Source organism: Streptomyces sp. NBC_01294 (genome assembly GCF_035917235.1).
GTDB lineage: Bacteria > Actinomycetota > Actinomycetes > Streptomycetales > Streptomycetaceae > Streptomyces > Streptomyces caledonius.
Genome location: NZ_CP108423.1, coordinates 6,699,502 through 6,756,213, shown reverse-complemented (window position 1 = coordinate 6,756,213; position 56,712 = coordinate 6,699,502). Strand labels below are relative to the sequence as shown.

Annotated in this window: 53 protein-coding genes and 1 riboswitch (2 of these 54 cut by a window edge); of the genes, 15 read left to right on the top strand and 38 right to left on the bottom strand. The window is 71.7% G+C overall.

Features of this window, described 5'->3' with window-relative positions:
- The 3 genes in view from OG534_RS30570 to ribD are tightly spaced (each overlapping or abutting the next) and all read right to left on the bottom strand, a layout consistent with a single transcriptional unit that may run on beyond the window.
- On the bottom strand, nt 1-264 hold the start of the coding sequence (locus OG534_RS30570; RefSeq protein ID WP_326592317.1) for a nicotinamide mononucleotide transporter family protein. 393 nt of this gene lie to the left of the window's left edge; 264 of the gene's 657 nt are visible here — the first part of the coding sequence; the start codon lies at nt 262-264; its stop codon lies beyond the left edge, outside the window.
- Nucleotides 261-884, bottom strand: a complete 624-nt coding sequence (locus tag OG534_RS30565) for a riboflavin synthase (protein WP_326592316.1) — start codon at nt 882-884, stop codon at nt 261-263. Before OG534_RS30565 ends, OG534_RS30570 begins: the two co-directional genes overlap by 4 nt.
- Nucleotides 885-2,048 carry a bifunctional diaminohydroxyphosphoribosylaminopyrimidine deaminase/5-amino-6-(5-phosphoribosylamino)uracil reductase RibD gene (gene ribD / locus OG534_RS30560; RefSeq protein WP_442807168.1) on the bottom strand — a complete coding sequence of 388 codons (1,164 nt, stop codon included), beginning with the start codon at nt 2,046-2,048 and terminating at the stop codon, nt 885-887.
- Between the two features lie 149 nt (nt 2,049-2,197).
- Nucleotides 2,198-2,328: riboswitch (FMN riboswitch) on the bottom strand.
- A gap of 287 nt (nt 2,329-2,615) precedes the next feature.
- On the opposite strand from ribD, the gene OG534_RS30555 reads away from it, so the two are divergent.
- The 3 genes from OG534_RS30555 (at nt 2,616) to OG534_RS30545 (ending at nt 6,789) form a co-directional block, all read left to right on the top strand.
- A complete protein-coding gene (locus OG534_RS30555; RefSeq protein ID WP_326592314.1) occupies nt 2,616-4,967 on the top strand; it encodes a chitinase C-terminal domain-containing protein in 2,352 nt (783 codons plus the stop codon).
- 113 nt (nt 4,968-5,080) lie between these two features.
- Nucleotides 5,081-5,980, top strand: coding sequence for an RNA polymerase sigma-70 factor (locus OG534_RS30550; RefSeq protein WP_326592313.1), 900 nt, complete (start codon nt 5,081-5,083; stop codon nt 5,978-5,980).
- Between the two features lie 53 nt (nt 5,981-6,033).
- Nucleotides 6,034-6,789: an SDR family oxidoreductase gene (locus OG534_RS30545; RefSeq protein WP_326592311.1), complete on the top strand. Its 756-nt coding sequence runs from the start codon at nt 6,034-6,036 to the stop codon at nt 6,787-6,789.
- Nucleotides 6,790-7,127: 338 nt separating this feature from the next.
- Here OG534_RS30545 and OG534_RS30540 read toward each other — a convergent pair whose 3' ends face one another.
- From OG534_RS30540 to OG534_RS30525, 4 genes are all read right to left on the bottom strand, one after another.
- The gene (locus OG534_RS30540; protein ID WP_326592309.1) at nt 7,128-7,373 is read right to left on the bottom strand and encodes a hypothetical protein; all 246 of its coding nucleotides are present in this window, start codon (nt 7,371-7,373) and stop codon (nt 7,128-7,130) included.
- Between the two features lie 961 nt (nt 7,374-8,334).
- The gene (locus OG534_RS30535) at nt 8,335-9,237 is read right to left on the bottom strand and encodes a hypothetical protein (RefSeq protein WP_326592307.1); all 903 of its coding nucleotides are present in this window, start codon (nt 9,235-9,237) and stop codon (nt 8,335-8,337) included.
- Entirely contained in the window at nt 9,230-9,544 is a 315-nt protein-coding gene (locus OG534_RS30530) for a hypothetical protein (protein WP_326592305.1), read from the bottom strand. Before OG534_RS30530 ends, OG534_RS30535 begins: the two co-directional genes overlap by 8 nt.
- Before the next feature lie 1,893 nt (nt 9,545-11,437).
- Nucleotides 11,438-12,589: an ROK family transcriptional regulator gene (locus OG534_RS30525; RefSeq protein WP_326592303.1), complete on the bottom strand. Its 1,152-nt coding sequence runs from the start codon at nt 12,587-12,589 to the stop codon at nt 11,438-11,440.
- 55 nt (nt 12,590-12,644) lie between these two features.
- Between OG534_RS30525 and OG534_RS30520 the strand changes: the two genes are divergently transcribed.
- From OG534_RS30520 to OG534_RS30505, 4 genes are all read left to right on the top strand, one after another.
- Complete coding sequence (locus OG534_RS30520) at nt 12,645-13,901, top strand: MFS transporter (RefSeq protein WP_326592302.1); 1,257 nt, start codon at nt 12,645-12,647, stop codon at nt 13,899-13,901.
- A gap of 91 nt (nt 13,902-13,992) precedes the next feature.
- The gene (locus OG534_RS30515; RefSeq protein WP_326592299.1) at nt 13,993-15,390 is read left to right on the top strand and encodes a uracil-xanthine permease family protein; all 1,398 of its coding nucleotides are present in this window, start codon (nt 13,993-13,995) and stop codon (nt 15,388-15,390) included.
- A gap of 76 nt (nt 15,391-15,466) precedes the next feature.
- Nucleotides 15,467-16,156: a DUF5995 family protein gene (locus OG534_RS30510; protein WP_326592298.1), complete on the top strand. Its 690-nt coding sequence runs from the start codon at nt 15,467-15,469 to the stop codon at nt 16,154-16,156.
- Nucleotides 16,153-16,737, top strand: coding sequence for a hypothetical protein (locus OG534_RS30505; RefSeq protein ID WP_326592296.1), 585 nt, complete (start codon nt 16,153-16,155; stop codon nt 16,735-16,737). Before OG534_RS30510 ends, OG534_RS30505 begins: the two co-directional genes overlap by 4 nt.
- A 194-nt stretch (nt 16,738-16,931) precedes the next feature.
- On the opposite strand, the gene OG534_RS30500 is transcribed toward OG534_RS30505, so the two are convergent.
- Both OG534_RS30500 and OG534_RS30495 read right to left on the bottom strand, forming a co-directional pair.
- On the bottom strand, nt 16,932-18,629 hold the full coding sequence (locus OG534_RS30500) for a flavin monoamine oxidase family protein (protein WP_326592295.1): 1,698 nt from the start codon (nt 18,627-18,629) through the stop codon (nt 16,932-16,934).
- Nucleotides 18,630-18,669: 40 nt separating this feature from the next.
- Nucleotides 18,670-19,470 (bottom strand): carbon-nitrogen hydrolase family protein, encoded by an 801-nt coding sequence (locus OG534_RS30495; RefSeq protein ID WP_326592293.1) that lies wholly within the window; start codon nt 19,468-19,470, stop codon nt 18,670-18,672.
- 389 nt (nt 19,471-19,859) lie between these two features.
- Between OG534_RS30495 and OG534_RS30490 the strand changes: the two genes are divergently transcribed.
- Both OG534_RS30490 and OG534_RS30485 read left to right on the top strand, forming a co-directional pair.
- Entirely contained in the window at nt 19,860-20,576 is a 717-nt protein-coding gene (locus tag OG534_RS30490; protein WP_326592292.1) for a GNAT family N-acetyltransferase, read from the top strand.
- A gap of 80 nt (nt 20,577-20,656) precedes the next feature.
- Nucleotides 20,657-20,956, top strand: a complete 300-nt coding sequence (locus OG534_RS30485) for a WhiB family transcriptional regulator (protein ID WP_326592290.1) — start codon at nt 20,657-20,659, stop codon at nt 20,954-20,956.
- A gap of 103 nt (nt 20,957-21,059) precedes the next feature.
- Here OG534_RS30485 and OG534_RS30480 read toward each other — a convergent pair whose 3' ends face one another.
- The gene (locus tag OG534_RS30480; RefSeq protein ID WP_007262967.1) at nt 21,060-21,515 is read right to left on the bottom strand and encodes an Lrp/AsnC family transcriptional regulator; all 456 of its coding nucleotides are present in this window, start codon (nt 21,513-21,515) and stop codon (nt 21,060-21,062) included.
- 16 nt (nt 21,516-21,531) lie between these two features.
- A complete protein-coding gene (locus OG534_RS30475) occupies nt 21,532-23,016 on the bottom strand; it encodes an amino acid permease (protein WP_326592287.1) in 1,485 nt (494 codons plus the stop codon).
- Nucleotides 23,017-23,832: 816 nt separating this feature from the next.
- On the opposite strand from OG534_RS30475, the gene OG534_RS30470 reads away from it, so the two are divergent.
- The 6 genes from OG534_RS30470 (at nt 23,833) to OG534_RS30445 (ending at nt 30,501) form a co-directional block, all read left to right on the top strand.
- Entirely contained in the window at nt 23,833-24,798 is a 966-nt protein-coding gene (locus tag OG534_RS30470) for a GDSL-type esterase/lipase family protein (protein WP_326593946.1), read from the top strand.
- Nucleotides 24,799-24,916: 118 nt separating this feature from the next.
- Nucleotides 24,917-25,897, top strand: a complete 981-nt coding sequence (locus OG534_RS30465) for an SCO0930 family lipoprotein (protein ID WP_326593945.1) — start codon at nt 24,917-24,919, stop codon at nt 25,895-25,897.
- 107 nt (nt 25,898-26,004) lie between these two features.
- On the top strand, nt 26,005-26,823 hold the full coding sequence (locus tag OG534_RS30460; protein WP_326592286.1) for a LytR/AlgR family response regulator transcription factor: 819 nt from the start codon (nt 26,005-26,007) through the stop codon (nt 26,821-26,823).
- A gap of 233 nt (nt 26,824-27,056) precedes the next feature.
- Nucleotides 27,057-27,332 carry a hypothetical protein gene (locus tag OG534_RS30455; protein WP_326592285.1) on the top strand — a complete coding sequence of 92 codons (276 nt, stop codon included), beginning with the start codon at nt 27,057-27,059 and terminating at the stop codon, nt 27,330-27,332.
- Between the two features lie 197 nt (nt 27,333-27,529).
- Nucleotides 27,530-29,260 carry a sodium/solute symporter gene (locus tag OG534_RS30450; RefSeq protein WP_326592284.1) on the top strand — a complete coding sequence of 577 codons (1,731 nt, stop codon included), beginning with the start codon at nt 27,530-27,532 and terminating at the stop codon, nt 29,258-29,260.
- Nucleotides 29,257-30,501 (top strand): sensor histidine kinase, encoded by a 1,245-nt coding sequence (locus OG534_RS30445; RefSeq protein ID WP_326592283.1) that lies wholly within the window; start codon nt 29,257-29,259, stop codon nt 30,499-30,501. Before OG534_RS30450 ends, OG534_RS30445 begins: the two co-directional genes overlap by 4 nt.
- A gap of 180 nt (nt 30,502-30,681) precedes the next feature.
- Here OG534_RS30445 and OG534_RS30440 read toward each other — a convergent pair whose 3' ends face one another.
- From OG534_RS30440 to OG534_RS30310, 27 genes are all read right to left on the bottom strand, one after another.
- A complete protein-coding gene (locus OG534_RS30440) occupies nt 30,682-32,124 on the bottom strand; it encodes a GuaB1 family IMP dehydrogenase-related protein (RefSeq protein ID WP_326592282.1) in 1,443 nt (480 codons plus the stop codon).
- 211 nt (nt 32,125-32,335) lie between these two features.
- A complete protein-coding gene (locus OG534_RS30435; RefSeq protein ID WP_326592281.1) occupies nt 32,336-33,487 on the bottom strand; it encodes an XdhC family protein in 1,152 nt (383 codons plus the stop codon).
- Nucleotides 33,487-34,782: an IS701 family transposase gene (locus OG534_RS30430; RefSeq protein WP_326592280.1), complete on the bottom strand. Its 1,296-nt coding sequence runs from the start codon at nt 34,780-34,782 to the stop codon at nt 33,487-33,489. The genes OG534_RS30435 and OG534_RS30430 overlap by 1 nt, the downstream gene beginning before the upstream one ends.
- Nucleotides 34,783-34,854: 72 nt before the next feature.
- Nucleotides 34,855-35,502, bottom strand: a complete 648-nt coding sequence (locus OG534_RS30425; protein WP_326592279.1) for a TMEM175 family protein — start codon at nt 35,500-35,502, stop codon at nt 34,855-34,857.
- Nucleotides 35,503-35,620: 118 nt separating this feature from the next.
- Nucleotides 35,621-35,962, bottom strand: coding sequence for a nuclear transport factor 2 family protein (locus OG534_RS30420; RefSeq protein WP_326592278.1), 342 nt, complete (start codon nt 35,960-35,962; stop codon nt 35,621-35,623).
- Between the two features lie 12 nt (nt 35,963-35,974).
- Nucleotides 35,975-37,486 carry an ATP-binding protein gene (locus tag OG534_RS30415; protein ID WP_326592277.1) on the bottom strand — a complete coding sequence of 504 codons (1,512 nt, stop codon included), beginning with the start codon at nt 37,484-37,486 and terminating at the stop codon, nt 35,975-35,977.
- On the bottom strand, nt 37,483-38,718 hold the full coding sequence (locus tag OG534_RS30410) for an MFS transporter (RefSeq protein WP_326592276.1): 1,236 nt from the start codon (nt 38,716-38,718) through the stop codon (nt 37,483-37,485). Before OG534_RS30410 ends, OG534_RS30415 begins: the two co-directional genes overlap by 4 nt.
- An 84-nt stretch (nt 38,719-38,802) precedes the next feature.
- A complete protein-coding gene (locus OG534_RS30405) occupies nt 38,803-39,627 on the bottom strand; it encodes an FAD binding domain-containing protein (RefSeq protein WP_326592275.1) in 825 nt (274 codons plus the stop codon).
- Nucleotides 39,624-42,029, bottom strand: a complete 2,406-nt coding sequence (locus OG534_RS30400; protein ID WP_326592274.1) for a xanthine dehydrogenase family protein molybdopterin-binding subunit — start codon at nt 42,027-42,029, stop codon at nt 39,624-39,626. Before OG534_RS30400 ends, OG534_RS30405 begins: the two co-directional genes overlap by 4 nt.
- A 5-nt stretch (nt 42,030-42,034) precedes the next feature.
- A complete protein-coding gene (locus OG534_RS30395) occupies nt 42,035-42,577 on the bottom strand; it encodes a (2Fe-2S)-binding protein (RefSeq protein ID WP_326592273.1) in 543 nt (180 codons plus the stop codon).
- Nucleotides 42,562-43,176: an NADPH-dependent F420 reductase gene (locus tag OG534_RS30390; RefSeq protein ID WP_326592272.1), complete on the bottom strand. Its 615-nt coding sequence runs from the start codon at nt 43,174-43,176 to the stop codon at nt 42,562-42,564. The genes OG534_RS30395 and OG534_RS30390 overlap by 16 nt, the downstream gene beginning before the upstream one ends.
- A 39-nt stretch (nt 43,177-43,215) precedes the next feature.
- Nucleotides 43,216-44,700 (bottom strand): aldehyde dehydrogenase family protein, encoded by a 1,485-nt coding sequence (locus tag OG534_RS30385; RefSeq protein WP_326592271.1) that lies wholly within the window; start codon nt 44,698-44,700, stop codon nt 43,216-43,218.
- A 33-nt stretch (nt 44,701-44,733) separates the two neighbouring features.
- Nucleotides 44,734-45,474, bottom strand: coding sequence for a type 1 glutamine amidotransferase domain-containing protein (locus OG534_RS30380; RefSeq protein ID WP_326592270.1), 741 nt, complete (start codon nt 45,472-45,474; stop codon nt 44,734-44,736).
- Between the two features lie 69 nt (nt 45,475-45,543).
- A complete protein-coding gene (locus tag OG534_RS30375) occupies nt 45,544-46,299 on the bottom strand; it encodes a MinD/ParA family ATP-binding protein (protein ID WP_326592269.1) in 756 nt (251 codons plus the stop codon).
- Nucleotides 46,300-47,559: a PP2C family protein-serine/threonine phosphatase gene (locus OG534_RS30370; protein WP_326592268.1), complete on the bottom strand. Its 1,260-nt coding sequence runs from the start codon at nt 47,557-47,559 to the stop codon at nt 46,300-46,302. It lies immediately after the preceding gene.
- Nucleotides 47,541-48,014: an ATP-binding protein gene (locus tag OG534_RS30365; RefSeq protein WP_326592267.1), complete on the bottom strand. Its 474-nt coding sequence runs from the start codon at nt 48,012-48,014 to the stop codon at nt 47,541-47,543. The genes OG534_RS30370 and OG534_RS30365 overlap by 19 nt, the downstream gene beginning before the upstream one ends.
- Nucleotides 48,011-48,322: an STAS domain-containing protein gene (locus tag OG534_RS30360; protein ID WP_266937944.1), complete on the bottom strand. Its 312-nt coding sequence runs from the start codon at nt 48,320-48,322 to the stop codon at nt 48,011-48,013. The genes OG534_RS30365 and OG534_RS30360 overlap by 4 nt, the downstream gene beginning before the upstream one ends.
- Nucleotides 48,323-48,338: 16 nt before the next feature.
- Nucleotides 48,339-50,486 (bottom strand): glycogen debranching protein GlgX, encoded by a 2,148-nt coding sequence (gene glgX, locus OG534_RS30355; protein ID WP_326592266.1) that lies wholly within the window; start codon nt 50,484-50,486, stop codon nt 48,339-48,341.
- A complete protein-coding gene (locus OG534_RS30350) occupies nt 50,483-50,833 on the bottom strand; it encodes an STAS domain-containing protein (protein ID WP_030008823.1) in 351 nt (116 codons plus the stop codon). The genes glgX and OG534_RS30350 overlap by 4 nt, the downstream gene beginning before the upstream one ends.
- A gap of 37 nt (nt 50,834-50,870) precedes the next feature.
- The gene (locus tag OG534_RS30345) at nt 50,871-52,694 is read right to left on the bottom strand and encodes an AGE family epimerase/isomerase (protein ID WP_326592265.1); all 1,824 of its coding nucleotides are present in this window, start codon (nt 52,692-52,694) and stop codon (nt 50,871-50,873) included.
- A 1-nt stretch (nt 52,695) separates the two neighbouring features.
- Nucleotides 52,696-53,142: a VOC family protein gene (locus OG534_RS30340; protein WP_326592264.1), complete on the bottom strand. Its 447-nt coding sequence runs from the start codon at nt 53,140-53,142 to the stop codon at nt 52,696-52,698.
- Nucleotides 53,142-53,753: a DJ-1/PfpI family protein gene (locus OG534_RS30335; protein ID WP_326592263.1), complete on the bottom strand. Its 612-nt coding sequence runs from the start codon at nt 53,751-53,753 to the stop codon at nt 53,142-53,144. Before OG534_RS30335 ends, OG534_RS30340 begins: the two co-directional genes overlap by 1 nt.
- The gene (locus OG534_RS30330; RefSeq protein ID WP_326592262.1) at nt 53,746-55,350 is read right to left on the bottom strand and encodes a GMC family oxidoreductase; all 1,605 of its coding nucleotides are present in this window, start codon (nt 55,348-55,350) and stop codon (nt 53,746-53,748) included. The genes OG534_RS30335 and OG534_RS30330 overlap by 8 nt, the downstream gene beginning before the upstream one ends.
- 10 nt (nt 55,351-55,360) lie before the next feature.
- Nucleotides 55,361-55,732: a nuclear transport factor 2 family protein gene (locus tag OG534_RS30325; RefSeq protein ID WP_326592261.1), complete on the bottom strand. Its 372-nt coding sequence runs from the start codon at nt 55,730-55,732 to the stop codon at nt 55,361-55,363.
- Between the two features lie 13 nt (nt 55,733-55,745).
- The gene (locus OG534_RS30320) at nt 55,746-56,201 is read right to left on the bottom strand and encodes a nuclear transport factor 2 family protein (protein ID WP_326592260.1); all 456 of its coding nucleotides are present in this window, start codon (nt 56,199-56,201) and stop codon (nt 55,746-55,748) included.
- Between the two features lie 23 nt (nt 56,202-56,224).
- Complete coding sequence (locus tag OG534_RS30315; protein WP_326592259.1) at nt 56,225-56,659, bottom strand: nuclear transport factor 2 family protein; 435 nt, start codon at nt 56,657-56,659, stop codon at nt 56,225-56,227.
- A gap of 44 nt (nt 56,660-56,703) precedes the next feature.
- On the bottom strand, nt 56,704-56,712 hold the final stretch of the coding sequence (locus OG534_RS30310; protein WP_326592258.1) for a thiamine pyrophosphate-binding protein. It continues 1,629 nt past the right edge of the window; only the last 9 of its 1,638 coding nucleotides appear in the window; its start codon lies off the right edge, out of view; it ends in the stop codon at nt 56,704-56,706.

The following is a 56,712-nucleotide window of genomic DNA, read 5'->3' as shown; positions in this document are numbered from 1 at the left end:
GCCGAGCTGCCAGGCGCGCCAGCCCCACACGGCCACGCCGATGACCAGGAGCTGCTTGCCGACGCCGCCGGCGAGGTGGGCGGAGGCGTAGGCGGCGATGAGGATCAGGCCGGAGAGCAGCTGGGCGGGCCAGGTCCATATGGAGCGGCGCCAGCCGAGGGCGAGTGCGGCCAGGCCCATGAGGTTGCCGATCATGTCGGACCAGATGACCTTCTGGCCGAAGACGGTGAAGGCCTCCGCGTTGAGCCAGGACAGGGCGGTCACCGGTCGTCTCCCGTCGCGTGCAGCGGGTCCACGCCGGCGGCGAGCAGGCGCTCGACGTACTTCGCGAGGACGTCGACCTCCAGGTTGACCGGGTCGCCGGACTGCTTGATGCCGAGCGTGGTCAGCGCGAGGGTGGTGGGGATGAGGCTGATGGTGAACCAGTCGGCCGCTGCCTCGACCACGGTCAGGCTGACGCCGTCGACCGTGATGGAGCCCTTCTCGACCACGTAGCGGGAGAGGTTCTCCGGGAGGGCGACCTTGACGATCTCCCAGTGCTCGGAGGGGGTCCGGGAGAGGATCTCGCCGGTGCCGTCCACGTGCCCCTGGACCAGGTGGCCGCCGAGCCGACCGCCGAGGGCCATCGGGCGTTCCAGGTTGACCCGGGAGCCCTCGGTCAGGGCGCCGAGGCTGGAGCGGTTCAGGGTCTCCTGCATGACGTCCGCGGTGAACTCGCCTTCGGCGGTCTCCACGACGGTCAGGCAGACGCCGTTGACCGCGATCGAGTCGCCGTGCTTGGCGCCCTCGGTGACGAGGGGGCCGCGCAGCCGGAAGCGGGAGGCTTCCTGGAGCTCCTCGACGGCGGTGACCTCGCCCAGTTCTTCGACGATTCCGGTGAACACTCAGTGCTCCTTGGTGGCGGTGGGGCTGGCGGTGGGGGTGGGGGTGCCGGCCGTGGCCGGTACTGCGGTGACGCGGAGATCGGGGCCGATGCGGACGGCCTCGGTGAGGTCGAGGCGCAGCGCGGCGGAGATGTTGGTGATGCCGGCGTCGGCGAGGGCCGCGGGGCCGGCGCCGAGCAGGGCCGGGGCGAGGTAGCCGATGACGCGGTCGACGGCTCCGGCTTCGAGGAACGCTCCCGCCAGGGTGGGGCCGCCTTCCAGCAGGACGGAGCGCACGCCGCGGGCATACAGGCCGGCGAGCAGGTCGGGGACGCCGATGCGGCCGTCGTGCAGGGGCAGCCGGAGCAGCTCGACGCCGGGCAGGTGCCGGGTGTCGGCGTCCTCGCCCACGACGAGCAGCGTGGGCGCGGCGTCGTCGAGGACGCGGGCGGTCGGCCGGACCTGTGCGCGGGCGTCGAGGGCGACCCGCAGCGGCTGGGTCGCGCCTTCCACGCCGCGCACGGCGAGGTGCGGGTCGTCGGCGCGCAGGGTGCCGGAGCCGACGACGACGGCGTCGGCCTCGGCGCGCAGCCGGTGGACGTCGCCGCGGGACTCGGCGGAGCTGATCCAGCGGCTGCTGCCGTCCGCGGCGGCGCTGCGGCCGTCGAGGGTGGCGGCGTACTTCCAGGTGACGTGCGGGCGCCCGAGCCGTACGGAGGTCAGCCAGGCGGCGTTGCCCTCCTCGGCCCGGTCCGCGAGCAGCCCGCCGGTGGTGTCGATCCCGGCGGCGCGCAGCGTCGCCGCGCCGCCGCTCGCCTGCTGGTTCGGGTCGGAGACGGCATAGACCACGCGGGTGATCCCGGCGTCGATCAGGGCCTGTGCGCAGGGCCCCGTACGGCCGGTGTGGTTGCAGGGTTCGAGGGTGACGTAGGCGGTGGCGCCGCGGGCGGCCTCGCCGGCCGCGCGCAGGGCGTGGACCTCGGCGTGCGGGCCGCCGGCCTGCTGGTGCCAGCCCTCGCCCACGACCGTGCCCGAGGCGTCGGTGATGACGCAGCCGACGACCGGGTTGGGGCTGGTGGAGCCGAGTCCGCGTGCGGCGAGCTCGACGGCTCGGCGCATGGCGCGGACGTCCGCATCGGGTGCTGCGTGCGCGGCGTGGTTCGCCACCGGGTCCTCCTGCCTCATCGGGCACGGACTCCGGGGCCTGTCGGGATACGACAGATGAAGCGGTACAGCACACACGGGTACGCCGAGGCCGAAAAACGGTCCGATCAGGCATGTCCACAGGGATATGCCGATGAACCGCCGACGGCGGCGTACCGGTGACTGGCCCGCCGCGCACTGCCTCCCATCCGGACTTTAACCGTCGGTCCAGGAATCTCACCTGGTCAACCGGCCGCTGGCTGCGGACGGGTCGCGGACTATAACCGCCGGTTCGGAATTACACCGACCCCGGAGTGCGCTGCTTACTGGTACTGAAGCCAGTCTGCCACGGGTGATCGGCGGCCATGCGAGTGATGCGGTGTGGCCTGGCTCACAGGAGGGGTGGGTCGATCCGGACTTTGTCAAGTGGACGGGGATTGGTCCAGACCTATTGACGGGCTGGTCTAGTCCTCTTAACGTTCCCTTCAACTTCCCGGGAACAGCCCGTCAGATGTGCGCACGTCACGGGCCAACAAGCTGCTGCACCAGTCCTGTTGCTTCAAGTTGTGTCCACTTGTGTCCTGCATCCTCCCCTCCCCAGGAGGCACAATGCTGTCCCCCACACGTACGAGAGCGATGCTCCTGGCATCCGGCGCCGCAATCGCCGGACTGCTGGTGGGCGGGCTCTCGGCGGGCGTTTCGCACGCGGCCGACAACGAGAGCTGTCGCCCCGACGGGCTGTACAAGACGGCCGGCGTCGACGTGCCGTACTGCTCGGTCTACGACTCCGAAGGCCGCGAGAAGATGGGCGCCGACCACCAGCGCCGCGTCATCGGATACTTCACCGGCTGGCGCACCGGCAAGAACGGCGAGCCGGCGTACCTGGCCCACAACATCCCGTGGTCCAAGGTCACCCACCTGAACTACGCGTTCGCCCATGTGGGTGCCGACAACAAGATCTCGGTCGGCACGGACAACGTGAACAACGCCGCCACCGGGATGACGTGGCCCGGCGTGGCGGGCGCCGAGATGGACCCGGCCCTCCCCTACAAGGGCCACTTCAACCAGCTGACGAAGTTCAAGAAGCAGTACCCGGACGTCAAGACGCTGATCTCGGTCGGCGGCTGGGCGGAGACCGGCGGCTACTTCGGGGACGACGGCAACCGCGTCGCGTCCGGCGGCTTCTACTCGATGGCCACCAACGCCGACGGCTCCGTCAACCAGGCCGGCATCGACACCTTCGCCGACTCCTCGGTGGAGTTCATCCGCACGTACGGCTTCAACGGCGTCGACATCGACTACGAGTACCCGACCACCATGAAGGACGCGGGCAACCCGCTGGACTGGCAGCTGGCCAACGCCCGACGCGCCGGACTGGTGCAGGGCTACGCGGCCCTGATGAAGTCCCTGCGCGAGAAGCTCGACCGCGCGGGCGCCGCCGACGGCAAGCACTACCTGCTCTCCGTCGCCGCCCCCTCCTCCGGCTACCTGCTGCGGGGCATGGAGACCTTCCAGGTCCAGAAGTACCTGGACTACGTCAACATCATGTCCTACGACCTGCACGGCGCCTGGAACGAGTACGTCGGCCCCAACGCCTCGCTCTTCGACGACGGCAAGGACGGCGAGCTCGCCGCCGCGGGCGTCTACTCCACCTCCCAGTACGGCGGCATCGGCTACCTCAACACCGACTGGGCCTACCACTACTTCCGCGGCTCCATGCCGGCCGGCCGCATCAACATCGGCCTGCCCTACTACACCCGCGGCCACAAGAACGTGCAGGGCGGCACCGACGGCCTGTGGGGCAAGGCCCCCGCGACCACCTGCCCGGCCGGCGCGGGCCTGACCAAGTGCGGTGACGGCGCGGTCGGCATCGACAACCTGTGGCACGACAAGGACACCAACGGGGCCGAGTCCCCTGCGGGCTCCAACCCGATGTGGCACGCCAAGAACCTGGAGAAGGGCGTCGTCGGCGACTACGTCACCCAGTACGGCTTCCCGGCGAACACCACGCTGACCGGCACCTACGTCCGCAAGTACGACTCCACCCTGGTGGCGCCGTGGCTGTGGAACGCGCAGAAGAAGGTCTTCCTCTCCACCGAGGACGAGCAGTCGGTGCGCGCCAAGGCCGACTACGTGGTGAACAAGGGCATCGGCGGCACGATGGTGTGGGAGCTCGCGGGCGACTACTCCTACAACGCGGCCAAGGGCCAGTACGAGATGGGCGACACGCTCACCGACGCGATGTACCAGAAGTTCAAGTCGGCCTCCCCGTACGGCGCGAAGAAGGCGGGCGCGGCGCTGCCCGCCCAGGCCGTGAACATCAAGACGGAGTTCACCGAGTTCAAGCTGGGCGACTCCAACTACCCGCTCACCCCGAAGCTCAAGATCACCAACAACACGAACACGACGCTGCCCGGCGGCACCGAGTTCCAGTTCGACTACGGCACCTCGGCCCCGGACAACGCCTCCGACCAGTCGGGCTTCGGCACGAAGGTGATCAGCAGCGGCCACACCGGCACCAACGTCGGTGGCCTGAAGGGCGACTTCCAGCGGGTCTCGCTGAAGCTCCCGGCCTGGCAGACGCTGGCTCCCGGCGCCTCGGTCGACCTGGCGTTCAACTACTACCTGCCGGTCTCCACGCCCTCCAACTGGACGGTGAACATCTCCGGCACCACCTACGCGCTTGCCGGGGACCTGGCGCGCGGCACCACGGTGACGGAACCGGGCGGCACCCAGCCCCCGACCACCCCGCCGACGACTCCCCCGACCACGCCGCCCACCACCCCTCCGCCGACGGGCGGGACCTGCACCAGCCCGGCGTACGTGGCCGGCACGGTCTACAACAGCGGCAACGTCGTCTCCCACAAGGGCCGCAACTGGAAGGCCCAGTGGTGGACGCAGAACGAGGAGCCCGGCACCACCGGTGAATGGGGTGTCTGGAAGGACCAGGGCGCCTGCTGACCCTGGCTCCGGATCCGTGAGCGGCAGTCCGTGAGCGGCGGTGCGGTCCGAGAGGCGTGAGGACCCGGTGGCCCGGCGGCCACCGGGTCCTCGCACGTGCCTAGGCTGGTCCGGTGAGCACCCATGTCGCCGCCCCCGCCGCGGACTTCGAGAAACACCGGCCCCGGATGTTCGGCATCGCCTACCGCATGCTCGGCTCCGCCGCGGAGGCCGAGGACGCCGTGCAGGACGCGTACCTGCGCTGGGCGGCGGCGGACCGCGAGGACGTGGAGCACCCGGGGGCCTGGCTCGCCAAGGTCGTCACGAACCTGTGCCTCAACAGCCTCACCTCGGCGCGGGCCCGGCGCGAGGCGTACGTCGGCCCCTGGCTCCCGGAACCCGTCCTCACCGCGGACGGGACGCTCGGCCCGCTGCAGTCGGCGGAGCAGCGGGACTGCGTGTCCATGGCCCTGCTGGTGCTGCTGGAGCAGCTCACGCCGGTCGAGCGGGCGGTGTACGTCCTGCGCGAGGCCTTCGCCTACGGCCACCGGGAGATCGCCGGGGTCCTGGACCTCACCGAGGCCAACTGCCGTCAGCTCTACCGGCGCGCGGCGGGCCGGGTGGCCGCGGACCGGGCCGCCGCGCCGGAGCCGCGCTTCGATGCGGACCCCGAGCGGTGGCAGAGCCTGGTGGAGACCTTCCTGACCGCGGCGCGCGACGGGGACCTGGCCCGGCTGGAGGGCCTGCTGACGGCCGACGTGCGGTACGTGTCCGACGGCGGCGGCGTGGTCGGTGCGGCGCTGCGGCCGGTCCTCGGGCGGGACAAGGTCGCGCGGTTCTCGATCGGCGTGCTGGAGAAGTTCGCGTCGGGCCTGCCGGTCAGCGTCGCGGAGGTCAACGGCTCGCCCGCGCTGCTCTTCGGCGAGGTGGCGGTGCTCTTGGTGGAGTTCGAGAATGGCCTGGTCAGCACCATCAGTACGGTGGTCAACCCGGAGAAGCTGGCATTCCTCCGGCGGCAGCTGTCACATTCCTGAGGGCTGTCCGGTCTCCCCTGCTGAAGTGACGTTCCCAGCGAAGGGCGGGACCCATGACCACCATCCTCGTCACCGGAGGCACCGGAACCCTCGGCAGGCTGCTCGTCGGCCGGCTGCGGGAGGCGGGCCACGAGGTCCGCGTACTGAGCCGGCACTCCCCCGACCATCCGGTCGACCTGCACGACGGGCGCGGGCTGGACGCGGCGATGGCGGGCTCGGAGGTGGTGGTGCACTGCGCGAGCAACACGCGCAACGCGGGCAAGGGCGACGACGAGGCCGCCGGCCACCTGATCGCGGCGGCCCGGCGGGCGGGGACCGTGACGAACGTCGTCTACATCTCGATCGTAGGCGTGGACGTGGTCCCGCTCGGCTACTACAAGCGGAAGCTGCGGGTGGAGCGGCTGCTGGAGGAGTCCGGGCTGGGCGTGACGATCCTGCGCACGACGCAGTTCCACGACTTCGTGGCGATGGTGACGGACGCGGCGGCGAAGCTGCCGGTCCTGCCGGTGCCGATGCCGAGCGGGGTACGGGTGCAGCCGATCGCCGTCGGGGAGGTCGCGGACCGCATGGCGGAACTGGCGGTCCCGACCCCGTCGGGCCGCGTCCCGGACATGGGCGGGCCGGAGATCCGCACCCTCCCCGAGCTGGCCCGCACCTACCTTTCGGCGACGGGCCGCCGCCGCCGGGTGATCCCCCTCCGGCTGGCGGGCAAGGCGTACGCGGGCTTCAGGCGGGGCGGCAACCTGGCCCCGTCCCACGCGGTGGGCCGGGTGACGTTCGCGGAGTTCCTGGCGCAGCGGGGGCGGTAGGAGAGGCCCTCCCGCCCGGCCGGGGCCTCGCCCCCTGCGCACCCCCGCTCCGGGGCCGGCGGTCGCCCACCCACCTGCCGGCAGTCAGCGTTTCCCGAGCGGGCGACCAGGTCCGCAACCGGGTCCGGCACGGCAGCCGGGGCGGCCGCCCGCCGGCCTTCGACACGCAGGTTCCACGGGCACCGCAACGTCGCGGAACGGTGCTTCGACCGCTTGACGCATGGGCAGGGCATCGCCACCCCGTACGGCAGGACTGCCCGCTCCTGCCGAACGGCCGTCGCCCTCGCACCGCTCCTGATACGCGCGTCACTCGTTGACGACAACTCCCGATCGGCTGTTCACCGTTGATACTGCAGAGCGTCGGCACCTGCGGCGATGACCTCGGCGAGCCGGTTGGCGAAGGCCGCGTTGCATCCTCCGAGCCGGACGAAGCCGTGGCCCGCCACCGGCCCGTCGTTGCACAGAGAGGGAAGGGTCAGGTCCGCGAGCGCGAGCGCCGCCTGGAGGTTGGTGACAGCGTCTTCGCCGGCCTGGTAGGCGGCGTCCTGGCGCCGCTTGTACTGGATTCGTTCGGCGTGGGTCATTTCGTACACCATGATTCCGACCTCTCGTGGTAGGCGTGGGAGGTGATGCGCCGGAGCGCGTCGTGAATTCGGTTCGGTCCATAGAGGTGTGACCCCGGCCCGGTGCGCCGCCCCTGGGCACACGGCTCCCGGGGGGCGCGGCGCTGATCGCCTTCGCCGGCACATTCGCTGCAGATCCCGACGGCAGGGGCCTCCCCTTCCGGGCATGACCATGCCCAAGGCGCGTCGCTCGGATGTGCGGCAGCATCCGGACGGCCGGGGTGCGCCATGCGGTCTGAGCTGCAGCGCGGTGAGCGGGTCCAGGCCCGGGCCGCGAGGGAACAAGGACGTAGACCGTCGGGCTGAGTCTGCACATCGCCCGTGACCATCGGTTTCGATCTTCGTTTCAAAGGTGCAGGCGAGAACCCCTTTGACGCGTGGGAAGGACCGGGTTGTCCAGGAAGTTGGCGGCCGTCACCGCCTCCGCCCTTCGCGGTCGCCGCCCACGGGACGCTCCGCCCCCGCGCGTCGTGGTCCGCCGGCGCCGTTCCCGCCGGGACACCTGCTCAGGAATCCCACTCCATCGCCCGCACGACGCGCCCGCCGGGCAGGTGCAGGAAACCCCTCACCCGGGCGGCGGATCGACCCCTGCGGCGGAGTACGCGGCTGCGGTGTGGCGGCACCGTCGCGCCCTCCGCATTCAGCGTCGACACCTCATCTCCTCGGCGCAAGGGCTGTCGGCCGGTCGGACTCCACCGACGGTACGGACTTGAGCGCCCGGCCCTCCCGCAGGAGTTCACCGACTCCTGCCGAACCGACAACCGAAGAACCCCGAGGCCGGCCCCCCGCCGTCGGCACGGCATCGACCGTCGTTCCGGTGCCCCGGCGCTCCCTCGCGTCTCACAGCAGCCGCAACCCACCGCCCAAGCCGAGAGCCGCAGCCCTGACCTGCGCACGTGACACCGCCGCACCCGTACGACCGTCATACGTCGTACCCGAATCTGCGACCGCTGGACGGAGTGCGGACGGCCCGTTTCTCTTCCACGGAGTAGCCGCGAGCGACACCTTCCTGACTGCGCCCGGCCGTCACCGTTTGCCCAAGCGCAGAGGCGGGCGGGTTCCGGTGCCGTGGAGCGGCCTGGCGGGGCGGCCGCGTGAGTGTGATCTGGCGGACCAGCTGCTGGAAGCAGGCCAGCGCTGCGACGGCGGGAAGGGCGGACGCCGTCCCGGCGGCGAGCGTTCTGGGTGCCTGGGCCACGCACAGAAGCGTGGCCAGGGTGGAGAACAGCAGCACGATGGACCAGGAATGAAGCGCGCGGCGCTGGTGCAGCGCGGATCTGAGGATGGACAGGGAGGCGACCATCCAGGGGCCGTAGATCAGCAGGGGCCACCAGCCGACCACGTCGCGGGCCGCGTGGAGTCCGGCGCTGTGGCGAAGGGCGTCGCAGATGGCCAGCCCACTCAGCATGCTCACCACCGCAGCGATGACGGCGACCAGCACGGCGGTGAACAGGCTGCCCGTTTGCAGCAGGGTCGCCACCGGCGACTTCGACGGGTTCCGTCGGTGCCCGCTGGAGGTCTGTCTGGGTGGCCGCTCGGCAGGGGCGTGCTTCAGCCCTGCGACGAGGCCGATGGCACCGACCGTGCCACCGGTGTCGTCGAAGCCGACGTGGCTGAGCGGCTCCGGCTGCCCGGGGGCAGCACTCTCCTGGAGAAGGATGGCGAGCTCTTCCGCCGGATCCCACGGCCGATGCGGCTCGCCGAGCCCGCCGAGCGGCTGCTCGGGGGGGTGGTGCTGTGCGTGGTCCGGCAGGCCCCAGAACGCGGTGGTGTCGGGCTGGGGGTGGGGGCCGTGGATGTCCGGGTATCCGTACGACTCAAACACGGGAGCTGCCGCCCGAGTGCTCGTCGACCGGCGTCGTAGGCGGTGCGGTGCTCTCCGACCGCTGGTCGAACTCGAACTGGATCATGCTCATCGTGACGAGGAAGTCCTCAAGGACCGAGGACGAGTACCTCAGATCGATTTCCAGGCTGTCGTGTTCCAGCGTTGCGTTCCTGGCCTGGCTGGAGCCGGTTGAGCGTGGAGTGAAAGTCCACTTTCCGATCCGGGTGACCCCGGCGTGAAAGTCGCCCCCCTGTCCGCCTTCTTCTGCAGGCCTACGGAAGAAGGATGGGGGCTTTGCTGTTGTCATATTCCATAAACGCTGTCGATGTTGGTCAGGGTATGCGCCATCCGGGTGATGGATGACAGACGCACAAACGTTCCCTGCCTTTTGCAGTTTCTGCAAACGCTACAGGAGCGCGGTAGTCATGCCCTGCCGCTGCGCCCCGCCGCAGCGCGAGGGGACGATCAGCGGCGGGCCGATGCAGGCCCCGAGCGCGGCACGCCCGTCCAGCGGCGCCCTCATGCATCGCGGAATGCGTCTGCACATGTCGCCGACTCCCGCCGCGGGCCACCCTCGGACATATTTTCATTCCTCACCGCCGAGCCCTGTCGCCGCCCCCATCGGCTTCGCCTCCCTGGCATCAGACGGCCACCGCCCCGCATGAGCGCGCCGATCGTCGGCCCGGGGGCCGCTGAGCCGGCTACAGCCCCTGCTCCGGCCACCCCCGGCCGTCGGCTGATCATCAGGAGAAAGACTGAGATGCCAAGGCCGGCGGATTGCTGCACATGGCTGCAATCAGGAGGGACGGCGCAACCCGGCATATGCCCCTGCGTTATGCCGGACGATCGCCGGGGGCTCCAGTCGCGTGCGCCCCCCTTTACATCAGCCTTTGAAAGGACTGGTTGTGGGAGACATCTTCCTGTGGATCGTACTGATCTCCACCGTGCTGGGCACAGGTTGCACCGCCTTGACGGCATCAGGGACTGGCCGCCTGTGGCACGTGGACGCCCTTGAACTGAGGCGCCACCAACACTTCAGGCGCGTCCTGTCCTGCCATGTTGACGCCATCCGGCTGTCTCGCCGGAAAGCCGCGCCACCGGCACAGCCCGGAGAGGAGCCCGCCGGCGTCTCGCCCTGCCTGGGTGTGGAGCCGTTCCGGGTCGTCCACGAGCCGTGTCCGCCGCCCTTCACGCGAGACCTCTACGGCAGTGCCCCTTCACACCGCCGCCGGCCGGCTCCGGTCGCCGAATGACCGTACCTCCGACACCCCGCCGCACTTCCGTACCTCCAGGAGCCGGCAGGCGTGTCACGTGTCCTGTCGGCCACCGACGCCGTCGCCCTGTCGCGATGCGCCGTCGCCCGAAGAGCCCGACGATCACGGTCGGCGTCCCACGCAATTCCACACACCGGCAGGTCGCTCGTCGAGCCGGCCCTCCCAGGCAAGCGCACCCGGCTGAGAGGGGGCACCGATATCACTGAATCCCTTAAAAAACCCCGGCAATCCGCACACGGACGATCGCGCAAAAAACCCCGGCAATCTGCACATTGCTGAACTCTCGCCGCACCATTGAACGCCGCTAAACCTGGGATGATCTGCCTAATTCCTGTTCGACGCACCTCTGCGCTACGCGTTTGGGGAAATAGCGAGAGGGCCAAGAAAATAAATATGATCCACCTACTTCTGCGAGGCCCCCCTGGTCGGCATCGGCCGACGGTGCCCGGGTCTTCGAGCTCATCCGCACAGAGTCCACGAGAAGGGTTGCGTAAGCATGGCCCCCTGCGATGACCTGTCCGATCGCGGCCCGTGGCCGGCCGCCCGGCGCCGTGTCCGCCTGGCGGCGGCACGGGTGGTGAACACGGTGCGGACGGCGCTGATGCAGGTGACACGCCGCCTCGCTGAAACAGGCATGGGCGGCGCGGTCACCCCGTCCCGGACGAGAATAGGCTCGATACGGGTACTCCAGGACGAATACAGGGCGGGCTTCCCCCTGCCCCCGCCTCATCCGGCGAGCGCCGCGAGCGACCTCCACGAATGCCCCTGGTGCCTCTCCCTCGGAAATCCCCATACGCCCGGCCCGGCCGACCCTGCCGAGCACTGATGGTGACGGCGTCCGTACGGGCTGCGATGCACGCCACCGCCCGCCTGCTCGAGGCCACCCCGCTGCCGTGTGAATGCCCGGCTCCCTCAGGCCCCGCCCCCTACCCCCCGAACAGCACCTTCTGGGCCGCCTCCCGCGCCGCCAGTCTGGCTCCCGCCAGGACCGCCGGGTCGCCCAGGGCCGTGGCGCGGACCTCCGTCGGGACCGGGGTCAGTTCCGCCAGGCGGCGGGCGACCCGGGCGGCCAGGGCAGGGCCGCCCGCGCGGCCGAGTTCGCCCGCCAGGACCACGCAGCCCGGGTCCAGGATCGCCGCGGCCGCCGCCGCGCCCAAGGCGAGGCGTTCGGCCAGGGCTTCGAGGAAGGCCTCGCCCGCGGCCCCGGCGGCCGCCTCCTCCGCCGAACCGGCGAAGCCGTGTGCGCGCGCCAGGGCGGTCACGGCGTCCCGGCCGACCAGGGCGTGGAACCCGCCCGCGCAGTCGGCGGCGGAGGGCAGGCCCCCGGCGCCCGGTACCGGGAGGAAGCCGATCTCGCCCGCGCCGCCGGAGGCGCCCCGGCGCAGCCGGCCGTCCAGGACCACGGCCGCGCCCACGCCCGCGCCGAGCCACAGCAGGACGAAGGAGTCCAGGTCCCGGGCCACGCCCAGGCGTTGTTCGGCGAGGGCGGCCAGGTTGGTCTCGTTCTCGACGACCACGACGGCGGGCAGGGTCCGCTGCAGGGCGCTCACGAGGTCGCGGTGCCAGGCGGGCAGGCCGGTGGTGTCGCGGAGTTCGCCGGTGGCCGGGGCGACCAGGCCCGGGGCGCCGATGACGACGGTGTGCAGTGCGGCGGCTCCGGCCTCGCGGGAGGTGCGCAGCAGGGCCGCGACCGCGTCCTCGGGGGCGCCGACGGGCAGGGCGGCTTCGGCCAGGGGGTGGCCGAGCAGGTCGGTGACGACGGCGGTGACCCGGTCGGTGCGCACGTCCAGGGCGGCCAGGTGGGCGCGGCGGGCGACGATCCCGTACAGCTTGGCGTTGGGACCGCGCCGCTGTTCGCCGGACTCCCCGACGACCTCGATCAGCCCGGCTTCGGTGAGCCGGTCGACGAGGTCGGCCACCGAGGGGCGGGAGAGGCCGGTCATCGTCTTGAGCTGGGTGGCCGTCAGCGGCCCGGACTCCTGGAGGAGTTCCAGGGCGAGGCGGTCGTTGATGGCCCGGGCCGTGCTGGGCGAGGCGGGCGACGGTACCGGGGTACGGGCAGGAGTCACGGCGCCCATCCTAGGGAGTTGCGTGCCGTTATCTATCAGGCAGGGTCCCTGATAGTTTATTCACATGACCGGGGACACCGCTCTCAGCCCGGCGCGCCTGCGCCATGCCCGTTTCGCCATCGCCGCCGTCTTCTGCGCCCACGGCGCCGTCACCGGCTCCTTCGCCACCCGCATTCCCTGGATCCAGGAGCACGCCCAGCTCGGCGCGGGCACCCTGGGACTCGCCCTCGCCTTCCCCGCCCTGGGCGCCGCGCTCGCGATGCCGCTGGCCGGGCGGATCAACCACCGGTTCGGCGCCCGCGCGGCGCTGCGGGGGCTGCTGGTGCTGTGGACCCTTTCCCTGATCCTGCCGAGCCTCGCCCCGAACCTGCCCGCGCTCTGCTTCGCGCTCTTCGTCTACGGAGCCACCGCCGGCATGTCGGACGTGGCGATGAACGCGCTGGGCGTGGAGACCGAGAACCGGCTGGGCCGCTCGATCATGTCCTCGCTGCACGGCATGTGGAGCGTGGGCGCCCTGATCGGTTCGGCCGCCGGCACGGTCGCCGCGCACACCGGGACCGACGCCCGGCTGCACCACCTGCTCGCCGCGCTCGTCCTGACCGCGGCCGGGCTGGTCGCCGTACAGGGGGTGCTGGACCTGAGGAGCGAACAGGGGTCGCAGGCACCGCCGCACTTCGCGCTGCCCCCGAAGTCCGCCCTGCTCATCGGGGCCATCGGGTTCTGCGCGGTCTTCGCCGAGGGCGCGAGCCTGGACTGGTCGGCGGTCTACCTGCGGGACGTGCTGCACACCGACGCCGGTCTGGCGGCCGCCTCCACCACCGCCTTCGCGCTGACGATGGCGGTCACCCGGCTCGTCGGCGACCGGGTGGTGGACCGGTTCGGGGCGGTGCGCACGGTCCGCGTGGGCGGCGTACTGGCCACCGCGGGCGGGCTGCTGGTGGTCATGGTCCGGCATCCGGCCGGGGCCCTGACCGGCTTCGCGATGATCGGGCTGGGCATCGCGGTGGTGGTCCCGCTGGCCTTCGCGGCCGCGGCGCGCAGCGGGCCGGCGCCGGCGCAGGCCATCGCCGGGGTCGCGACGATCACGTACACCTCGGGCCTGATCGCGCCGTCGGCGATCGGGGCGGTCGCCGACGCGACCTCGCTGGTGGTGTCGTTCGGGCTGGTCACCCTGCTGGCCTTCGCGCTGATCGTGGGTGCTTCGGTACTGCGCCAGGGGCCGTCGGTGGGGCAGGCTGGGGGCGAGACCGCCGAAGCCGCCGAGACCGCCGAGAAGGCCGGTCCGGTCGATCAGGACGAACCTGTCGATACCCGGCCGTAACATGTCGACCGGCCGCAGCGGCACCCCGTGCGCTGCGGCCTCGACGTGCGATCGGCCGGAGCTGTGATCATCCGGGGACGAGGAGTGGAACATGGGCTTCGGCGTGGGCTGGACGCTGCACGGAGACGGGCGGACTCCCGCTCCCGGCGCGGTGGTCCGGCCGGAGGAGCGGCTCTCGTGGCCGCGGACCGCCGGGCTGGGCGCCCAGCACGTCGTGGCGATGTTCGGCGCGAGTTTCGTCGCGCCGGTGCTGATGGGCCTGGACCCGAACCTGGCCATCATGATGTCGGGCGTCGCGACGGTGATCTTCCTCCTCGCGACGCGCGGCCGGGTCCCGTCCTACCTGGGCTGTTCCCTGTCCTTCGTCGGAGTCGCCGCCGCGATCCGGGCCTCGGGCGGGGACAGCGCGGTCGTCACCGGCTCGGTCTTCGTCGTCGGCGTGGCGCTGTTCCTGTCCGGCGTCGCGGTGCAGCGCTTCGGCGCCCGCATCATCCACGCGGCGATGCCGCCGGTGGTGACGGGCGCGGTGGTGATGCTGATCGGCTTCAACCTGGCGCCGGTGACGGCTTCGACGTACTGGCCGCAGGACCAGTGGACGGCCCTGCTGACCATGCTGTTCACCGGGATGGCCGTGGTCTGCCTGCGCGGCTTCTGGTCACGGATCGCGATCTTCCTCGGGCTGGTCTTCGGATACGCGCTCTCCTGGATCCTCGACGCCGTCCTCGGCAAGATCCACTCGCCTGCGGGCGGGCCCGAGGCCGTGGACCACTGGCGCCTGGACCTCTCGCAGGTCGGCAAGGCCGACTGGATCGGGCTGCCGTCCTTCCACGCCCCGCAGTTCGAGTGGTCGGCCATCCTGATCGCCCTGCCCGTGGTGATCGCGCTGATCGCCGAGAACGCCGGGCACATCAAGGCCGTCGGCGAGATGACCGGCGACCCCCTCGACGACAAGCTGGGCACGGCCATCGCGGCGGACGGCGCCGCGTCCATGCTGTCCACGGCGGTCGGCGGCCCGCCCAACACCACGTACTCCGAGAACATCGGCGTCATGGCGGCCACCCGGGTCTACTCCACAGCGGCGTACTGGGCGGCCGCGGGCTTCGCACTGCTCTTCGGGCTGTGCCCCAAGTTCGGCGCGGTCGTCGCCGCGATCCCCGGCGGGGTGCTGGGCGGCATCACCGTCATCCTCTACGGGATGATCGGCCTGCTCGGCGCCCAGATCTGGCGGGGCGGCCGGGTGGACCTGCGCAATCCGCTCAACCTGGTGCCGGCCGCGGCGGGCATCATCATCGGCATCGGCGGCGTCACGCTGAAGATCACCGACACCTTCGAGCTGGGCGGCATCGCGCTGGGCACGATCGTGGTGATCACGGGCTACCACGCGCTGCGGTTCTTCGCCCCCGCGCACCTGAAGCAGCAGGAGCCGCTGCTCGACGAGGGCACCTCCACCTACGACGAGGGCACGGACCCGGAGGACAAGCCCCGTTGACGGGGTTTCGCCCGAACCGGCGAAGCGTACGGCCAAGTTCCCCGGATCCGCGCCGGCGCCTGCGAACCTGCCTCCCATGGAAGCGGTGCTGGCGCGGATGCGCGCCCTGAACGAGCGGCTCCCGCCGCAGGACGGTGTCGCCGTCTTCAACCGGGTCTACCTGACGGTGACGGAGACCCTGCACCGGCGGATCGAGTGCGGGGGGTTCCCGGCGCCGCGCCGGGCGCAGACCCTCAGCGTGCGGTTCGCGGAGCGGTACCTGACCGCGGTCGAGGCGGACCGGGCCCCGGCCTGCTGGCGGCCGCTGTTCCAGTACCGCCGCCACCCGGGGGTGCGCCCGCTCCAGCACGCGCTGGCCGGGATCAACGCGCACATCGGCCACGACCTGGCGGTGGCGGTGGTGTCCACCTGCCGCGCCCTGGACTGCGCCCCGGCCGCCCTCGAAGCGGACTTCGACCGGGTCGGCGACACCCTGGTCTCCCTGGAGGAACGCATCCGGGAGGACCTGATGCCGGGCCCGGACCTCCTGGAGGTCGCCGACCCGCTGACCCACCTGGTCGGCTCGTGGAGCCTGGAGCGCGCCCGCGCGGGCGCCTGGGCTTCGGCCCGGCTGCTGTGGACGCTGCGCCGCTCCCCCGAGCTGGCCGAGGACTTCCGGGTGTCCCTCGACGCGGGCGTCGGCCTGGTCGGCCGCTGCCTCCTGACCCCGACGGGGCTGAAACCCCGGTGCGATCCCCTCGGACACCCCTCTGGCCTGCTGCGATGACCAGCTTCGCCACGCACCGGCGCAAGGTGCACGACACGGCGCTGCCGCCCCACCGGCGGCTGTCGGCCCTGCGCACGTGCCTGACGGAGTTCTCCCCGTACGGCTTTCGCGCCACCTACCACCACCTGTGCCGCAGCGCGGAGATCCCCCAGGACCTGGAGCGGGATCCGGGAGCCCTGGTGTGGGCGGTGGAGGAACTGGATGCCGCCCGGGCACTGTGGCTGACCGACCAGGCCGGGTGGGAGTCGCGCCGCCGTGCCCAGAAGGGGGCCGGTGTCCGCGTCCCCGCTCCGCCGCCGCCCACGCAGTCGTTGTGGTGCCCCGATCCCGAGTTCCACCCGGCCGCACCTTTGCCTGACGTGATGCCCCGCCTGATGTCGGCCCCGCGGACCGGAGACCTCTCGGTCTGTCCGTTGTGCGGCGTGGGGCGGGGCACGACCCCGCTGCACGACGGGTACCGACTCCACCAGCTGTGCGCGGGCTGCGGATTGAGCCTGGGGTGGCGGGACGACGGATTTTCACAGGGCGTGCTGGAGGCGCGGGAGGCCCGATGGAAGCTCCTGTGGAGCCGCGCCGTCTGACCGCGCCTCGCGGACCGGCACCCCCGCACCCGGTACCCGGCACCCGCTCCGGCTCCGGCTCCGGCTCCCGCTCCGGCTCCGGCTCCGGCTCCGGCTCCGGCTCCGGCTCCGGCTCCGGCGGGCATGGGAACGGGCCGCCGTCCCGCGTGCTGACGGCGCGGTGCGGCGGCCCGTGATCAGGGGACCGGGAGGGGTCAGTCCTCCGGGAGTTCGACCGGGGCGATCTCGTCGTAGAGGTCGCCCGGGCCCGGGTTGGTGGCGTCCGTGGAGCCGCCGAGGTGGTGCATGACGCCCCAGACGGCGTTGAGGGCGGTCTGGACCGCGCCCTCGGCCCAGCCGGCCGTCCAGGAGATGTCGTCGCCCGCGAGGAAGATGCCGCGCTTGTCCTCGGGGAGGCGGTCCTGCATGAAGTGGGTGAACAGGCGGCGCTGGTAGCGGTAGTGGCCCGGGAGGTTGGCCTTGAACGCGCCCATGAAGTAGGGCTCGTTCTCCCAGGACACGGTGACCGGGTTGCCGATGACGTGGCGGCGGATGTCGACCTTCGGGTAGATCTCGCCGAGGGACTTCAGCATGACCTCCATCCGCTCGTTCGCGGACAGCGGCAGCCACTTCAGGCTGTCGTCGCACCAGGTGTACGAGAGGCAGATGACGGCGGGCTTGTCCGGGCCGTTGTCCAGCAGGTACGTGCCGCGGGTCATGCGGTCCGTGAGCGTCATCGACATGACGTCGCGGCCCGTCTCCTCGTCCTTGTCGAGCCAGAACGGCCGGTCGACGGGGACGAAGAGCTTCGAGCTCTCCATGTAGTGGGTGCGCTCGATCGCCGTCCAGTGGTCGATCGGGAAGAGCGTGTCGTCGCACTCGATCTTCGACAGGAGCATCCAGGACTGGGCCGTGAAGATCGCGGCGCGGTACGTGCGGATGTCGCCGGAGGCGTCGGTGACCGTGATGCGGTTGCCCGCGGTGCGGTGCAGGCGGGTCACCGCCGGGCGCGGGGTGCCGTCGTGCAGGGAGGACAGCGAGGTGCCCTGGGCCCAGTGCACGATCTTCTCGGGCTCGCGCTCCCACAGGCGCAGCGGGAGCTGCTGCGAGCCGCCCACGATGCCGCGGTGGTGGTCGTCGGCCTCGGTGTAGACGACGCGCAGGATCTCCAGGATGGAGTTCGGGAAGTCGGTGTCCCAGCCGCCGGTGCCGAAGCCGACCTGGCCGAAGATCTCGCGCTTGCGGAAGGACTGGAAGGCCTCCGACTTGCACAGGAACCCGTAGAAGGTCTCGTCGTCGAGCTTCTCGACGAGCTTGGCCCAGATCTCGCGGATGCGCGGGACGTCCCGCTCGCGCATCGCGGTGTTCATGTCGGAGAAGTCGGCGCCCTCGTCGAGGCAGGCGTTCCACGCGGCGGCGACGTCGCGGTAGACCTGCGGGAGGTCGGCGATGGTCTCGGCGTAGTGGGTCTCGCCCTTGAGGTCCACGACCGTCGAGGGGGTGGCCTCGGCGAGCGGGTTCGGGAAGGGCTCGGTGACCAGGCCGACGAGGTCGATGTAGTGCTGCAGGGCCGTGGAGGACGGCGGGAAGCGCATGGCGCCCATCTCCGCGGTCAGCTCCTCGGTGCCGGCGCCCTCGAAGCCGACGGTGCGCAGCCGGCCGCCGATCTGGTCCGCCTCGTAGACGACGGGCTTGAGGCCCATCTTCATCAGCTCGTACGCCGAGATGATGCCGGACAGCCCGCCGCCGATGACGGCGACCTCGGTGCCGAGCTCGGTCGCCGGTATCTGACCGAGGCCCGCCGGGTGGGCGAGGAAGTCGTCGTACGCGTACGGGAAATCCGGCCCGAACATGGTGATCGACGGCTGTCCGTCGCTGTGCGGGACGGCGGTGGTGGGCACCGTGGACGTCATGGGGGTACGTCTCCTTGCGGCAGGGCTGGGGGAAGAGGTCTTAGACGAGGGAGGCGTAGAGCCCGGGGCGGCGGTCGCGCAGGTACGGATTGTGCTCGCGCGAGGCGGCCAGCAGCTCGGGGTCGGCCTCGCCGAACACCAGCTCCTCGCCGCGGCCGGCCCGGGTCCGGGTGACCCCGTCGGGGCTCGCCAGGCAGCTGAGTCCGACGAACTCGAACTCGCCTTCCGGGCCGGTGCGGTTGACGTACGCGATGTACATCTGGTTCTCGAAGGCCCGTACGGGGACGAGCTGTTCGGCGACGAACTGGAACGGGTGCATCTGCGCGGTCGGCACCAGGAGGAGGTCGGTGCCGGCGAGCGCGTGCGCCCGGACGTTCTCGGGGAACTCCACGTCGTAGCAGATCATGATGCCGATGCGGAGGCCGCCGAGGTCCGCCTGGACGACGGGGGTGTCGCCGGGGGTGAAGGCGTCCTGTTCGAAGCAGCCGAAGAGGTGGGTCTTGCGGTAGTTCGCGAGCGCCACCCCGTCCGGGCCGATGAGCTGCGCCGCGTTGAAGACGGCGTCTCCCGCCCGCTCCGGGTAGCCGTACAGGACGGCGACGCCGTGGCGGCGGGCGATCTCGCCGATGGCGGCGGCGGACGGGCCGTCGGCCGGTTCGGCGATGCCGGGGATGTCCTCGAGGTCCAGCGCGTAGCCGGTCAGGAACATCTCCGAGGTCACGAGCAGCCCGGCCCCGCTCTGTGCGGCGCGCGCCGCTGCCTCGTCGAGCGCCTTGAGGTTCTCGGCGGTGTCGCCGAGCACTCCGGAGCTCTGGAGGAGGGCGGTGCGCAGCGGGGGCATGGGCTACCTCTGTGACAGGAGGGGTGGGGTCCTATAGACGGTACGTTCGCGCGTTCGACGTGGACAAGCCGTGACCGTTGCGCTCCGCGCATCGATTCGTTGCGTGTTCCACGACCGGGACGGCGATTCGTTGCGCGGGGGCCGTACGGGCCCTCGGGAACCCCGCTGCGACCCCCGCGGACCGCGCTGCCGGCCCGGGGTGACGCAGGTCGTCGGGGCTGCCGGGGCGCGGTCGCCGTCCTGCCCCCGGTGGGCCGCCCCGCGCTGGTTAGGCTTCCTGTGGCGGGCCCTGTCCGTCGTGGCGTCCCCCGCAGTCTCGTGGCGGTGCCCGGGGCCGTCAAGAAGGCGGCCGCCGCCGGGCTCCGCCCCACGGAAGGAGTCCCGCACCCATGTCCCCCGAGACCGGCACCCTGACCGACAGTGACGTACTCGACAATCCGGTCTGGGCGGCACTGACCGGCACGCACCGCGGTTTCGCCGAGTTCGGGCCCGCGGGTCTGGCCGCCCGGTACACGGCGGACGCGACGCCCTTCGCGGCGCTCTCCGATCCGGAGGACCCCCGGGCGTGGGCGGACCTCGCCGCACTGGCCGGACCCGACGAGGAGGTCTGGGTGACCGGCCTGCCGACCCCGCCGCCGGGGTGGGCGACGGCGGTGACCGTGCCGGGCGTGCAGCTGGACGGCCGGGCGGTACGGGCCGAGGCGGCGCCGGAGGCGGTCGTGCTGGGCCGCGGCGACGTACCGGAGATGCTGGAGCTGGTGGAGCTGACCAGGCCGGGCCCGTTCTTGGACCGGACGGTCGAACTGGGCACGTACCTCGGGATCCGCCACGAGGGGCGGCTCGTGGCGATGGCCGGGGAGCGGATGCGGCCGGCCGGCTGGTCGGAGATCAGCGCGGTGTGCACCCACCCGGACCACCGGGGCCGGGGCCTGGCCGGCCGGCTGATACGCGCGGTCGCGGCGTCGGTCCGCCAGCGCGGGGACATCCCGTTCCTGCACGCGGCGGCGGAGAACGCCGGCGCCGTGCGGCTCTACGAGTCGATGGGCTTCACGCTGCGCCGCCGCCCGTTCTTCCTGGGGCTCCGGACGCCGCCCGCAGGGGCCTGATCCGCGGGTCTTCGGCGACGGCGGGGTTTCGCGGGGCGTCCTGCGGTCAGACGCGGGACAACCCACGGAAAGGAACTGTCATGACCGACGTCTCACGCCTGCCCGGCTCGGCCCACCACTTCTGGCAGTGGCAGTCCCGGGCCGCCTGCCGCGACCTGGGCTCCGGCCGGTTCTTCCATCCCGCCGGTGAGCGGGGCGAGGACCGGGAGGAGCGGGACGCCGCCGCGAAGCGGGTGTGCGCGGGCTGCCCGGTCCGCAGGGCCTGCCTGGACCACGCGCTGCGCACCCGGGAGCCGTTCGGCGTCTGGGGCGGTCTGACGGAGGAGGAGCGCCACGCGCTCCTCGTTCCGGAGCAGCTCGCGGCCCGGACCGCGGGGTGAGCCCGCCCGGGGGGACCCGGGCTGCGTGCACCGTCACGGCCGCCGGCCCGGCCGGTCCCCCGGAGTCGGCGGAGCGGTCGGGCCGAGCGGTCGGGCGGGCCGGTCAGGCCGGGGCGCCCGAGGTGAAGCGGCGGAGCAGGGGGGAGAGGACCAGCACCGACTTGGTGCGTTCCACGAAGGGCTCGCCCGCGATGCGCTCCAGCACCCGCTCGAAGTGCCGCATGTCGGAGGCGAAGACCTGGACGAGGGCATCCGCGTCGCCGGTGACGGTCGACGCGGACACCACCTCGGGGTAGCGCTCCAGTCCTCGCCGGATGTCGTCCGGCGAGGTGTTGTGGCGGCAGTAGATCTCGATGAAGCCCTCGGTCTCCCAGCCCATCGCGGCGGGGTCCACGCGGACGGTGAAGCCGGTGATGGCGCCTTCGGCGCGCAGCCGGTCCACGCGCCGCTTCACGGCGGGGGCGGAGAGCCCGACCTCGGAGCCGATGTCCGCGTAGGAGCGGCGGGCATCCTCGGCGAGGGCGTGCACGATGCGTTCGTCGAGATCGTTCAGTCGCACGGGGGGTGAATCACTTCTATTCAGCGGCCTCCGCGGCCGTGGCGGCCAGGGTGGCCACAGCGGCCAGGCTGGAGCGGCGCATGCCGTAGAAGAAGTAGATCACGAGCCCGACGGCCATCCAGCCACCGAAGACCAGCCAGGTGATTCCCGGCAGCTCCGTCATCAGGTAGCCGCAGAAGAGGAAGCCCAGGATCGGGGTGACCGGGAAGAGCGCGACCCTGAAGGTGCGGTTCATCTCCGGGCGGGTGTAGCGCAGGATGACGACGGCCACGTTGACCAGGCCGAAGGCGAAGAGCGTGCCGATGCTGGTGGCGTTCGCCAGCTCGCCCAGCGGGATGAACGCGGCGAGCAGACCGCAGAAGAGGCAGACGAGGATCGTGTTGACCTTCGGCGTGCCGGTCTTCGCGTCGACCTTGGCGAAGGCCTTCGGCATCAGGCCGTCGCGGGACATCGCGAAGAGGATGCGGGTCTGGCCGTAGAGGACGGCGAAGACGACGCTGGCGATGGCGACGACGGCGCCCGCGGCGAGGATGACGCTCCAGAAGGAGTGTCCGGTGACGTTCTCCATGATCTGGGCCAGGGCGGCCTCGCTGCCCTCGAACTCCTGCCACGGCATGGCGCCGACGGCGACCAGGGCGACGAGGCAGTAGATCACGGTGACGATCAGCAGCGAGAGCATGATCGCGCGCGGCAGGTCCTTCTTCGGGTTCTTGGCTTCCTCACCGGCGGTGGAGGCGGCGTCGAAGCCGATGTACGAGAAGAAGAGCATCGAGGCGGCGGTGCTGATGGCGGTGACGCCGAGCGGGGCCAGCGGGGTGTAGTTGCCGGCCTTGATGCCCATGAAGCCGATGACGATGAAGAGCACCAGCGTGACGATCTTGACGCCGACCATGATCGAGTTGATCCGGGCGCTCTCCTTGGCCCCGCGCAGCAGGAAGACCATGCAGAGCAGGACGACGACCAAGGCGGGCAGGTTGATGTAGCCGCCCTCGCCCAGCGGGGCGGAGAAGCCCTCGGGGATGGTGAAGCCGAGCGTGCCGTCGAGCAGCTCGTTGAGGTACTGGCCCCAGCCGACGGCGACGGCCGCGACCGAGACGCCGTACTCCAGGACCAGGCACCAGCCGCAGATCCAGGCTATGAGCTCGCCCATGGTGGCGTAGGCGTACGAGTACGAGGAGCCCGAGACGGGGATGGAGCCCGCCAGCTCGGCGTAGGAGAGCGCGGAGAACAGCGCGGTCAGGCCGGCGACGATGAACGCGATGAAGACGGCCGGGCCGGCGATCGGCGTGGCCTCGCCGAGGACGACGAAGATGCCGGTGCCCAGGGTCGCGCCGATGCTGATCATGGTCAGCTGCCACATGGTGAGCGAGCGCTTCAGTGCGCCGCCCTCGCCCTGGCCGCCCTCGGCGACCAGCTGCTCGACCGGCTTGCGGCGGAGCAGCGGGTGGGCGGGCCTGCGGGACTCGGAGGCGAGCGGTGGCGCCTGGCCGTGGTCGAGCACGAGTGGGACTCCTTGTCACTGCGGATCGGGGAGGTCGGGGATGAGGCGTCGACCGCGACGGTCCGGAGCAGGACAGGGCCCGACGAAGGAAGGGCCTGAGCAGGGGGACCGCCGAGCAGGCGATCCGCGCCACTCCACGTACAGCGAGTGAGCCTACGAGCTGAGTGATAGCGCCCGTAATGCACCATCCTTGCACATTGCCGCACGATCGTTGCGCGGATCTGTCCTGGATGGTCCTTTGTTGCGTGCGGATGATCGATCGCTGCGCAGCCCTCTGGGAACCATCGTTCTTGACACTTCGTCAGATCTGCCGCAGCGTGCCGTCATGGATCCGGACGTGCCCTGCGGGACCGACGTGCCGAGGCCCTGGCCCGGGGCCTCGGCACGGTGCCGCCACGGCCGTTCCGATGGCATTGGTGCGCCCGGCGGCGGTGGAACCGGGCCCGCGCGGGGTACGGGTGAACGCGGTGGCACCGGGGGGTGTGGACCCCGCGGATCGCCGCCCTGCCGGGCACCGAGGGGCGGCGGCGCACCGCGGAGGACGCACCGCCGGGCCGGGTCGCCGGGCCGGGTCGCCGGGACCGCGGACATCGCGGCCGCCCCGTACGTCCCGGCCTCACCGCTGTCCTCGTGCGTGACGGGGCAGACGCTCGTGGTGGGCGGCGGGGCCGGCGTGGAGTTCCCGTATCCGACGATCGGAGGCGAAGAGTGATACCACCGGCACCATCGGGAGCGGCGGCACCGGCAGGAGCCGCCGGACGGGAAGGTCGGCCCCACCCCGACGGACAGGGGCCGTGGCAGGACCCGCAGCCCTTCCTGCGCGGGATCGCGTGGCTGGACAAGGGCCGCCCGGTGCGGGCCGATCCGGCGGACACCATGCGGCTGCCCTGGGACACCGGCGAGCGCTCCACCCTGCCCATCGGGGTCCGGCTGGAGTTCACCACCGAGACCGCGCGGGCGGTGGAGATCCGCTACCGGGCGACGGTGCCCGGCCCCACCGACGCACTGCGCGACCTCGCGCACGGCTTCGCGCTGTGGGACCGGCACGGGGTGGTCGCCGAGGTGTTCACCGACCCGGCCGCGGAGGCCGTCGTACGGATCGACCTGGGGGGCGGGAACGGCCCGTTCACCGTCCACCCGCCCGAGACGCAGTCCCCTCGGATCCTCGGCCTGCGCGGGATCGGCGGCCCGCTCGCCCCGGCGCCGCCCGCCCCGCGCTGGGTGGTGCACGGAGACTCCATCACCGAGGGCTGGTGGTCCACCCGGCCCGCGCACGGCTGGCCCGCCGTCACCGGCCGGGCGCTCGGCTGGGACACCGTCAACCTCGGCTACGCGGGCGCCGCGCGCGGCGAACTCACCACCGCCGAACAGCTCGCGGGCCTGCCCGCCGACGTCCTGACGCTCGCCTTCGGCACCAACTGCTGGTCCCGGGTGCCCTTCTCGGCGCCCCTGCTGTACGAGACCACGCGCGCGTTCCTCGAACTGGTGCGGCAGGGGCACCCGCGGACCCCGCTCCTGCTGGTCTCCCCCGTCCTGCGGCCCGACGCCGAGCGCACCCCGAACAAGCTGGGCGCCACCCTGGGCGCCCTGCGCGACGCGATGGAGCGCGCCACCCGGCACCGGATCGCCGCCGGGGACGACCGGCTCGCCGTGCTCCCGGGCCGGGACCTGCTCGGTCCCGAGCACCTGGCGGACGGGCTGCACCCCAACGACAGCGGGCACCAGGTTCTCGGCCTCGCTGTGGCCACGGCTCTGCGGCGCACCGGGTTCGACCCGGGGTGAGTGAAACACCCCACACCGGCCGGGGTGAACAGATCCCGCCCATCACAGCGTGTCCTGAGCACAGTTGACGCCACCTCGGTGGCGGACACGACGCACACCACACGTGGGAGAGATCAAGATGGGCATCAAGCGCGGAACCACCCTGGCCGCAGCCGCGATCGCCGTCGTCCTCACGGCTACGGCCTGCGGCACGACGGACTACAAGGCCGGCGACACCACCAAGCCGGTCGGGGCCGCCGCCGCCCAGGACGACCCCTACGGCGCCCCGGCCGCCGACGGAGGCGCGGGCGCCAAGCCCGCCGGGCAGCTGGCGCTCGCCGCCAACGAGCAGCTCGGCCAGGTCCTCACCGACAGCGCGGGCCTCACCCTGTACCGCTTCGACAAGGACACGGCCAAGCCGCCGAAGTCGAACTGCGACGGGGACTGCGAGAAGACCTGGCCGGTGGTCGCGGCGGGCGACGCCACCGCCGCGGCGGGCATGGACCCGGCGCTGCTGGGCGAGGTCGTGCGCACCGACGGCAGCAAGCAGCTGACGGTGGGCGGCTGGCCCGCGTACCGCTACAACAAGGACACCAAGGCGGGCGACGTCAACGGCCAGGGCGTCGGCGGGGTGTGGTTCGCGCTCGCGGCGGACGGCAAGAAGGCCGCGAAGGCGGCTCCGGGCGCGGGCGCCGCGCCCGAGGCCGGCGCAGGCGCGGGCGCAGCGCCCGAGGCCGGCGCGGGCGGCGCCGCCGAGGCGGGCGCGGCGCTGTCCGTGGCGAAGAACGCCAAGCTGGGCGAGTACATCGTCGACGGCAAGGGCATGACCGTCTACCGGTTCAAGCCGGACACGCAGTGGCCGATGGTGTCCAAGTGCGTGGGCGACTGCCTGACCAAGTGGCCGGTCGTCCCCCCGGTGGACAAGGGCAACGCCAAGGGCATCATCGAGAAGAACTACCTGGTCCTGGACCGCCCGGACGGCAAGAAGCAGCAGTCCGTCGACTGCTGGCCCGTCTACACCTTCGCCGGCGACAAGAACCCCGGCGACATCAACGGCCAGGGCGTGGGCGGCACGTGGTACGCCGTCTCCCCCAACGGCAAGCTCATCACCGTCAAGTAGTCCCCTTCTCCCCCCACCACGGTTCGCGCGGCCTCTGCCCCACCTCCCCCGGGGCGGGGGCCGCGCCCCCGTTCCGCCCCGGCGCGCCGGTACCTAGACTCGGCCGCATGCTGCGCGTACTGGCCGTCGACGACGAGAAGCCGCTCCTGGAGGAACTCCTCTACCTGCTGCGCTCGGACCCCCGGGTGCGCAGCGCCGAGGGCGCCTCGGACGCGACCGAGGCCCTGCGCCGGGTCACCCGGGCGCTGGAGTCCGGACCGGACGGGGCCGACGCCATCGACGTGGTCTTCCTCGACATCCACATGGCCGGGCTGACCGGGCTGGACATCGCCCGGCTGCTGGCCGGGTTCGCGCGGCCGCCGCTGATCGTGTTCGTGACCGCGCACGAGGGGTTCGCCGTACAGGCCTTCGACCTCAAGGCCGTGGACTACGTGCTCAAGCCCGTGCGGCCGGAGCGGCTGGCCGAGGCCGTCCGGCGGGCCTGCGCGCAGCTGGGCCGGGCCGAGGAGGCGCCGGTGGCCGCCGGGGCGGCGGCGGGCCCGCCGGCCGCGGTGGCGCCGCGCCGCCCGGAGGTCACGGTCGCCGACCGCGCCCCGGAGCAGATCGCCGTCGAACTGGGCGGGGTCACCCGCTTCGTGGCGATCGCCGACATCGCCTACGTCGAGGCGCAGGGCGACTACGCCCGCCTGCACACCGACGAGGGCAGCCACCTGGTCCGGATCCCGGTGTCGACACTGGAGGAGCGCTGGGCGGCGCGCGGGTTCGTCCGGATCCACCGCCGTCATCTGGTGGCGCTGGCCCGGATCGACGAGCTCCGGCTGGACGCGGGGACCACGAGTGTCCGGGTCGGGTCGGCGGAGCTCCAGGTCAGCCGCAGGCACGCACGGGAGCTGCGGGACCTCCTGATGCGCCAGGCCACGGGCTGAATCCGGCTGCCGACACCGGCCCGGCACCCGCCGCCCCGCCCCGGCCCGGCGGGTTCGCGCCGGTCACCGGTGACCGGCCACCGGCGACCGTCCGGCGCGCGGAGACGCCGTTCGTCGCGCCGGGAGGGGCGTACGGCGATCCGTCGGAACCGTCGGCCGCACCGCCCTCGTGCCCGGCCCGCCCGTGTCCCGGGCCCTGCGTATCGTGGATCTTCCGGCGCGGGAGGAGTGCCATGTCCGAGATCCAGGCGCTGGTCGACACCCTCAGCGGGCTGCCCCGCACCGCGCCCGCCGGGCCCGCCGAGGCCGAGGCGCTGCTGGCCCGGCTGCGCAGCGCCGCCGCCCGCTGGGCCGACATCCTCTACGAGGCCCGCGAAGGCGTCCGCGAGCAGGTGCCGCCGCGGGCCGAGGCGGCCCTGACCCTGGCCTTCCGGCGCGCGGAAGAGTCGTACGTGGAGCTGGAGATCGCCCTGCGCGACTGCGCGGAGCACCGCGACGCGGTGCGCTGATCCGCGAGCGGGCGACGGCGGCGCCGCCCGACGCGAGCCGGTGCCGGCGCAGCGATCCCGGCCCCGCCGGCGTTTGAGGCGCGGGGTCCGGGGCAGCGCCGCGGCGACGGCGCCGCAGGGCCGGATCGTGCCTGTTGCCAGGTCAGACCTCGTGCATAGACTCCGGTCGCCCCTGCCCTCCGCCGAAGGACCGACCGGTGAACCAGACGTACGCGCTGACCGCGGTCGCCGTCGTCGTCCTGGTCACGGTCCTGGTCGGCGCGCTGGGCCTGCGGATATCCCGTACCACCTCCGACTTCTACGTCGCCTCGCGCACGGTGGGGCCCCGCCTCAACGCGGCGGCCATCAGCGGGGAGTACCTGTCCGCCGCGTCGTTCCTCGGAGTGGCGGGGCTGGTGCTGCTCCAGGGGCCCGAGATGCTCTGGTACCCGGTGGGCTACACCGCCGGGTACGTGGTGCTGCTCGTGCTGGTCGCGGCCCCGCTGCGCCGCTCCGGCGCGTACACGCTGCCCGACTTCGCCGAGGCCCGGCTGGAGTCCCAGGCGGTGCGCAGGATCGCGGTGCTGTTCGTGGTGGGGGTCGGCTGGCTGTACCTGCTGCCGCAGCTGCAGGGCGCCGGGCTGACCCTGGAGATCCTGACCGGGGCCCCGCACTGGGTCGGCGGGCTGGTCGTCGCCTTCGTGGTGAGCGCGGCGGTGGCGGCCGGCGGGATGCGCAGCATCACCTTCGTACAGGCCTTCCAGTACTGGCTCAAACTGACCGCCCTGCTGGTACCGGCCTTCTTCCTGGTCGCCGCCTGGGCCGGGGACGGCGCGCCGCGGGCCAGCTTCGACGCCCCGGCCGTCTTCCGGGAGCACACCTCGGTGACGCTGGCCCAGGACGTGCGGCTGTCCGTGAAGGAGCCGCTGACGGTGACGGTGACCGGGCAGGTGGACGGGCGCACCCTGGTGGCGGTCCCGCTGACCCTGGCCGCTGGTGAGCACTCCGTACGGGCCCACGCGCGGCTGGAGTTCGCCCCGGACACTCCCGTACCGGACACCCGCGCGGAGGCGGGTCTGGGCGCGTCCAGCTGGTCGGAGCCGGTGTCCGGGGACCGCCGGGAGTACCGGCTGTACGCCACGTACGGGCTGATCCTGGCCACCTTCCTGGGCACGATGGGCCTGCCGCACGTCGCGGTGCGCTTCTACACCAGCCCCAACGGGCGGGCCGCGCGGCGCACCACGCTCGTCGTGCTCGCGCTGGTCGGGGTCTTCTACCTGCTGCCGCCCGTGTACGGGGCGCTGGGCCGGATCTACGCCCCCGAGCTCGCCCTCACCGGCGACGCGGACGCGGCGGTGCTGGTGCTGCCCGAGCGGATGCTCGGCGGGCTGCTCGGCGAACTGCTGGGGGCGCTGCTGGCCGGGGGCGCCTTCGCGGCATTCCTGTCGACGGCTTCGGGGCTGACCATGGCGGTGGCCGGGGTGCTGCACCAGGACGTGCTGCGGGCGCGCGGGGTGCGCAGCTTCCGCTCCGCGGTGCTCGTGGCGATCCTGGTGCCGCTGGGCGGGAGCGTGGCCGCGACGGAGGTGCCGGTGGCGGACGCGGTGGGCCTGGCCTTCGCCGTGTCGGCCTCCTCGTTCTGCCCGCTGCTGGTGCTGGGCATCTGGTGGCGCGGGCTGACCCCGCCGGGTGCGGTGGCCGGGCTGGTCACCGGCGGCGGGGCGGCGCTGAGCGCGGTGCTGGCGACCCGGGCGGGCCTGGCCCCGGCGGGCTGGACGCACACGCTGCTGGCGTGGCCGGCGGCCTGGTCGGTGCCGCTCGGGTTCCTGACGATGGTGGCGGTGTCGCTGGCCACCCGGTCGCGGATCCCGGCCGGGACGGCGGCCACCCTGACCCGGCTGCACCTGCCGGAGGTCGTGGCCGGGGACCGGGCGGGAGGCCGGCGGTGACCGGGGTGGGGCCGGCCGTGCTGGCCGTGCTGGCGGTGGCGGGCGCCGCCCTGATGCTGGCCGCGGGCTGGGCGGCCGGCCGGTGGCACGCCCGGAGCGGGGAACGCGCGGCCGGACTGGACCTCGGGACACCAGTGGAGCGGGCCACCTTCCACACCCTGCACACCGCTTCGCTGGCCGCTCCCCCGCTGCGCGCCGGGCTGACCGAGGACGCCGCCCGCAAGGCCGCCCGGCGGCTGCGGTCGCTGCTGGGCACGGAGGCGCTGTGCCTCACCGACCGGGAGTCGGTGCTGGCCTGGGACGGACCGGGCGCCGACCACCACCAGCGGCGGGCGATGGCCCGGGTGGCCGTGATGCTGGAGTCGGAGCGCAGTCAGAGCGTGCGGACCGAGTGCGAGCGGCCCGACTGCCCGCTGAAGTGGGCGGTGGTGGCCCCGCTCACCGGCGAGGACGGGGTGCTGGGTGCGCTGGTGGCGTACGGGTCGCGGGAGTCGGCGGTGCTGGTGCGCGCGGCGACGGAGGTCGCGCGGTGGGTGTCCGTCCAGCTGGAGCTCTCCGAGCTGGACCGCTCGCGGACCCGGCTGATGGAGGCGGAGATCAAGGCGCTGCGGGCGCAGATCTCCCCGCACTTCATCTTCAACTCCCTGGCCGCGATCGCCTCGTTCGTCCGGACCGATCCGGAGCGGGCCCGGGAACTGCTGCTGGAGTTCGCGGACTTCACCCGGTACTCCTTCCGCCGGCACGGCGATTTCACCACCCTCGCCGAGGAGCTGCGCTCCGTCCAGCAGTATCTGGCGCTGGCCGGGGCCCGGTTCGGCGACCGGCTGAAGGTGACCCTGCAGGTGGCGCCGGAGGTGCTGCCGGTGGCGCTGCCCTTCCTGTGCCTGCAGCCGCTGGTGGAGAACGCCGTCAAGCACGGGCTGGAGGACTCCACCGAGGAGTGCCGGATCACGATCACGGCGCGGGACGCGGGTGCGGAGGCGGTGATCACGGTGGAGGACAACGGGGTGGGGATGGATCCGGCGCTGCTGCGGCGGATCCTGGCCGGGGAGCGTGGGGGCGGCTCGTCGGGGATCGGGCTGCCGAACGTCGACGAGCGGATCCGGCAGGTGTACGGGGACGAGTACGGGCCGGTGATCGAGACGGGCGTCGGGGCGGGCATGAAGGTCACGATCCGCATCCCCAAATACCGCGCGGGCGTCCACAGTTCCCCTGCGGGCCACACCCCTTCCCCGCCCTGAACGGACGGGCCACGGGCTGAAAATCCAGCCCCGCCGGCGTTTGAGGCGATCCTTCAGCCTCGCCGGCGTGTGAGGCGCGGGGGTCCGGGGGCCGGCCCCCGGCAGCGGCAGCGCAGCCGGGAACGCCCGTGGCCCCGGCCGTCCGCGAGGGACGACCGGGGTCACGGGCACAACGGGGAACTAGCTCCAGCTGGCGTGCAGCGGCTTGCCCTCGGCGTAGCCGGCCGCCGACTGGATGCCGATCACGGCCTTCTCCTCGAACTCCGCGAGCGAGCCCGCACCGGCGTACGTGCACGAGGAGCGCACACCCGCGATGATCGAGTCGATCAGGTCCTCGACGCCCGGGCGGGCCGGGTCGAGGAACATGCGCGAGGTGGAGATGCCCTCCTCGAAGAGCCCCTTGCGCGCACGGTCGTACGCCGACTCCTCGCTCGTGCGGTTCTGCACCGCGCGGGCGGAGGCCATGCCGAAGGACTCCTTGTAGAGCCGGCCCTCGGCGGACTGCTGGAGGTCGCCCGGGGACTCGTACGTACCGGCGAACCAGGAGCCGATCATCACGTTCGACGCGCCGGCGGCGAGCGCCATCGCCACGTCGCGCGGGTGGCGGACGCCGCCGTCGGCCCACACGTGCTTGCCGTACTTCTTCGCCTCGGCCGCGCACTCCAGCACCGCGGAGAACTGCGGGCGGCCCACGCCGGTCATCATGCGGGTGGTGCACATGGCGCCGGGGCCCACACCGACCTTGATGATGTCCGCGCCGGCGTCGATGAGGTCCTTGACGCCCTCGGCGGCGACGATGTTGCCGGCGACGATCGGGACCTTCGGGTCCAGGCCGCGGACGGCCTTGATCGCGTTGATCATCGACTCCTGGTGGCCGTGCGCCGTGTCGATGACGAGCGTGTCCACGCCCGCGTCGAGCAGCTGCTTGGCCTTCTGCACGAAGTCGCCGTTGATGCCGACGGCGGCCGCGATGCGCAGCTTGCCGTCGGCGTCGGTCGCCGGGGTGTACAGGGTCGCGCGCAGGGCGCCCTTGCGGGTCAGGATGCCGACGAGCCTGCCGTCCTTGTCGACGGCCGGGGCCAGCTTGCGGTGGCCGGCGTCGAGCTGGTTGAAGGCCTCGCGCGGGTCGATGTCGGCGTCGAGGAGCAGCAGCTCCTTCGACATGACCTCGGAGAGCTGGGTGAAGCGGTCGACACCGGTCAGGTCGTGCTCGGTGACGACGCCGACCGGGCGGCCCTCGTCGTCGACGACGACGCCGGCGCCGTGGGCGCGCTTGGGCAGCAGGGAGAGGGCGTCGGCGACCGTCTGGGTGGGCGCCAGCGTGATCGGGGTGTCGAGCACGTGGTGGCGGGTCTTCACCCAGGAGATGACGTCGGTGACGATCTCGATCGGGATGTCCTGCGGGATGACGACGATGCCGCCGCGGCGGGCGACGGTCTCGGCCATCCGGCGGCCCGCGATGGCGGTCATGTTCGCCACGACGAGCGGAATGGTGGTGCCGGTGCCGTCGGGCGAGGACAGGTCCACACCCTGGCGGGAACCGACCGCGGAGCGGCTCGGCACCATGAACACATCGTCGTACGTCAGGTCGTACGGCGGCTTCAGGTCATTGAGGAAACGCACGTGCTGAACATCCCAGTCAATCGGAGGTGCCTCGACAGGGGGACAGCCGAGGAAACGCACGTACTTCATTCTCCCACGACCTGGCGTTTACACCGTCCGGGGCGATCGTCCAGGACATACCGGGCCGCGTGGTCGTTTCCTACGGGACGCTGGTCCCTGAGGCCTACCGGACCTTGGTCCCCACGGGCTACAGGACCTTGGTCACCACCAGCTACGGGACCTTGGTCCCCCACGGCCGGGTCCGCCGGTGGACGGGGCCGCCGCGCCGGGCCAGCGGGAGCACCGATCCGCCGTGCCGGACGGCCGTGAACTCGGCGGCGATGGCCAGGGCCGTCTCCTCGGGGGTGGCGCCGCCGAGGTCGAGGCCGATGGGTGAGCGCAGCCGGGCCAGGTCGGAGTCGGCCACGCCCTCCTCCCGCAGCGCCTGCTCGCGGGCGGCGTGGGTGCGCCGCGATCCCATGGCGCCGACGTAGCCCAGCGGCAGCCGCAGGGCGAGCTCCAGGAGCGGTACGTCGAATTTGGCGTCGTGGGTCAGGACGCAGACGGCGGTACGGGAGTCCAGGCGGCCCGCCTCCCATTCGGCGGCCAGGTGGCGGTGCGGCCAGTCGACGACCACCTCGTCGGCGTCGGGGAAGCGTGCCGGGGTCGCGAACACGGGCCGGGCGTCACACACGGTGACGCGGTGGCTCAGGAAGGCGCCGATCCGCGCCAGGGCCGAGGCGAAGTCGATGGCCCCGTAGACGAGGAGCCGGGGCCGTTCGGCGGCCGACTCGACCAGCAGGGTCAGCGGCTCCCCGCACAGTCCGCCGGCCGTGCCGAGCTCGGCGGTGCCGGTGCGCCCGGCCAGCAGCAGGGCCCGTACCCGCCCGGCGGCGGCCCGGTCCAGGGCGGGGCCGCCGGCGAGCCCGCCCTCGTAGGACCCGTCGGCGTGGACGGCGAGCGCCCGGCCGAGCTGCCCCGGCGGGCCGGAGACCACGCGGGCGAGCGCGGCCCGCGTCCCGCCGGCGGCGGCGTCGAGCACGGACCCGAGGACGGGCCGTACCGGGTCGAGTCCGCGCACCGGGGTGACCAGGACGTCCAGGACTCCCCCGCAGGTCAGGCCGACGGCGAAGGCGTCGTCGTCGCTGTAGCCGAAGCGGTGCACGCCGCCTTCGCCGGAGGCGATGGCGTCGAGGCACAGCTCGTGCACGGCGGACTCCACGCAGCCCCCGGAGACGGAGCCGAGGGCCGTGCCCCGGTCGTCGACGGCGAGCGAGGCGCCGGGGCCGCGCGGGGCGCTGCCGCTGACGGCGACGACGGTGGCCAGTGCGAACTCCCGCTGCGCGGCGCACCACGCACGGAGCCCTTCGGCTATGTCGAGCATCAGCGGATGTACTCGCGGCGCGGGATCTGTCCGGGCAGGATCGGGCGCGGCGGCAGCACGGCCGGGGTCGCCGGCCGGGTGGCGGGCCGGGCCGCCGCGGCCGCCGACCGGGTGGGCCCGGGGAATCCCTCGGGTACCTGCGGCCGCGCGCCCAGCAGTTTCGCCGCGTGGGCCACGCTGGCCAGGGTGGCGTGGTGGTGCCAGCCGCGGAAGGAGCGGCCCTCGAAGTCCCGGATGCCGACGGGCTCGCAGGTCTCGGCGAAGTCCAGGGAGACCCGGTCGGTGAGTTTGGCGAGCAGGAAGAGCTGGGCGAGCGGCCGGTCGCCGATGTTGGTGATCCAGAACTCGGAGGGCAGCAGGGCCGCCTCGGTCCAGGCTCCGAGCAGCAGCAGGGGCATCGGCGCGGGCAGGGGACGGTCCTCGCAGGGGGTGGCGAGGATCGAGGCCGAGGTCAGCAGGGTCACTGCCCCCTCGGCGCGGCCGTGCCGGGTCCATTCGACGACGCGGCGCTGGGAGCGCAGGGAGTCGATGAGTTCGCGGGCGGGCGCGGTGTGCGGCCCGGGTTTGTGACGGCCCGCGCCCCCGAAGGAGACGGGCAGCGAGCCGTCGACCTTGAAGACGAAGGGGATGTCGTGCAGGGCGAAGGACTCGATGCTCTGCGGCAGATCGCCGTTGGCGACCTCCATCACCACGGGCCGGCGCTGGAGTTGCCAGGTCGCGGCCATCCGCTGGACGGCGTGTACGGCGTCCTGGGCGGGGGTGAGGGAGCGGGCGGTGTCGGGTATGCCGGCCCGGCGGCGGCGCAGGAGTTCGCTGGTCCAGGGCCCGGGGAGGGTGAGGGTCCATTCGACCGGGAAGCTGGCTTCGCTGGAGGCGAGCCAGATCCCGCCGGCCTGCTGGCAGTTGGCCGTGCGGCCGAGCTGGGGGACGAACTGGCGGCCGACGCCCACCGATCGGTCGCCGGCCTTCTCTATGACCATGGGCTGGATCACCCAGGCCAGGGGGCGCTGCGCGGTGCGTTCGAGGTGCTGGGCGAGGGAGCGGCGGACCGGGGTCCAGTCCCAGGGCGACTTGCTGATGAACTGCTGCAGGCTCTGTTCGACGGAACTGGCCCCTGTTCCGGCAATGTTACGGATTGTTTTCTTTCCGGTGGTCCGCACGAGGCCGTTCAGATAAACGCGGGCCCAGTTTCGCTGGTCCCGCCGGGGTAAGGACTCGAAGAGCAGAGAGATCAGTACGTCGATCAATTCGGAGATTTCCTTCGTGGAATCCTCCGGCAGGACTACGCGAGCCATCTGGGCCTCCCCCGCGACCAGCTAGATCCAATACCCTACTTGACCGCCGAGAACGGCCGTAGGCCCCTGCGGCTACTTCCTGAGGTCGCTGGCAGAATCGAGCCGCTCTTCCTCTACCACGAGAGGGATGGGGATCTGGTTCGCCGCATAGTAGATCGCGATCAGGAAGTGGGCCACGAGTGTGAGTGTTGCGGAGTAGAAGGCCAGGGCGACCGTGAGGGGGTAGGCGATGGCACCGAGGCCGAAGCGCATCCGGGTGGCCCGTGCGCCGGCCTTGTCGACCTCCTCGTGGAACAGGTGGCCGATCCGGGTGACGTACCACCAGAAGGCCAGGAAGGCCAAGGCGTAGGCCACGGTGACGCCGCTGTAGAGGACCGCCGCCGCGTTGGCGGAGCCGCCCTCCTCCACGAGGTGTTCGGCGAGGACGTTGGTGGTGTACGGGATCACCGACACCACCATCAGCACCAGGAGATTCAGGAACAACAAGGGGCGGTCGACCCTCTTGAGGTGACTGAAGATGGTGTGGTGGTTCACCCACATCACGCCGATGATGAGGAAACTCACGATGTAGGCGGCGTAATGGGGCCACTGTTCCCGGACCCCGTGCCAGAACTCGGACCCCGTTTCTTCCGGAACCTTCAATTCCAGAACGAGGATCGTGATGATGATGGCGAATACACCGTCACTGAATGCCTCGATCCGCCCGGTCTCGTTTTCCATTGCCTCCCCTTTGCGATGTCCTGCATATATGCATCCGGCGCACCCGTGGTATGCCCACACATACGGGGAGGGCGTTCTCTCGCCGCCCTCCCCGCACACGCTACCCAGATTTCGGCCGTCAGCCGCCGAATCCCGCAGTCTGCCGCCAGATCCGGCCATCGCGGACGACAAGTGTCCCGAACGCGTGCTCCGGTTCACCGTTGAGGTTCATGATCGCCCGGTAGAAGATGGTGTCCTCGGTCTCGATGTACTCCTGGAGTTCCACCAGGGTGGGCTTCACGGTGAGATAGCCGGTGAACGTCTCGCGAACGGCTTCGATGCCCACCGAGACCCCCTCGAAGCGCAGCAGCACCGCGTCGTCGGTGTAGTTCTTCATCACCGCCTCGATGTCCAGGGCGGCGAGCGCGTCCATCTGACGGACGAACACCGGGTGCAGCTTGGAGATGTCGTACTTGGCCATGTCGACTCCGTTTCAACTCGGGAAGGTGCCCTCGGCGGGTGCCGTATCGGGTGTCGTGGCAGGTGAGGCGCAGGACCGGGCGCTGCCGGCGAAGGGCAGCCGGACCACCATCCGGGTCTCACCGGGCCGCGAGTGGGCGGTGATCGACCCGTGGTGGCGCTGGGTCACGATGCGGTAGCTGAGGTGCAGCCCCAGTCCCGTGCCCTTGCCCACGTCCTTGGTGGTGTAGAAGGGTTCGAAGATCCGCGGCAGGGATTCCTCCGGGATGCCGCGGCCGGTGTCGGCGATCTCGACGTGCAAGCAGACGCCCTCGGCGCGGGCGCGCAGGGTCAGTACGCCGGAGCCCTCCATGGCCTCGGCGGCGTTGTCGACCAGGTTGGTCCACACCTGGTTCAACTCGCTCGGATAGCCCGTCAGTTCGGGCAGGTCGGGCTCGTACTCACGCACGATGCTGATGCCGGCGAGCTTGGCACGCAGCACGACCAGCGTGTTCTCCAGCCCCTCGGTCACCCGGAAGCGCTGTTCGGGCGCCCGGTCGAGATTGGCGTAATCCCGGGTCGCTGCGACCAGTTGGGAGATCCTGGGGCCCGCGGCCCGCAGCTCCGCGGCGAGCGAGCGGATCTCCAGCAGCGCCGCCAGGTGGTCCAGGGCGCAGGCGAGGGCCGGCTCGCCGACTCCCTCCAGCCGCTCCAGCAGCCAGCCCAGCTCCAGGCCGAGGTCCGAGACCCCCGAGCCGAGCAGGCCGGGCCGTTCGGTGCCCGCCTCCTCGGCCCAGTCGGCGATCTCCTCCTCGGCGTCGGCCTGGGCGAACGGGTCGGTGGTCAGCGGCGGCGGCAGCTTGTCCAGCTCGTCGGCGAGCCGGTCGAAGACGGAGCGCTCCGCGCCGGTGGCGGCCGCACCCCAGGCCTGGGCGGTGCGGGTGAGCCGGTCCAGGGCGGGGGCCAGTTCCTGCGCCGCCCGGGCCACGGCCGCCGCGGGGTTGTTCAGCTCGTGCGCGAGCCCGGCGGCGAGCGTGCCGAGCGCCTCCACGGTGGCCCGTTTACGGGCCTGCACCTCGGAGGACTTGATCCGCCAGGCCAGCACGGGGATGAGTACGGCGGCCACCCCGTGGCACCGGGTCAGCATCTCGAAGAAGACCGCCTTGGGGTACGCCACGACGGTGGTCGACGGGCCGCTCGCGGCCGCGGTGGCCACGTACGCGCCGTCGGTCAGCAGCGGCAGCTCGCCGGTGAACCGGTGCGCGGCCGACGGCTTGCCGTCGTGGTCCTCTGCGGCGGCGCTCTCCTCCTCGGTGGAGTGCCGGGTGAGCACCTCCTCCCGGCCGTCGACGACCTTGGTGACGACCAGACCGCCCGAGAGCAGGACGTGGAAGCCGGTGGCCTCCTCGCCGTCCCGGAAGAGCACCTCGCCGTCGGCGAGGACCCGCGGCTGCGAGACCGAGACCAGCCAGTCCAGCTGCTCGTCGGTGATCCCGGCGAAGATCTCCAGCCCGTGCAGGGCGGACCTCAGCTCCGTGGCGCTCACGCCGTGCTCCCCTCGGCGCGGGTACGGGCGGCCAGCCGCAGCGTGGCCAGCAGGGCCAGCGCGCACACCCCCGCGACGGCGGCCATGAAGCCGACCGAGGTGCGGTGCAGTCCGTGGATGTTGGTGAGCATCCCGGCGAGGACCGCCGGCGCGCTCATGGCGAGGTACGCGAAGACGTAGACGGCGGCGGTCAGTTCACCGCGGTGCGCCGGTTCGGCGAGCATGCTCAGCGCGCGGAAGGAACCGAGGAAGGCGGCGCCCCAGCCGCTGCCGAGCACGGCCGTGGCCACCAGGAACACGGCGGCCGAGCCGAGGCCCAGCGCCAGCAGCACCAGGCCGAGTCCGGCGAGCAGCCCGAGCAGTCCGAGGACGGCGGTGCGCAGCGCCTCGGTGCGGCCGAGCACCAGCTGGGCGACGGTGGCGGCGCCGGCGAGCAGGGCGACCGTGGCGCCGCCGACGAGGTAGTTGGTGGACTGCAGCAGCGAGAGCGCCAGGTGCGGGCCGAGCGAGAGGTAGAAGCCGCCCACCGACCAGACGGCGACGATGGTCAGGACAAGGACGGCGAAGCGGCCGCGGGCGCCGGCCGGTACGTGGATCCGGTGCGGGACCACCCGGAAGCGGCCCCCGGCGCCCGGAGCGCTCTCTCGCATCCGGATCACCCCCACCAGGGTCACGGCGAAGGCCCCGACCAGCAGCAGGTAGCTCAGGACGGTCGGCGCGGGCGCGAACTGCACGAGCAGTCCGGCGCCGAGCCCGCCAAGGCCGATGCCCACGGTCGGGCCAGCGCTGTTGACCTGGGCGCCGAGCGCGGGCCGCGACGCGGGGCTGAGTTCGAGCAGGGCCGCGCCCATCGCCCCGGTGGCGAGGCCCACGGCGAGCCCCTGCACGGCGCGGGCGGCCAGGAGCAGCCCGAGCCCCTGGGCCGCGGCGAACAGGGCCATGGAGACGATCGCCAGGACCAGTCCGGCGGCCAGGACCGGGCGCCGGCCCAGGGTGTCGGAGAGGGACCCGAAGAGCAGGAGCCCGGCGAGCACGGTGACGGCGTACAGGGCGAAGACCACCGTGATCGTGCCGGAGGACAGCCCCCACTCCTGCTGGTAGAGCACGTAGAGGGCGGAGGGCACGGAGGAGGAGAGCATCAGCAGGACGAGCACCGCGCCCACCACCCAGAAGCCGGAGCCTCTGGACGCGCCGGCCGCACGGGCCGTGCGGGCGGCTGGGTGCACGGTCACTCCCGTGGTCGTCTTGGATGATTCGGCCACTGCTTCACTCAACTCCCCCGTGATGGGCCCCGTTCCGGGCCCCGTGGCGGCCGGTCAGGCGAGTGCCCGACCGGCCCTCTGCAAGGCTCGGGCCGTGAGGACCCCCGCGAGGTGGCCGAGGTACTCGGCCGAGGTGCCGCGCCCGGGGACGAAGAGCTCCCGGGGTTCGGCGCGGAAGGCGGCGAGCACGGCGTCCGTGCTGTACGGACCCCCGCGCAGCCGGTCCTCGACCCCGCGCAGCCGCAGCGCGCGGGAGGTGGCTCCGGTGACGGCGATGCGCGGGCCGTTCGGGGTGATCCGTACGGCGGTGGCGCACACCGGGTAGCGGGTGGCCCGGTCGGCGGTCTTCTCGAAGGCGGCGGCCTGCCCGGCGGCGGGCACCAGCAGGGCGGTGAGGACGGTGCCGGCGGGTGCGCTGCCGGCCGCGAACTCCTCGGCAGTCAGGGTCGACCGCCCGCCGGGACCGGCCAGTTCGACGACGGCGTCGGCGGCGAGCGCGGCGACGGGCAGGTCGGTGGCCCGCCCGGCGGCGGCGAGGTTGCCGCCGACGGTGCCGAGGTTGCGGACCTGGGGGTCGCCGTTGGAGCGGGCCGCGGCGGCCAGTTCCGGTGCCTCGGCGAGCACCAGCGGGTCCGTGGCGAGTTCGGCGAGCGTGGTCAGCGCCCCGATGCGGATCCCGTCGGCCGTGCGCCCGATGCCCCGCAGGTCCGCCAGCTGCCGGATGTCGACGAGCAGCCGGGCGTGCTCGGCTCCCGTGCGCAGGTCGGGGAGCAGGCTCTGCCCGCCGGCCAGGACCCGGGCGCCGCGCGTCCCGGACAGCAGGGTCAGCGCCTCGTCGAGGCCGGTGGGCCGGACGTAGTCGAACTCGGTGAGGATCACTGGGATTCCCCTCTCAGGCGGCGCCAGACCTTCTCGGGGGTGACCGGCATGTCGATGTGCCGGACGCCCAGGTCGGCGAGGGCGTCGACGACGGCGTTGACGACGGCCGCGGCGGGCGGGACGGTGGCGATCTCGCCCGCGCCCTTGGCGCCGAGCGGGTTGTGCGGGCTGGGCGTGACGGTCTTGTCGAGCGTGAAGAACGGCACGTCGGCGGCGCGCGGCAGGGCGTAGTGGCCCAGGTCGGCGCTGACGAGCAGCCCGTTCTCGTCGTATTCGGCGATCTCCATGAGGGCCTGGCCGAGGCCGTGGACGATGCTGCCCTCGATCTGCCCGTGGACGATCTTCGGGTTGCCGATGTTCCCGGCGTCGTCGACGGCGGTGTAGGCCACCACCTCGGTCTCGCCGGTCAGTTCGTCGATCTCGACGACCGCGACGTGCGTCCCGAAGGGGTAGTTGAAGTCCGGCGGGTCGAAGTGGGTGGTCTCGTCGAGGGCCGGCTCGATCTCCGGGGGCAGTCCCCAGCCGTACCACATGGCCATCGCCAGCTCGGCGAAGGTCTTGGTGTTCTCCTCGTTGCCCTCTTCGTAGACCTTGCCGCCCGCGTAGACGACCTTGTCCTCGGGGACGCCGAGGAAGACGGCGCCGGCCCGGACCAGCTTGCCCTTGATCTTCCGGGCGGTGAGGGCGACGGCGGGCGCGGCCATGCTGTAGGAGCGGGAGCCGTAGGTGCCCTGCCCGTACGGGGCCTTCTGCGTGTCGCCTTCGAGGACCTGGACGGTGTCCGGGTCGATGCCGAGCTCGTCGGCGGCGACCTGCGCGAAGACGGTGCCGTGGCTCTGGCCGGTGGAGGCGGAGCCGACGGTGACGGTCACCTCGCCGGTCGGGTGGACGCGGATGTTCGCGCTCTCCCAGGTGCCGCCGAGCATGCCCTCCTGGGACATCCGGGTGGAGGGGCCGACCCCGCAGATCGCGACGTACGTGGCGAGGCCGACGCCGAGGCGCTTGCCGCGGGTGCGGGCCTCGGCCTTGCGGGCGGGCATGTCGGCGTAGCCGGACAGCTCGATGGCCTTGTCGAAGTTCAGCTGGTAGTTCCCGGAGTCGTAGGTCCAGCCGAGACCGTTGTCGTACGGGAACTTCTCCTTCGGCACCAGGTTCTTGCGCCGCACCGCCGCCGGGTCCATGCCGATCTCGGAGGCGTACCGGTCGACCAGGCGCTCCATGAGGAAGGCGGCCTCGGCGCGCCCGCTGCCGCGCTGGGCGCCGAGCGAGACGGTGTTGGTGAAGGCGGCGTAGACCTCGCAGAACGCGGCGTCGATGTCGTACATCCCGCTGATGGAGCGGCCCATCAGGGCGGTGGCGACACCGGGGCCGATCGTCGAGGGGTACGCGCCGAGGTTGGCGTAGCTGGTGCAGCGCACGGCGGTGATCCGGCCGTCGCGGGTGCCGGCCAGCGTGACGTGCTGGCGGTGGTCACGGCCCTGGACGGTGGAGTTCATCAGGCCGGTGCGGGTGTCCACCCACTTCACGGGCCGGCCGAGCGCCTTGGAGAGCAGCAGGACCAGCGCCATGTCGGGGTACAGGTAGCCCTTGGTGCCGAAGCTGCCCCCGACGGTCGGGGCGATCACCCGGAGTTTGTTGAAGGGGATGCCGAGGACCAGCGCGGAGAGCAGGAAGCGGTGGTTGTGCGGGCCCTGGGTGGTGGCGTAGAGCGTGTACTCGCCGGTGGCGGCGTTGTAGTCGCCGACCGCGCCGCGCGGCTCGATGGGGCTGTTGATGGTGCGCTGGTTGACCAGGTCGAGCTCGACGGTGACCTCGGCCCCGGCGATGGCCGCGTCGGTGCGGTCCTTGTCGCCGCAGGTCCAGTACGCGTTCAGGTTGCCCGGCACGGCCTCGTGGAGCTGGGGCGCGCCGTCGGCGAGCGCCTCGTCGGCCCGGGTGACCACGGGCAGCGGCTCGTACTCGACGGCGATGGCGGCCAGCGCCGCGGCGGCCTGGCGCGGGGTCTCGGCGACGACCACGGCGATGGGGTCGCCGACGTGCCGCACGGTGTCGCCGGTCAGGACCGGGCGGGCGCCGGGAAGTCCGTAGGGGTGGGGCGGGAAGTGGCTCTCGACCCCGCCCGGGATCCAGATGCAGGGCAGCGGCATGACGTCGGTGAAGTCGGCGGCGGTGGCCACCTTCAGCACGCCGGGCAGCTGTTCGGCCGCCTTGGTCTGGATGGAGAGGATCTTCGCGTGGGCCACCGGGCTGCCCAGGATGGCCATGTGCGCGGTGCCCGGCAGATCGATGTCCGCCACGTACGTCGCCTCGCCGCGCAGCAGCTGCGGGTCCTCGCGGCTGTCCAGCGGCTGCCCGAGCACTCCGCCTCCCACGGCAGGGGCGTCCCCCGTCACTGCGGTCATGTCCCTCACACCTCCTGTCCGGCAGCGGTGGATGCGGCGACGGTGCCGGCCTCGGGGAGACCGGCGGGCGCCTCGGCGCGGGTGGCCGCGCAGGCGCGCTGCACGCCCCGTACGACGCTGTGGTAGCCGGTGCAGCGGCACAGGTTCCCGGTGAGCCACTCGCGGATCTCGGGCTCGGTGGGGGCCGCGCCGCCGGCGGTGGAGTCGACGAGCTCGCCGAGGGCCATGACCATGCCGGGGGTGCAGAAGCCGCACTGGGTGCCGTGCTCCTGGCGCAGTGCCTCCTGGAGGCCGGACAGTTCACCGCCGGGGGTGGTGACGCCCTCGATGGTGGCCACCTCGGAGCCGGCGGCCGCGGCGGTGAGGACCAGGCAGCTCTTGACGGACCTGCCGTCGAGCCGGACGACGCAGGAGCCGCACTGGCCGGTGTCGCAGCCGACCTTGGTTCCGGTCAGTCCGAGGCCGTCGCGGAGCCGTTCCACGAGCAGTTCGTTCGGCTGTGCCGAGAACTGCTCGGGTCTTCCGTTCACCTTCAGTGTGATATCCATGCCAGCGCCTGCGCTTCCGTGAGCGGCCGGTTGAAGAGGGGCCCGCCGGGTTGCTGGAGAATTCCCCCGGAGTGCAGCGGGCCGGTGTCGACGGGCGCGAATCCCAGATCCGTGATGATTCCCGCGACGATTTCCTTCGCTTTCACGTCGTCGCCCGCGGTGAAATGGGCCAGGCGTTCTCCGGGTGCGGTGCCCGCGACGGCGAGGGTTTCGAAATGCATGGTGTTCAGGGATTTCACGATCTGGGCGTCGGGGTACCACTCGGCGACCAGGTCGCTGGAGCCGCGCCCGCCGAGGTCGGCCGGTGTGCCGGGGCCGCCGAACGCGTTCGTCGCGTCGACGACCACCTTGTCCTGCACGACGTGCGGCGGGAGCAGCCCCCGGACGCTGTCGAAGGGCACCATCAGCACCAGGAGTTCGGCCTGGCCGGCGGCCTCGGCGGGGTGCGCCGCCGAGGCCGCCCGTCCCAGCTCGGCCACGAGCGGGCCGAGGGTCTGCGGGCCCCGGGCGTTGGCCAGGACGACCTGGTGGCCTGCCGCCACGAGGATCCTCGCGAGGACCGTGCCGATCCGCCCGGTGCCGATGATGCCTGTCCGCATTGACGCTCCTCGGGAAAGGGATGGTCAGTCGATGCCGTGTCAGTCCATGCCGATCCAGACCGACTTGGTCTGGGTGTAGCTCTCCAGCGACTCGGGGCCGCATTCGCGGCCGTAGCCGGAGGCCTTGTAGCCGCCGTAGGGCACGGCGGGGTCGTACTGGTTGTAGCAATTGACCCAGACCGTGCCGGCCTTGATCTGCGAGGCGACGCGGTGGGCGCGCCGCAGGTCCTTGGTGTGGACGCCGGCGGCGAGGCCGTACGCGCTGTCGTTGGCGATGCGCACGGCGTCCTCCTCGGTGTCGAAGGGGATGATCGACAGGACGGGTCCGAAGATCTCCTCCTGGGCGATCCGCATGCCGTTGTCGACGCCCGTGAAGATGGTCGGCAGGAAGTACAGGCCCTGGCTGGAGGCGCCTTCGGGGGTCCAGCCGGTGCCTCCGGTGCGCAGCAGCGCGCCTTCCTTCTCGCCGACCTCGATGTAGGAGCTGACCTTGTCGAACTGGCCGCGGTGGGCGAGCGGCCCGAAGAGGGTGGCCGGGTCGCGCGGGTCGCCGGGCTTGAGGGCGGCGGCCCGGCGGACCAGGCGTTCGACCATTTCGTCGTGGATGGGCCGGTGCAGCAGCAGCCGGGAGCCGGCGGTGCAGATCTCGCCCTTGTTGTAGTAGATGCCGAAGAAGGCGAGTTCCTCGGCGGCGTCGAGGTCGGCGTCGGCGAAGACGATGTTGGCGGACTTGCCGCCGAGTTCCATCGTCACCTTCTTCAGGGTGCCGGCCGCCTTGCGGATGATGGACTGGCCGACGGAGGTGGACCCGGTGAAGGCGATCTTGTCGATGTCGGGGTGGTCGGTGAGGGTCTCCCCCAGTTCCACGCCGGGACCGGTGATCACGTTCAGCACGCCGTCCGGGATCTCCGCCTCCTGGAAGAGTTCGGCGATCTTCAGGGCGGTGAGCGGGGTGGCCGGGGAGGGCTTGTGGACCACCGTGTTCCCCGCCGCGAGCGCCGGTGCGATCTTCGTCATCGACAGCAGCAGCGGGAAGTTGAACGGGGTGATGGCGCAGACCACGCCCAGCGGTTCGCGCAGGGTGTAGGCGAGCTGGCCGCCGGCCGGGGCCCGCGAGGAGCCGTCGACCCGGGTCACGGCGCCGGCGTAGTAGTGCATGAGCTGGGCGGCCATGGGGGCGTCGACCGTGCTGGAGAACGCGAACGGCTTGCCCATGTCCACGGTCTCCAGCAGGGCGATCTCCTCCAGGTCGCGCTCGATGAGCTCACCGACCCGGTTCAGCCGCAGCGCGCGCTCCTGGGCGGACAGTCTGCTCCAGGGGCCTTCCTCGTACGCCTTGCGGGCGGCGGCGACGGCCGCGTCCGCGTCGGCGGCGGTGGCCTGGGCCACCGGCACGATCTCCTGCCCGTCCACGGGGCTGATGTCCGGCTCGGTACGGCCGTCCTGGGCCGGAACCCATCTGCCGCCGATGAACAGTTTCCCGGGATTGGCGAGGGGCTGGCCGCTCAGCTCACGCTTGGTCATGGCTGCCTTCCGGTGTCGGGTGCGGGGGCGGTACTAGCCCTTCGCGAGCTGCCGTAAGAAGGTCTCGGCGAGGGCCTTGGAGGAGTAGGGGTTCTGTCCGGTCGTCAGCTTGCGGTCGACGACCACGTGCGAGTCCCAGATGGCGTCGGCCTTCTCGTAGCGCGCGCCGAGCCGGGTGAGCTCGACCTCCAGGATCAGCGGGAGCCGGCCGGCCATGTTGGTGACCAGTTCCTCGCTGTGGGAGAAGGCCGTCATCCGGTAGCCCTCGAACGGCCAGCGGCCTTCGCCGTCGCGCAGCGCGAGCAGCGAGGTGTGGCCGTGGCAGACGGTGGCGAGCGGCTTGTCCTGGGCGATGATCCAGCGCAGGATCTGGGCGAGTTCGTCGGACTTGGGCAGGTCGCCGATGGCGCCGTGGCCGCCGCTGACGTACACGCCGTCGTAGTCGGCGATGTCCTTCTCGGTGAGGTCCTCCAGGGCGAGGGGGGCTCTCAGCTGGGGCGTGCTCTCGATGACCCGGACGTACTCGGCGGCGTTGGCCGCGTCCTCGTCCGGCGAACCCTGGGGGCGGACCCACTGGAGGAACTGGGGGTCGATGCTCGTCTGGTCGACCGTGGGCGTCCGGCCCGCGATCGTCGCCACGTCCACGTCGTGGCCGGCCGCCTTGAAGAGGGAAAAGGGAACGACGAATTCCTCGGCCCAGAATCCCGAGGGGTGCTGTTCGCCGTCCAGGAGATGCAGTGTGGCCTTGGCCGTCATGACGACGAGAATCTTCATGACTCTCTCCTTGTTCTGGATTCGCTGCCGATTCAACACGCCCCCCGCAGGGGGCGTAAGGGGGTGACGTCAGGCCCGCGATACTTCGTCACGTGCGTCCAACGCCGAGATGATGGTGCGGAATTCACCGACCAGGGGGTGGTCGGGATGAGCTTCTGCGAATATGCGCTCCCCGTACAGGGCCGCCATTTCCGGCGAGTACGGAAGGATTCCGGCCAGGGGTGCCCGATAGACCTCCTCGGAGCGCCGCCGGGCCGCCTCCCGGTCGATGCCCTCGGGCGCCATGCTCAGCACCAGGGCGCGCCGGCAGGTCAGGCGCCCGGCGAGGGCGATGGTCTCCTCGACCCCGGAGAGGTCGATCCGGTCGGCCCGGGCCATGATCATCAGTACGTCGGCGCTCGCCATGGCGGTCACCGACTCGTTGTTGAGCCCGGCGTGGGTGTCGAGCAGCAGCACGTCGAGGGCGTGGTGCCGGGCCAGCCGGTCGAAGCCCTCGGGCAGCAGCCCCACGTCGTAGCCGCCGGTCATGATCTCGCGCAGGGCGGCCGTACCGGTCCGGGCCGGTACGACGTACAGCCCGCCCGGACCGCGGCCGGCGCCCACCTGCTGGGCGGTGGCCTCGATCTCGCAGCGGCCGAGCAGATAGTCGGCCAGCGCGGGGCCAGGGCCGAGCCGGAACAGCAGGTCGAGGGTGGGTGACTGGATGTCGGTGTCCACCACCCCCACCCGGCGCCCCCCGGCCGCGATCAGCAGCGCGAGGTTCGCCAGTACCGAGGACTTGCCCGTCCCGCCGCGGTGCGAGTGCACCACGATGGTGCGGGTCATCTAGGCCACCACCTGGTGACGGGCACCGTCCGCGCGCGGCCCCCGCGCCGCGCGTGGCCGGTGCAGGGCCAGCATGGTGACGTCGTCGTGCTGTTCGGCGGTCCCGGTGTGCTCGCGCACCGCCAGGTCCATCCGGTCCACCACGTCCTTGCCGCTCACCGGGATGCCGGCGAGCAGTTCGAGCATCCGTTCGTCGCCGAGGAAGCTGCCGTTCGGGCAGCGGGCCTCGGGGACTCCGTCGGTGAACGCGAACAGGGTGTCGCCCGGGTTCAGCTGGGCGTAGCCGAGCGTGTAGACGCAGTCGGGCTGGACGCCGACGGCGGGCCCGGTGATGTCCAGGGCTTCGGGCGGTCCGCCGTCGGCGGGCAGCAGCAGGGGCGGGTTGTGGCCGCCGTTGATGTAGACGAGGCTGCCGGTGAGCGGGTCCAGCACCCCGAAGAAGAGGGTGGCGAAGTAGCCCTGCCGCAGGTGGTTGCGGGTGAGGTAGCCGTTGGTGGCGGTGACCGCGTTGAGCAGCGGGGTGGCGCCGACGACCGGGATCCGCCTGCTGCCGCCGGCGCGTCCGGCGGCGACCAGGTGCTGCAGGCCGCTGTTCTGCGCGGTGTGCCGGAGCAGAGAGCGGATGAGCGCCATGAAGAGCGCGGCGCCGACCCCCTTGTCGCAGACGTCGGCGACGACGAAGGCGAGCCGGCGGCCGCGGGAGATCTCGAAGACGTCGTAGAAGTCCCCGGCGACCTGCCGGGCGGGCCGGAAGCGCACGTCGATCTCCCAGCCCGCGGGAACGGGCAGCGATTCGGGCAGGAAGCCGGCCTGGATCTCCCGGCCGATCTCCAGCTCCTTCTCGTAGCCCATGAGTTCGGCGCGGGCGTCGGCTTCGCGCAGGGTGCGGCCGAGTCCGGCGCGTTCCGAGCAGCTGTGCAGCCGGGCTCCGACGAGGGCGGGCAGGAAGGGCGGTACGAGGTAGTCGTGCCCGATCCGGACGTGTTCCTCCAGTGCGGCGAACTCCGTCACGGTCCAGACGACGACGATGGGGGCCCCGGCCCAGCGGCGCAGCCGGCGTACGGCCATCCGTACGGCCTCCCCGTCGGACTCGGCCGGGGCGAGCAGCACGTCCGCGACGGGCAGCCGGTCCTGCGGGCCTTCGCGCAGTTCGGTCAGCGTGCGGGTGACGAGCGAGGCGTCCATCGTCCGCAGGGCGTCGAGCAGCTCGGGCGGCGGTGGCGGGTACTCGTCGAGGATGATCACGGTCGTGGAGGGCATCGGTCCGTCCCCTCAGCGTTCACAGCCAGCGTGCTGATGTTGCGGCCGTCCCTGTACGCGTAGCTGAACTCGTCCACGCTGGTCAGTGCCAGGTGGATGCCGAGTCCGCCGATCCGCCGGTTCTCCGGGGGGACCCCGTCGGCCGGGGGCAGGCGGCCTTCGACGGGGTCGAAGGCGGGTGCGGAGTCCTCGATGACGATCCGCACCCGGCCCGGGCCGGAGCGGCCCCGGACGGTGATCCGTCCGTCGCCGCCCCGGTACCCGTGCATCACGATGTTCGTGGCCAGTTCGTCCACGGCCAGCCGGAGCCGGTAGGCGGCGCCCTTGTCCAGGCCCGCCCGTCCGGCCAGCCGCAGGACGAACAAGGCGATGTCGCCCAGTGCCCCCACCGTCGCGGGCACCTCCAGCACGACGGGCGTCCTCGCCAGTTCGACCATGTCAGTCACGGTGGTCACTCATCGGAGAGGACGATGCTGCGGTCGAGTCCGGCCGTCCGGATGGTCCGGGACACGGGCTCGATGGCACCGACCACCTTGATGGTGACGTGGTTCGCGACCTTCTGCTGGGCGAAGACCAGGGAGCGCAGGCCGGCGCTGGCCATGTAGCCGACGCCGGCCATCCGGATCTCCACGGTGTTGGTGCCGTGGCCCGCGGCCTTCTCGATGGTCTGGTGGAACTCCGGCGCGGTCTTGGCGTCCAGCTCGCCCGTCAGTTCGATCACGGTGGTGTCGCCCTCGATGCTCAGGGACACGGAAAGCGGCATGTCAGGTCTCCTTCGGTCAGGGCGTGTCGAAGTCGTCGTGATCGTTCGTGCGGCCCACCAGGATCACGACCGAACGCGGGCCGATCAGGTACTTCCCGGCGTTGTCCAGTTCCTGCTCGGCGCCGGGGCTGCGGATGTCGTGCGGCGCCTCGGCCCCGGTGTCGGCGAACAGGTGCCAGCTCCGGCCTCCCGGCAGGGCGGGCAGTTCCAGGTCGTGCGACTCCCAGTGCGCGTTCATGGCCACGTACACCACGTCGTCGTCCCCGGTGCCGCAGCGGGCCACGGCCAGCAGCCGGCTCTCGGACGACCAGTCGGGCTGCCAGGCCCGCTCCCCGTGCCAGCTGATGTCCGGCAGGCCGAGGTTGTCGCGTACCCGGCCGGTGGGGTGGGCGGTGGAGCGCAGCTCGCGGTGGCGCTTGCGGAAGGCGATCATCTCCCGCGTGAACCGGAGCAGTTCGGCGTTCTCGTCGACCTGGTCCCAGTCGAACCAGGACAGCTCGTTGTCCTGGCAGTAGGTGTTGTTGTTGCCCTGCTGGGTGCGCGCGACCTCGTCGCCGGCCAGCAGCATCGGAATGCCCTGGCTGGTGAAGAGGATGGCGAGGGCGTTCTTCATCTGCCGGGTCCGCAGCGCGTTGATCCCGGGGTCGTCCGTGGGTCCCTCGGCGCCGCAGTTCCAGCTGTTGTTGTCGTTGGCGCCGTCGTTGTTGTTCTCGCCGTTGGCCTCGTTGTGCTTGTCGTTGTACGAGACCAGGTCGGCGAGGGTGAACCCGTCGTGCGCGGTGAGGAAGTTCACCGAGGCCGCGGTGCCGCGGGTGGAGTAGAGGTCGGGCGAGCCGGCGATGCGGGTGGCCAGTTCGCCGGTGACCCCGGGGTCGCCCTTGAGGAAGCTGCGCACGGTGTCGCGGTACTTCCCGTTCCACTCCGCCCAGCGGCCGTACGCCGGGAAGTTGCCGACCTCGTAGAGGCCGCCCGCGTCCCAGGCCTCGGCGATGAGCTTGGTGTGCCGCAGCACCGGGTCGTAGGCGAGCAGTTCCAGCAGCGGCGGGTTGGGCAGCGGGGTGCCGTCCAGGGCCCGGCCGAGGATGGCCGCGAGGTCGAAGCGGAAGCCGTCGATGTGGTAGTCGGCGACCCAGTGGCGCAGGCAGTCGAGCACGTAGTTGCGCACGACGGGGTGGTTGCAGTTGACCGTGTTGCCGGTGCCGCTGAAGTTGAAGTAGTACCCCTCGGGCGTGAGCATGTAGTACGTGGCGTTGTCGAGCCCCTTGAAGGAGATCGTCGGGCCCTGCTCGTTGCCCTCGGCGGTGTGGTTGAAGACGACGTCGAGGATGACCTCGATGCCGGCCGCGTGCAGGTCCTTGATCAGGGTGCGGAACTCGTCGCCCTGCATCCCGTACCGCCCGGTGGCCGCGTAGCCGGCCTTCGGCGCGAAGAAGGAGACGGTGTTGTAGCCCCAGTAGTCGAAGAGGTGCTCGCCCGTCTCCGGGTTGGAGCGCGGGTTGTCGCTCTCGTCGAACTCGAACACGGGGAGCAGTTCGATGCAGTTGACCCCGAGCTCCTTCAGGTACGGGATCTTCTCGCGCAGTCCGGCGAACGTGCCGGGCGCGCTGACCTGCGAGTTGGGGTGCCGGGTGAAGCCGCGCACGTGGGTCTCGTACACGACGAGGTCCTCGGCGGGAATGCCCAGCGGCGTGTCGTCGCCCCAGTCGAAGTCCTGGAGGCAGACGCGGGAGCGGTACTGGTAGCCGCGGCTGCGGTCCGGCTCCACGCCCCACACGTCGCGGCCGGCGATCAGCCGGGCGTACGGGTCGGAGAGGACCTGGCGGGCGTCGAAGCGGTGGCCGGTGGCCGGGTCGAAGGGGCCGTCGGCCCGGTACCCGTACTCGATGTTCTCGTGGTCGAGGCCGAAGACGGTCATGGCGAACACGCTGCCGGTCCGGAATTCCTCGGGGAACTCCAGTTCGGCCATCGGTTCGGGCTCTCCGCGCTTGAAGATGACCAGCGTCATGGAGGTGGCCTGGTCGGAGAAGACGGAGAAGCTGACCCCGCCGGGGACCACGTTGGCCCCGAAGGGGAACGGTTTGCCGGCGCGGACGCGGTACCCGCCCACCTCGTGGGTCGGGTACGCGTCGACGCGCAGGACCTGCTCGGACCGGGTCTCGCTCATCGTGCTGCCTTGGCCTTGGCCTTGGCGGCCGCCGCGACGGCCTCGCCGGTCTCGAAGAAGTCGAGGAAGCCGGTGGCCGACATGACGAACCGGACTTCCTCGCTCACCCCGTAGAGGGTGACGGCGACGCCGGCGTGCTGCGCCTCGCGGTAGACGACGAGCAGGGTGCGCAGGCCGGCGCTGGAGACGTAGGTGACCGCGGTGAGGTCGATCTTCAGCGGCTTGCCCTCGCGGACGAGCGGCAGCAGGGCCTGGAGCAGCGAGCCGGATGTCTCGCTGTTGATCTCGCCGGTGGCGACGAGCACGGTGCCCGTCTTGTTCCGGCGTTCCTTGACGTTGAGAGTCATTGCATTCCCCTCTGGTTGGGGCGCCCCCCGTTGAGCGCTACTTCTTGGCCACTGGACGCAGCCGGACCTTGACCTTCACCCGCCCCTGGACGTCGGGCAGCCGCACGGTGAGGGCGTCGGCGTCGAAGTCGGTGTACGGCTTCTCGTCGATCTCCACGGACGCGATCCGCACCGAGCCGGCCGGGAGCAGGTCGGGCGAGACGCGCAGGACGCGGTCGGGCAGGTTGGTCGGGTCGGGCTGGAAGTGGAAGTCCATCTCCCGGCCGTTGATGAGCAGGTTGTTGTAGACGGCGGAGAGATAGCAGAGCTCCGCCGAGTGGTACATGGACATCGAGTGGCTGCCCTTGAGCCGCTCGGTGCCGAGCAGGTACGGCGTGCCGCTGGCGAGCACGTTGAAGTAGACGGCGCCCTCGTCGTGGTCGAGGAAGAAGGTGTTGTAGAAGGCCTGCGCCTGCCGGGCCTCGCGCAGGTTCGCGTCGCCGCCGACCGTGCCGTTCAGGATGAGGTAGGCGAGGATCGCCTGCTCCTGCTGCCACCAGGCCTTGCGGTCGTGCCAGGCGAAACGATACGTCTCCTCGTCCCCGGACTTGAGCCGCTCGACGACGTCGTACCAGCCGCCCCGCTGCACGTCGCTGCCGACCGCGGGCATGATCTCGCCGATCTTCTTGGCGAGCTCCTCGTACGCCGGCTTGGCCTTCAGCGAGTTCATCCGCATCAGGTTCCAGGCGATCTTCAGGTTGTGGCCGACCACGGCGCGGTCCTGCTGCCAGCTGTGCGCCTTGTCGTGCGACCAGTCGCGGAAGAAGCGCTCCTGGACGAAGGGACTGTTCTTGTAGTCCGGGAACTTGTCCGCGATGGTGTCGAAGGTGTATTCGAGGAAGTCGGCGTACTTCTGGTCGCCGGTCGCCAGGTACAGGTTGATCAGGTACGCGGGCGCGTGGTCGCCGACCGAGTTCCAGTTCTTGCGCTCGGCGTTCTCTCCGAGGGACTCGTGGTCGGCGCTGAAGAGGATCGGGTCGATGTGCGAGTAGTAGCCGCCCTGCTCCGGGTCGAAGAAGAACTTGTCGAACAGCCGGATGGTGGCGTCCGCGTCGTTCTTGATCCGGACGTCACCGGTGATCCGGTACGTCTGGATGGGTCCGGCCAGCGCGTAGATCTGCTCGTACATCGGGATCGCGTCGTAGTCGTCGGAGAACTCCGAGGTGAACAGCTTGCGTTCGCTGTCCCCGTCGACGCTGATGCCGTGGTACCAGAAGACCACGTCCTCCTCGCCGTCCACGACCCGCATGTGCTTGCGCAGGTACTCGGTGCCGCGCTCGGCGACCTCCAGGTACTCGTCCTTGCCGGTCAGCAGGTAGGCCGAGGCCATGCCGTAGACCAGGCGGGAGATCGTGTCGGTCTCCTGGACGTGGCTGGCGGTCTTGTCACCGCCGAGCCGGATCTCGGTGCGGTACTCGGTGAAGTCCACCGGCCCGTCGCCGAACTGCGCCCGCTTGTAGAAGTCGGCCAGCGACTCGATCTGCTTGATCCACCAGCTGGGCTCCTCGAAGCGGTAGTCCTCGGCGCCGCGGCCCAGGAACACCAGGCGCTTGGCGTCGAAACGCCCGCCCCGCTCCGGGTAGTGGACTCCGTAGACGAAGAGGAACCGGCCCGGGGAGAGCATCTCGTCGATGTGCCCGGAGGCGTCGATGTAGGGCTCGTCCAGGTTGCGGACCAGCTCGGCGCTGGGGTCGCCGGCCAGGGAGACGTCGAACTCCCGGCCGTCCGAGGTCTTCAGCCGCAGCACGCGGGTACCGGAGTCGAAGCGGACGACGTAGCCCGCGATGGTGTCGGAGAAGGAGAAGCTCACGGCATCCGCCATGTCATGCACCGTCCTTGTCGTGAGTGCTGTCGTCCTCGTATCCCTGGCTGACCTCGACGATCACCCCGTCGGGATCGCGGACCCACACGGTCCGCCACCCGCAGATGAAGTCGTCGAAGTCCAGCGGTCCCAGGGTCACTTCCGCCGCGTCGCCCAGTCCGGCCAGGAACGCGTCCACGCTGTCGGTCTGGAAGGCCAGGTGGCGCATCCGGCCCGGGGCCTGCGGGCCGTCGTCGTGAGCCTCGCGGGCCGGTTCGGCGTCGGCCGCGAAGAGCTCCAGGTACGCGTCCCCCTTGCGCAGGAACACGATCTTGGCCTCTCCGAGGTCGACCACCCGGGCCCGGGCAAAGCCGAAGTAGCGGGTGTAGAAATCCTCGGTGGTCTTCTGGTCCCTGCAGTTGAGGCCCACGTGCGACCAGACCATCGGCCGGTCCGCGGCGCCCGCCATCAGCCGGCTCCCCGGCCCCGCCCGGCCGCGATCAGTTCGATGATCCGGCGGGCGAAGAGGTGGTGGTGGGCGCCGGTGCGGCCGGTGACCAGGTCCCCGTCGACCACCACGTCCTCGTCGACGTACTGGGCGCCCATGTTCCGGACGTCGCCGATGAGGTTGTTGTGGCAGACGACCTTGCGGCCGCGCACCTTGTCCGGGATCGAGGAGGCCAGCCACATCCCGTGGCAGATGATCCCCTTGAGGACGGTCGGCTCCTCGAAGGCCCGGCGCAGCAGCTCCGTCGCCGGGGCGAGGACGTCCACGTCCTCGGTGTAGCGCAGCCGGTCGGCCACCATGCCGGAGGGCACGATGATCGCCGCGTACCGGCGCAGGTCGTCGTCGCCCAGCCCCTCCAGGGACTGGTTCGCGGTGAACGGCGCCCGGTACTCGTGCCCGGTGAAGGTGATGGAGTCGTTGCCCCACAGCCGGGTCAGGAAGTCGACCTCGGCGCCCTCCTCCGCGAACCGGTGCTGGTAGTAGAAGATCTCCGGCTCGTAGTAGTCGCTCTCGACCAGGACCGCGATCCGGGTCCCGGACAGCGCACCCTCGCGCAGGACGGCTTCAGGCACGGGACACCCCCCTCAGGAAGTCCGCCGCGCGCTCGGCGATCATCGCGATGGCGGTGTGGCAGTTGCCCGACGGGACCGCGGGCATCACGCTGGCGTCGACGACGCGCAGGTTGCGCACGCCGTGCACCCGCAGCTCGGGGTCGACGACGGAGAGGTCGTCGATGCCCATGCGGCAGGAGCCGGCCTGGTGGTGGTAGCTCTCCGACTTCTGCTTCACGAAGGTCCGCAGGTCGTCGTCGCCCACGTAGCCCGGACCGGGCTGGAGCTCCTGCTTGTACCAGGGCGAGAACGCGGAGGTCGCGAAGATCTCCCGGGCGATCTTGACGCCCTGCACCATCCGCTCCAGGTCCCACCGGTCGCCCAGGTAGTTCGGGTTGATCAGCGGGTGGGCCAGCGGGTCGGCGCTCGCCAGCCTGATCCAGCCGCGCGAGACCGGCCGTACGACCCCCGGCAGGATGGACACCGTGTTGGGGTGGTCCTGGCCGACGATCACGTCGAAGGGCACGTGGACGAAGGCGATCTGGAGGTCCGGCGCGGGCAGCCCGGGCTGCGAGGACAGGAACAGAGCGCTCTCCGACAGGTTCTGCGCCGGCGGCGGGAGCTCCTGGGTGACCTCGGCCATCAGCCCGGTCAGGACGTGGTTGTGGAAGTTCTCGCCGACCCCGGGCAGGGCCGCGGTGACCTCGATGCCGTGCTCGCGCAGCTGCTCGGGGTGGCCGATGCCGGAGAGCAGCAGGAGCTTCGGGGACTCGATCGCCCCCGCGGCCACGACCACCTCCCGGCGGGCCCGTACGGTGTGCAGCCCGGGCGCGGCGGCGCTGCTGTGTCCGTCCCGGACGGTCCGGCCCGGGATCTCGGCGGGGGCCCGCAGCTGGGCGTACTCGACGCCCGTGCAGGTGTCCCCGTCGAAGAGCAGCCGGGTGGACTGCGCGTTGGTGCGCAGGGTCAGGTTGGAGCGTCCGAGCGCGGGCTCCAGGTAGGCGGCCAGCGCCCCCTGGCGGCGGCCGTCGGCCACGTCGATGTGGTGCCAGCCGGTGCCGAAGAGGCCGCGCCGGGGACCGTCGGTGTTGAAGTCGGCGATCTCCTCGTGGCCCAGCTCGACGGCGGCGTCGATGAAGGCCCGGGAGACCGGGTTGGGGCCGTGCCGCCCGGCGTGGGTGATCCGCTGCGGACCCCGGGTGCCGGTGGTGGCGGCGGTGACGTCCTCCTGGCCCTCCAGCAGGGCGAAGTACGGGAGCACGTCCTCGTGCGCCCAGCCGGCCGCGCCCTGGTAGGCCCAGTTGTCGAAGTCCGAGGCGTGGCCCCGGATGTGCATCATGATGTAGAGGTTGCTGCTGCCGCCGGGGGCCTTGCCGCGCGGTTCGTACGTACGGCGGCCGTCGAGGCCGGGCTGCGGGGTACTGGTGTAGCCCCAGTCCACGGGCCCGCCGAGGAGCTTGTACCAGGAGGACGGGTCGTCCACCTCGGGCGGGATCCGCGAGCCGCCCGCCTCCAGGACGAGGACGGAGACGTCCGGGTCCTCGGAGAGCCGGGCCGCCAGCACGCTGCCCGCGGTGCCGGATCCCACGACGATGTAGTCGTACTCTTCGACGCTCACGGGTCCCCCCTCAGCCCTGGCTCAGCACCTGGAAGGGAACCGTGTCGTGGTAGTTCGCCATGTAGGCGATCTTTCCGTCCACGATCCGGAAGAAGTTCATGACCTCGGCCTCGATGGCCTCACCGGAGGCGCTGACCGCGGTCAGGTGCGAGACGGCCGCGGCCTTCTCGCCGTCGACGATGAAGTGCACGGGCTCGTTCCGGAAGACCCGGTACATCGTGCCCATGCCCTTCATCATCGAGCGCAGGACCTCCAGGCCCTCGATGTGGCCGGCGAGCTGCTCGTCCATCACCTGGTCGTCGGCGAACAGGTCGCACCAGCGGTCCCAGTCCCCGGCGTTGGCGTACTCGTAGTACTTGGTCAAGATCTGTCGTGCGTCCATCGCGCGCATCCCCCTATCGGTCCCTGCGGGTTCCGTCCGGCGCGAACGGCGCCCAGAACTGGCTGAAGGCGGCCGCCGAGTCTCCGAAGAGCCCGTCGCGGCCCTCGACGATCCGGCCGTCCCGCCACCGCATGAAGTGGAAGACGGGGTAGTCCATCCGCTCGTACGGGGACCGGCTGTCCTGAGCCGCTCCGTCCCGCAGGGCGACGTTGCGGCACACGTCCGCGGAACAGTCCTCGCCGACGAGGACCGCCTCCAGGTCCATCCGGAAGGTGCCGCCCGTGAGCTTGTGGGTCTGGCCCATCAGTTCCAGGAAGGCGTCCAGGCTCTCGTACCAGCCGGCCAGCGGGTGGTTGCCCGGCACCAGCCAGCGCAGGTCCTCCGAGTAGTACTCCAGGATGCGCGCCCGGTCGCCGGAGCCGAGGGCGGCGTAGGCCGCCCCGACCCGCTCCCGTGTCACTTCGGTCATCGTCGCTTCTCCTTCGCCGGCGGTCAGAGCGAGCCGGAACCGGGCATGGGCGCCAGGTCGTTGACGGTGTACTGCTTGATCAGCGGTCCGTCGGGACCGGCCACCACGGTCCAGGTCTGGTCGGCGTCGAAGCCGAGCCACTGGCTGCGGGCGGCCGGCGGGTCCCAGATCTTGGCCTGCCAGTTGACGAGGACGCGGACGACGGCCCGGTCGCCCTCGATGACGGGCTCCACCTTCACGACCGTGTGCACCTCGTCGAAGAAGCGGTGGGTGACGGCCGCGTACCAGCGGCCGAAGCCCTCGTGCCCGAGGAAGGTGTCCTCGGGGACCTGGAACTCCAGGTCCTCGGTGATCAGGGCGAGCACGTCGTCCAGACCCACGTGCTGGTCCAGCGCCACGTACCAGTTCTCGGCGAAACTGCGGATCGCGTCCTCGGTCAGCTGCCGCTCGGCGGGCATGCGGTCTCCTCCTGTTCGGTACTGGGTGCTGCGTCGGATGGCTGTCAGATCTG

Bases quoted from the DNA above. Each gene is read 5' to 3' on its own strand.
- ribD (WP_442807168.1), bottom strand. From the start codon at position 2,048: ATGAGGCAGGAGGACCCGGTGGCGAACCACGCCGCGCACGCAGCACCC.
- OG534_RS30555 (WP_326592314.1), top strand. From the start codon at position 2,616: ATGCTGTCCCCCACACGTACGAGAGCGATGCTCCTGGCATCCGGCGCC.
- OG534_RS30545 (WP_326592311.1), top strand. From the start codon at position 6,034: ATGACCACCATCCTCGTCACCGGAGGCACCGGAACCCTCGGCAGGCTG.
- OG534_RS30540 (WP_326592309.1), bottom strand. From the start codon at position 7,373: ATGACCCACGCCGAACGAATCCAGTACAAGCGGCGCCAGGACGCCGCC.
- OG534_RS30530 (WP_326592305.1), bottom strand. From the start codon at position 9,544: ATGACAACAGCAAAGCCCCCATCCTTCTTCCGTAGGCCTGCAGAAGAA.
- OG534_RS30525 (WP_326592303.1), bottom strand. From the start codon at position 12,589: ATGGGCGCCGTGACTCCTGCCCGTACCCCGGTACCGTCGCCCGCCTCG.
- OG534_RS30520 (WP_326592302.1), top strand. From the start codon at position 12,645: ATGACCGGGGACACCGCTCTCAGCCCGGCGCGCCTGCGCCATGCCCGT.
- OG534_RS30515 (WP_326592299.1), top strand. From the start codon at position 13,993: ATGGGCTTCGGCGTGGGCTGGACGCTGCACGGAGACGGGCGGACTCCC.
- OG534_RS30510 (WP_326592298.1), top strand. From the start codon at position 15,467: ATGGAAGCGGTGCTGGCGCGGATGCGCGCCCTGAACGAGCGGCTCCCG.
- OG534_RS30505 (WP_326592296.1), top strand. From the start codon at position 16,153: ATGACCAGCTTCGCCACGCACCGGCGCAAGGTGCACGACACGGCGCTG.
- OG534_RS30500 (WP_326592295.1), bottom strand. From the start codon at position 18,629: ATGACGTCCACGGTGCCCACCACCGCCGTCCCGCACAGCGACGGACAG.
- OG534_RS30495 (WP_326592293.1), bottom strand. From the start codon at position 19,470: ATGCCCCCGCTGCGCACCGCCCTCCTCCAGAGCTCCGGAGTGCTCGGC.
- OG534_RS30490 (WP_326592292.1), top strand. From the start codon at position 19,860: ATGTCCCCCGAGACCGGCACCCTGACCGACAGTGACGTACTCGACAAT.
- OG534_RS30485 (WP_326592290.1), top strand. From the start codon at position 20,657: ATGACCGACGTCTCACGCCTGCCCGGCTCGGCCCACCACTTCTGGCAG.
- OG534_RS30465 (WP_326593945.1), top strand. From the start codon at position 24,917: ATGGGCATCAAGCGCGGAACCACCCTGGCCGCAGCCGCGATCGCCGTC.
- OG534_RS30460 (WP_326592286.1), top strand. From the start codon at position 26,005: ATGCTGCGCGTACTGGCCGTCGACGACGAGAAGCCGCTCCTGGAGGAA.
- OG534_RS30455 (WP_326592285.1), top strand. From the start codon at position 27,057: ATGTCCGAGATCCAGGCGCTGGTCGACACCCTCAGCGGGCTGCCCCGC.
- OG534_RS30435 (WP_326592281.1), bottom strand. From the start codon at position 33,487: ATGCTCGACATAGCCGAAGGGCTCCGTGCGTGGTGCGCCGCGCAGCGG.
- OG534_RS30430 (WP_326592280.1), bottom strand. From the start codon at position 34,782: ATGGCTCGCGTAGTCCTGCCGGAGGATTCCACGAAGGAAATCTCCGAA.
- OG534_RS30425 (WP_326592279.1), bottom strand. From the start codon at position 35,502: ATGGAAAACGAGACCGGGCGGATCGAGGCATTCAGTGACGGTGTATTC.
- OG534_RS30420 (WP_326592278.1), bottom strand. From the start codon at position 35,962: ATGGCCAAGTACGACATCTCCAAGCTGCACCCGGTGTTCGTCCGTCAG.
- OG534_RS30400 (WP_326592274.1), bottom strand. From the start codon at position 42,029: ATGACCGCAGTGACGGGGGACGCCCCTGCCGTGGGAGGCGGAGTGCTC.
- OG534_RS30395 (WP_326592273.1), bottom strand. From the start codon at position 42,577: ATGGATATCACACTGAAGGTGAACGGAAGACCCGAGCAGTTCTCGGCA.
- OG534_RS30390 (WP_326592272.1), bottom strand. From the start codon at position 43,176: ATGCGGACAGGCATCATCGGCACCGGGCGGATCGGCACGGTCCTCGCG.
- OG534_RS30385 (WP_326592271.1), bottom strand. From the start codon at position 44,700: ATGACCAAGCGTGAGCTGAGCGGCCAGCCCCTCGCCAATCCCGGGAAA.
- OG534_RS30380 (WP_326592270.1), bottom strand. From the start codon at position 45,474: ATGAAGATTCTCGTCGTCATGACGGCCAAGGCCACACTGCATCTCCTG.
- OG534_RS30375 (WP_326592269.1), bottom strand. From the start codon at position 46,299: ATGACCCGCACCATCGTGGTGCACTCGCACCGCGGCGGGACGGGCAAG.
- OG534_RS30370 (WP_326592268.1), bottom strand. From the start codon at position 47,559: ATGCCCTCCACGACCGTGATCATCCTCGACGAGTACCCGCCACCGCCG.
- OG534_RS30360 (WP_266937944.1), bottom strand. From the start codon at position 48,322: ATGCCGCTTTCCGTGTCCCTGAGCATCGAGGGCGACACCACCGTGATC.
- glgX (WP_326592266.1), bottom strand. From the start codon at position 50,486: ATGAGCGAGACCCGGTCCGAGCAGGTCCTGCGCGTCGACGCGTACCCG.
- OG534_RS30350 (WP_030008823.1), bottom strand. From the start codon at position 50,833: ATGACTCTCAACGTCAAGGAACGCCGGAACAAGACGGGCACCGTGCTC.
- OG534_RS30345 (WP_326592265.1), bottom strand. From the start codon at position 52,694: ATGGCGGATGCCGTGAGCTTCTCCTTCTCCGACACCATCGCGGGCTAC.
- OG534_RS30340 (WP_326592264.1), bottom strand. From the start codon at position 53,142: ATGGCGGGCGCCGCGGACCGGCCGATGGTCTGGTCGCACGTGGGCCTC.
- OG534_RS30325 (WP_326592261.1), bottom strand. From the start codon at position 55,732: ATGGACGCACGACAGATCTTGACCAAGTACTACGAGTACGCCAACGCC.
- OG534_RS30320 (WP_326592260.1), bottom strand. From the start codon at position 56,201: ATGACCGAAGTGACACGGGAGCGGGTCGGGGCGGCCTACGCCGCCCTC.
- OG534_RS30315 (WP_326592259.1), bottom strand. From the start codon at position 56,659: ATGCCCGCCGAGCGGCAGCTGACCGAGGACGCGATCCGCAGTTTCGCC.